47 protein-coding genes (2 of these 47 running past the window's edge) are annotated in these 57,671 nt (G+C 54.3%); 4 read left to right on the top strand and 43 right to left on the bottom strand.

Features of this window, described 5'->3' with window-relative positions; translation table 11 throughout:
• Both V4U88_RS20535 and V4U88_RS20530 read right to left on the bottom strand, forming a co-directional pair.
• Positions 1-23, bottom strand: partial view of a DUF4280 domain-containing protein gene (locus tag V4U88_RS20535; RefSeq protein WP_334075113.1) — the start only. 730 nt of this gene lie to the left of the window's left edge; 23 of the gene's 753 nt are visible here — the first part of the coding sequence; its start codon is at positions 21-23; its stop codon lies off the left edge, out of view.
• A 481-nt stretch (positions 24-504) separates the two neighbouring features.
• Positions 505-798, bottom strand: coding sequence for a DUF6809 family protein (locus tag V4U88_RS20530; RefSeq protein ID WP_334075112.1), 294 nt, complete (start codon positions 796-798; stop codon positions 505-507).
• A gap of 600 nt (positions 799-1,398) precedes the next feature.
• On the opposite strand from V4U88_RS20530, the gene V4U88_RS20525 reads away from it, so the two are divergent.
• Entirely contained in the window at positions 1,399-1,605 is a 207-nt protein-coding gene (locus tag V4U88_RS20525; protein ID WP_148456687.1) for a helix-turn-helix domain-containing protein, read from the top strand.
• 302 nt (positions 1,606-1,907) lie between these two features.
• Here the strand turns inward: V4U88_RS20525 and V4U88_RS20520 are convergent, their stop codons facing one another.
• The 21 genes from V4U88_RS20520 to V4U88_RS20420 form a co-directional block, all read right to left on the bottom strand.
• Positions 1,908-2,342: a hypothetical protein gene (locus tag V4U88_RS20520; protein WP_334075111.1), complete on the bottom strand. Its 435-nt coding sequence runs from the start codon at positions 2,340-2,342 to the stop codon at positions 1,908-1,910.
• An 11-nt stretch (positions 2,343-2,353) separates the two neighbouring features.
• Positions 2,354-5,485, bottom strand: coding sequence for a hypothetical protein (locus tag V4U88_RS20515; protein WP_334075110.1), 3,132 nt, complete (start codon positions 5,483-5,485; stop codon positions 2,354-2,356).
• 31 nt (positions 5,486-5,516) lie between these two features.
• Positions 5,517-6,158: a DUF4280 domain-containing protein gene (locus V4U88_RS20510; RefSeq protein ID WP_334075109.1), complete on the bottom strand. Its 642-nt coding sequence runs from the start codon at positions 6,156-6,158 to the stop codon at positions 5,517-5,519.
• Between the two features lie 3 nt (positions 6,159-6,161).
• Positions 6,162-6,683, bottom strand: a complete 522-nt coding sequence (locus V4U88_RS20505) for a hypothetical protein (protein ID WP_334075108.1) — start codon at positions 6,681-6,683, stop codon at positions 6,162-6,164.
• 37 nt (positions 6,684-6,720) lie between these two features.
• Entirely contained in the window at positions 6,721-7,854 is a 1,134-nt protein-coding gene (locus V4U88_RS20500; RefSeq protein ID WP_334075107.1) for a pentapeptide repeat-containing protein, read from the bottom strand.
• Between the two features lie 26 nt (positions 7,855-7,880).
• Complete coding sequence (locus V4U88_RS20495) at positions 7,881-9,449, bottom strand: contractile injection system protein, VgrG/Pvc8 family (protein WP_334075106.1); 1,569 nt, start codon at positions 9,447-9,449, stop codon at positions 7,881-7,883.
• A 51-nt stretch (positions 9,450-9,500) separates the two neighbouring features.
• Complete coding sequence (locus tag V4U88_RS20490; protein ID WP_334075105.1) at positions 9,501-10,274, bottom strand: DNA and RNA helicase; 774 nt, start codon at positions 10,272-10,274, stop codon at positions 9,501-9,503.
• A 279-nt stretch (positions 10,275-10,553) separates the two neighbouring features.
• Entirely contained in the window at positions 10,554-11,087 is a 534-nt protein-coding gene (locus V4U88_RS20485; RefSeq protein ID WP_334075104.1) for an RDD family protein, read from the bottom strand.
• A 69-nt stretch (positions 11,088-11,156) separates the two neighbouring features.
• The gene (locus V4U88_RS20480; protein WP_334075103.1) at positions 11,157-11,660 is read right to left on the bottom strand and encodes an RDD family protein; all 504 of its coding nucleotides are present in this window, start codon (positions 11,658-11,660) and stop codon (positions 11,157-11,159) included.
• A gap of 30 nt (positions 11,661-11,690) precedes the next feature.
• Positions 11,691-12,194, bottom strand: a complete 504-nt coding sequence (locus V4U88_RS20475) for a hypothetical protein (RefSeq protein WP_334075102.1) — start codon at positions 12,192-12,194, stop codon at positions 11,691-11,693.
• 75 nt (positions 12,195-12,269) lie between these two features.
• On the bottom strand, positions 12,270-12,425 hold the full coding sequence (locus V4U88_RS20470; protein ID WP_334075101.1) for a hypothetical protein: 156 nt from the start codon (positions 12,423-12,425) through the stop codon (positions 12,270-12,272).
• A gap of 598 nt (positions 12,426-13,023) precedes the next feature.
• Positions 13,024-15,678 carry a molecular chaperone gene (locus V4U88_RS20465; RefSeq protein WP_334075100.1) on the bottom strand — a complete coding sequence of 885 codons (2,655 nt, stop codon included), beginning with the start codon at positions 15,676-15,678 and terminating at the stop codon, positions 13,024-13,026.
• A 59-nt stretch (positions 15,679-15,737) separates the two neighbouring features.
• A complete protein-coding gene (locus tag V4U88_RS20460) occupies positions 15,738-16,439 on the bottom strand; it encodes an iron-dependent peroxidase (RefSeq protein ID WP_334075099.1) in 702 nt (233 codons plus the stop codon).
• The gene (locus tag V4U88_RS20455) at positions 16,430-17,725 is read right to left on the bottom strand and encodes a normocyte-binding protein (protein ID WP_334075098.1); all 1,296 of its coding nucleotides are present in this window, start codon (positions 17,723-17,725) and stop codon (positions 16,430-16,432) included. The genes V4U88_RS20460 and V4U88_RS20455 overlap by 10 nt, the downstream gene beginning before the upstream one ends.
• Positions 17,722-19,722 (bottom strand): serine/threonine protein phosphatase, encoded by a 2,001-nt coding sequence (locus V4U88_RS20450; protein ID WP_334075097.1) that lies wholly within the window; start codon positions 19,720-19,722, stop codon positions 17,722-17,724. Before V4U88_RS20450 ends, V4U88_RS20455 begins: the two co-directional genes overlap by 4 nt.
• Positions 19,723-20,495: 773 nt before the next feature.
• Complete coding sequence (locus V4U88_RS20445) at positions 20,496-21,398, bottom strand: PP2C family protein-serine/threonine phosphatase (protein WP_334077971.1); 903 nt, start codon at positions 21,396-21,398, stop codon at positions 20,496-20,498.
• 15 nt (positions 21,399-21,413) lie between these two features.
• A complete protein-coding gene (locus V4U88_RS20440) occupies positions 21,414-21,932 on the bottom strand; it encodes an FHA domain-containing protein (protein ID WP_148456642.1) in 519 nt (172 codons plus the stop codon).
• Between the two features lie 49 nt (positions 21,933-21,981).
• Entirely contained in the window at positions 21,982-22,554 is a 573-nt protein-coding gene (locus tag V4U88_RS20435; protein WP_334075095.1) for an FHA domain-containing protein, read from the bottom strand.
• 27 nt (positions 22,555-22,581) lie between these two features.
• Positions 22,582-23,133: a J domain-containing protein gene (locus V4U88_RS20430; RefSeq protein WP_334075094.1), complete on the bottom strand. Its 552-nt coding sequence runs from the start codon at positions 23,131-23,133 to the stop codon at positions 22,582-22,584.
• A gap of 54 nt (positions 23,134-23,187) precedes the next feature.
• Positions 23,188-23,619, bottom strand: coding sequence for a membrane-associated protease 1 (locus V4U88_RS20425; RefSeq protein ID WP_334075093.1), 432 nt, complete (start codon positions 23,617-23,619; stop codon positions 23,188-23,190).
• Between the two features lie 127 nt (positions 23,620-23,746).
• Positions 23,747-25,915 (bottom strand): transcriptional regulator, encoded by a 2,169-nt coding sequence (locus V4U88_RS20420; protein ID WP_334075092.1) that lies wholly within the window; start codon positions 25,913-25,915, stop codon positions 23,747-23,749.
• Between the two features lie 405 nt (positions 25,916-26,320).
• On the opposite strand from V4U88_RS20420, the gene V4U88_RS20415 reads away from it, so the two are divergent.
• A complete protein-coding gene (locus V4U88_RS20415) occupies positions 26,321-28,429 on the top strand; it encodes a vWA domain-containing protein (RefSeq protein WP_416367285.1) in 2,109 nt (702 codons plus the stop codon).
• On the opposite strand, the gene V4U88_RS20410 is transcribed toward V4U88_RS20415, so the two are convergent.
• The 9 genes from V4U88_RS20410 to V4U88_RS20370 all read right to left on the bottom strand — a co-directional run bounded on the left by V4U88_RS20410 (position 28,392) and on the right by V4U88_RS20370 (position 38,848).
• The gene (locus V4U88_RS20410) at positions 28,392-29,372 is read right to left on the bottom strand and encodes a serine/threonine-protein kinase (RefSeq protein ID WP_334075090.1); all 981 of its coding nucleotides are present in this window, start codon (positions 29,370-29,372) and stop codon (positions 28,392-28,394) included. The two genes, V4U88_RS20415 and V4U88_RS20410, sit on opposite strands and share 38 nt — an antisense overlap.
• Positions 29,373-29,399: 27 nt before the next feature.
• Positions 29,400-30,644: a GGDEF domain-containing protein gene (locus V4U88_RS20405; RefSeq protein WP_334075089.1), complete on the bottom strand. Its 1,245-nt coding sequence runs from the start codon at positions 30,642-30,644 to the stop codon at positions 29,400-29,402.
• A gap of 614 nt (positions 30,645-31,258) precedes the next feature.
• Positions 31,259-31,939: a DUF1266 domain-containing protein gene (locus tag V4U88_RS20400; RefSeq protein WP_334075088.1), complete on the bottom strand. Its 681-nt coding sequence runs from the start codon at positions 31,937-31,939 to the stop codon at positions 31,259-31,261.
• 21 nt (positions 31,940-31,960) lie between these two features.
• Positions 31,961-33,298 carry a tetratricopeptide repeat protein gene (locus V4U88_RS20395; protein ID WP_334075087.1) on the bottom strand — a complete coding sequence of 446 codons (1,338 nt, stop codon included), beginning with the start codon at positions 33,296-33,298 and terminating at the stop codon, positions 31,961-31,963.
• On the bottom strand, positions 33,295-33,603 hold the full coding sequence (locus V4U88_RS20390; RefSeq protein ID WP_334075086.1) for a hypothetical protein: 309 nt from the start codon (positions 33,601-33,603) through the stop codon (positions 33,295-33,297). The genes V4U88_RS20395 and V4U88_RS20390 overlap by 4 nt, the downstream gene beginning before the upstream one ends.
• Positions 33,604-33,671: 68 nt before the next feature.
• Positions 33,672-34,025: a hypothetical protein gene (locus V4U88_RS20385; protein WP_334075085.1), complete on the bottom strand. Its 354-nt coding sequence runs from the start codon at positions 34,023-34,025 to the stop codon at positions 33,672-33,674.
• A 536-nt stretch (positions 34,026-34,561) separates the two neighbouring features.
• Positions 34,562-35,251, bottom strand: a complete 690-nt coding sequence (locus V4U88_RS20380; RefSeq protein WP_334075084.1) for a hypothetical protein — start codon at positions 35,249-35,251, stop codon at positions 34,562-34,564.
• Positions 35,252-35,710: 459 nt separating this feature from the next.
• Positions 35,711-36,868 carry an SEC-C metal-binding domain-containing protein gene (locus V4U88_RS20375; protein ID WP_334075083.1) on the bottom strand — a complete coding sequence of 386 codons (1,158 nt, stop codon included), beginning with the start codon at positions 36,866-36,868 and terminating at the stop codon, positions 35,711-35,713.
• A gap of 24 nt (positions 36,869-36,892) precedes the next feature.
• Positions 36,893-38,848, bottom strand: coding sequence for a translation factor GTPase family protein (locus V4U88_RS20370; protein WP_334075082.1), 1,956 nt, complete (start codon positions 38,846-38,848; stop codon positions 36,893-36,895).
• A 251-nt stretch (positions 38,849-39,099) separates the two neighbouring features.
• On the opposite strand from V4U88_RS20370, the gene V4U88_RS20365 reads away from it, so the two are divergent.
• Positions 39,100-40,875, top strand: a complete 1,776-nt coding sequence (locus V4U88_RS20365; RefSeq protein WP_334075081.1) for an ABC transporter ATP-binding protein — start codon at positions 39,100-39,102, stop codon at positions 40,873-40,875.
• The gene (locus V4U88_RS20360; protein ID WP_334075080.1) at positions 40,862-42,637 is read left to right on the top strand and encodes an ABC transporter ATP-binding protein; all 1,776 of its coding nucleotides are present in this window, start codon (positions 40,862-40,864) and stop codon (positions 42,635-42,637) included. Before V4U88_RS20365 ends, V4U88_RS20360 begins: the two co-directional genes overlap by 14 nt.
• 927 nt (positions 42,638-43,564) lie before the next feature.
• Here the strand turns inward: V4U88_RS20360 and V4U88_RS20355 are convergent.
• The 11 genes from V4U88_RS20355 to V4U88_RS20305 form a co-directional block, all read right to left on the bottom strand.
• The gene (locus tag V4U88_RS20355) at positions 43,565-44,407 is read right to left on the bottom strand and encodes a hypothetical protein (protein ID WP_334075079.1); all 843 of its coding nucleotides are present in this window, start codon (positions 44,405-44,407) and stop codon (positions 43,565-43,567) included.
• Between the two features lie 42 nt (positions 44,408-44,449).
• On the bottom strand, positions 44,450-45,817 hold the full coding sequence (locus V4U88_RS20350) for an amino acid permease (RefSeq protein WP_334075078.1): 1,368 nt from the start codon (positions 45,815-45,817) through the stop codon (positions 44,450-44,452).
• A 129-nt stretch (positions 45,818-45,946) separates the two neighbouring features.
• Positions 45,947-46,987 (bottom strand): carbohydrate ABC transporter permease, encoded by a 1,041-nt coding sequence (locus V4U88_RS20345; RefSeq protein ID WP_442951902.1) that lies wholly within the window; start codon positions 46,985-46,987, stop codon positions 45,947-45,949.
• A 15-nt stretch (positions 46,988-47,002) separates the two neighbouring features.
• Positions 47,003-47,908: a carbohydrate ABC transporter permease gene (locus tag V4U88_RS20340; RefSeq protein ID WP_334075077.1), complete on the bottom strand. Its 906-nt coding sequence runs from the start codon at positions 47,906-47,908 to the stop codon at positions 47,003-47,005.
• Positions 47,905-50,481, bottom strand: a complete 2,577-nt coding sequence (locus tag V4U88_RS20335; RefSeq protein ID WP_334075076.1) for a DUF5696 domain-containing protein — start codon at positions 50,479-50,481, stop codon at positions 47,905-47,907. The genes V4U88_RS20340 and V4U88_RS20335 overlap by 4 nt, the downstream gene beginning before the upstream one ends.
• 12 nt (positions 50,482-50,493) lie before the next feature.
• Positions 50,494-51,114: a Yip1 family protein gene (locus V4U88_RS20330; protein WP_334075075.1), complete on the bottom strand. Its 621-nt coding sequence runs from the start codon at positions 51,112-51,114 to the stop codon at positions 50,494-50,496.
• Complete coding sequence (locus V4U88_RS20325) at positions 51,095-52,606, bottom strand: NHL repeat-containing protein (RefSeq protein WP_334075074.1); 1,512 nt, start codon at positions 52,604-52,606, stop codon at positions 51,095-51,097. The genes V4U88_RS20330 and V4U88_RS20325 overlap by 20 nt, the downstream gene beginning before the upstream one ends.
• A gap of 10 nt (positions 52,607-52,616) precedes the next feature.
• Positions 52,617-53,489, bottom strand: coding sequence for a carbohydrate ABC transporter permease (locus tag V4U88_RS20320; RefSeq protein ID WP_442951901.1), 873 nt, complete (start codon positions 53,487-53,489; stop codon positions 52,617-52,619).
• A 62-nt stretch (positions 53,490-53,551) separates the two neighbouring features.
• Complete coding sequence (locus V4U88_RS20315) at positions 53,552-54,460, bottom strand: carbohydrate ABC transporter permease (protein WP_334075073.1); 909 nt, start codon at positions 54,458-54,460, stop codon at positions 53,552-53,554.
• A 12-nt stretch (positions 54,461-54,472) separates the two neighbouring features.
• Complete coding sequence (locus V4U88_RS20310) at positions 54,473-57,403, bottom strand: extracellular solute-binding protein (protein WP_334075132.1); 2,931 nt, start codon at positions 57,401-57,403, stop codon at positions 54,473-54,475.
• Between the two features lie 114 nt (positions 57,404-57,517).
• Positions 57,518-57,671 carry the final stretch of an ABC transporter substrate-binding protein gene (locus tag V4U88_RS20305; protein WP_334075072.1) on the bottom strand. 1,208 nt of this gene lie beyond the right edge of the window, so only the last 154 of its 1,362 coding nucleotides appear in the window; its start codon lies off the right edge, out of view; the stop codon is at positions 57,518-57,520.

The raw sequence follows: 57,671 nt of genomic DNA, 5'->3' as shown, positions 1-57,671 counted from the left end.
TGCATACCTGTTGCTTCACTCATTATTTACATCCCCCTCCGTTGAAATGCGTTGAATTTCCAAACCATATAGACTAGTTCGCATTAATGCTTCGGCTACATCTAGACGAACAATCAGAGATGGCAACATAAGACCCTTCACTTTAAAAATGGAGTAATTCTCTATATGTTTCTCGCTAATAACCAGTTTCTTTACTACTCCTTTCTCAATCACAGAATGTGTTAAGGACATACAATCGATCTCGGGTATATCCAACATGCAAAAGGTATCCTGTGAGTAAGTGTTCGGATTGAGGATGTGAACGGTCTTGGATTTCATATCCGGTGCAAATCTTGCCAGCAATTGTTGGATTTCCTCTGAGACAAGAAATACGACGAGCCAGGCGATCACTCTTTTTTCAAAACTAATCCCCTGAAAAGTTACAAAAAAAGCCTGTTCCTACTAAACAGAGTAGAAACAAGCTTTTAGTAAATCGCACACTATCTAAGTTCATGTTACCGTAAATTACCCCAATCCATTAAGAAGTTCTGCCTTAGCCGCATATATCTCTATCATCATTAACGCCCCAAGCTGAAATCCATTTATGAAGGTAGATGTGGCATGCATCGATTCTGACTGGCTGCGTAACTCGAGCATCGCTTCAAGCTGGTTAAAATCATCATCAGATAGTTTCCCTTTCCACATTCCCATGGCCTCAGATACTCTTCTGCTTATTTTACGGTACTCGGGATTCGTAGGAACGATATTTTCTTCTGGACGAATTTCACCATAGTACAATGCCTCCAACATACTTTTCATTTTTTATCTTCCCTTCGTATGGATTGCGCCGCCCGAAAAAGAAAACTTACACATTGATAGTTTAAATGTGCGAACTGCCTCTCAGAAGTTGCCGGGAGAAAACGGAGATTCCATTGGTAGGGTCGCTGCTTCCTCTCTAGGGTTCGATTAAACCTCGTTTTTTCGTAAAAGTATTATTGGCATAACTCGGTGGTTTCACTGTGCCTGATCCCGCCCTCCGTAATACATTTCGTTTCGGATTATTTGGAAGGGACCCAAGCTTCTTTATTTTTCACCTCCCGAATTTATAATCGATCCAAGGAAAACTATATAAAATTGGGTACTCTTATAACTACAGCATTCAATTAACATTGAGGCTTGATATGATAACTTATCCTTGTAATGATAATTGGACTTAGCCGTTTATATATTTAATTTCACCGTTAGTTGAGTAGCCGACCTCTCACACCACCGTACGTACCGTTCGGTATACATCGTTACGATATAACGTTATTAAGTAATTTTGTTTATATTATAATTACGTTTTTTCGTAATGTCAATATCGCATTATTGCGTCATATATCGATTTATTCTATGATTAATTTTTAGAGGGGGAGTCCTATGCATCTGATTATTCGGTTGAGTGATATTTTAAAGGAACGTGGGATGACACAAAAGCAACTTTCAGAACTCACAGGTATCCGACCTGCAGCAATTAGCGAAATCTGTAACAACCAGAGAACCTCAATAAATCGTGAACATATCGAAAAAATTGCTGATTGCCTCGGCATACACGATGTTGGAGATATTATCCGTCTTGAAAAATAAACTACTGCTTAATTATCACACCGCCCGGATATAAGCATCTGTATGGGGCGTAGAGCCAAGGCAATTCTTATGCACATACTCCAGAAAGCCTGAAAACCTTGCGTTCTCAGAACCATACAGTGACCAGTACGGAGGGGGCGGCGTATAACTAAACGAAGACAACAAAAAAGGTCAATCATCTGGTATCTGACCATGATTGACCTTTGATAAAGGTTGTAAAATAACGCTATTAAGTTTAAATTTATTTAGTCATTATGCGGTAACGTTAAACTAGACAAAAAAATGTACAAAGATCTACATATTTATTCCCTTTCTAATTCAAGTGAGCCTCGTATCTCTATAATTTGACCAAATTCTACATTAATTTTTCTTTCAAATTCTACAACAATATTATTACCTAATTTATTTATGCTGCAAATTACTGTGTAACTATCTTCTATTTCTTTTACAACTCCAGTTGCAATAACGCTTGATGATCCATCAATAGACTGAACAAAGCCATAATCACAATTACTGATATTTTTTATGATTTTGTATTCTGTTACCAAATCAATTTTTATTTTGCCCTTAATAGTATCTCCTATATTTAATTTTTTCGTGATTTCCTTATTTTCTAAAAATTCATCATGTTCTATAAAGTGTAACCAGTAAATAATATTTGAACTTAAGCTCAGAACTTTTATCCATCTCTCATAACCTTCTGAACAGATTTCTTTTACCTCAAAACTATCCACCATATGTTCTCCTCTTATTCGAGTTTGCTAAATGACTTAGGATCACTCGGCATCATTGATTGGAATTTTCCATCTTTAATTATAACTACAATACCTTTTTTAGGTTTTGCAGCCCCTTCCAAGAAGTATATTTCCTTCCCATTAATCTCTCTTAGTGTACCTTCTCTTTTTACTCTTAATACTTGCTCAGTAAAATTTTCAAAGCCTTTTACTGTATTCTCAAAGGCTGATACATCTACACCTAATCTTTCTGCTATTGACGGAATACGTTCAGGATATTTTTCCCAATAGTCAGCAAAGTGTTTTACTCCTTGATTAGTTCCATCTTCTAGAGTCCCCCACAATTCAGCTGCAGGTGATTCTAACATTTGTTCTCTTATAGTTTTCCCAGTCCCCCCACTCCCACTACTAAACCAAACCTGCGGTCCATCGGCAAACTGGCTGGTAACACGCCCGCCTGTCCCGGCTAGTTCTAGCCCGCTTCGTCCAAAATTGGCTGGGTTGAGACCTAATTTCAGGTCTTTCGCAAAACTATCGACCCATTGCAGCTTTGTGCCCACCTTGTCCAAGCCTGCTCTGACTGCTGGGTTCTTGATATTTCGCAACATTTCGTTTCTTGTTGATTCCGCCGTTAGGTTCATTACGTGCCGTCCTGCTGACTTCGCCATAAATGCAAGGTCAATGACCGCTAAAGCGTCCCCTGTCGTATCCAAAAGTTTCTGGGCTCTATCCAGACCTGGTGTGTTATATTCCCCGTTTTCCAATTCCTGCAACTTTATGGAACTGACGGCCATTTGACCGATACCCCAGGCCCCGTTCAAAACTACAAACAGGTAAACAGATGTGCCTCCTGTGGGGATGGCTGTTAGAAGCACCGCGATGGCTCCAAAGACCATGTTCCATTTCGCTTCCGTCTTTTGCTGACTAATGAGGAACTGCTCGATATAATAGCGGGAATAATAAATCGGCTTGCTCTGGTCTTTACTTAAATAATCCGGCTTTTTCGGAACGGTATACTCCAGATTATACCAGTCCGTCATGGCTGTCATCAATTGTTCGCCAAGGCTTGCCGTACCGGATTTCATTTCTGCTTGTCTCTCTGCGATTCTCTCCGCTTGTCTTTCTCGCTCTCGTCCAATGGCTCGCAGCATCGACGTTTCTTCCTGTAACGCTTGAACTGGATTCTGATTGGTCAGGCGCTCCATCCATGCCGGATCATTGATTTGTTTCTGTTGCTCCACAATTTGTTTCTGTTGCTCCACAATTCGTGTCTGTTGCTCCACATAGGATTTGTAAAAGTCATCATAATCCTCCCGCTCTTTTTCCTTCTCCTTCTTTGACTTTTTCTTTGTCTCCACGGGCGGCTTCTCGCGAAGTTTACCATAATGGAAAGAGATGGCCTCTTTTCTTTGCTCTTCTACCCAGGCGCGGGAGGTCTCTTTAATTTTGGGATCCTGATGTAGTTGCTGTCTTGCCCGCTCCCTCACCTCATTAATTTCATCTTCACTTAGATCAGGCTCAGGAGGTTCTGGTTCAAATATTTGTTCTATTAATGAACGATTGTCCATTTCGATATGAAACAAATCCTTGCTTTCTTTTTCTTCCTTCTCTTTCTTATAGCGTCTCTCTTCATCCCACATCAGCGATAATTCAAAATACAAGTCTTCAATATCCTGATCATTCAGCATGTCGAGCAGGCTCATTGGAGTGATATTCATATTAATTTCCGAGGCCCGGATCTTGGTCTTATGCTCCATCACCTCAATCATTTGGTTGCCTGCATAAACTGAAATGATAGAGTCCGCGTACATTTTAATATAATCCAGCATCCTATCCTTACTTCCGAGCTCCAGGTCATTGGCCGCCACGATTAATATGTTCTCATCCGATTCCAGGGTAATATCATCGGCATTCAAATGAAGTCGTACTGTATTTTTCTCGAATAATACGCCATCTTCTCCGAGTTCCATCTTGGCATTGCCCGGTACATGGAACACTTTTGTGGTAGGCTTTTGAAATACAGTGCGTCCTTTCATTTCCTCGTGGCGCCCTCGGACTGCATTAATCGCAATCGCCTTCTTCTCTTCGCCGCCGGGGAAATAGACGTTAATTCGCGCGCCTTCCTCGGGCAAGGCGTGAAACATATTGTTCCCTTCCGATGAATACGGAAACCACCAGTTCCCTCCGTTATCATGCTCTTCGTCGATATCCAGATGAACCTTCACCATATTGTTGGCGCGGCTAATGACCTTTCCACCTAGAGATACCCCTTGTATACGGTGGTTATGTTTTACCCGGCTGCGTATTCCCGACCGTTGTACAAGTTTATACGCATACGTCACAATGCCTTGGTCATACCGCATATCCGCACTGTAAACTACCCACATTTGGCCTTTAAATGAAACGTTATCTCCGACCTGGACATACTGACTGCTCGTCACTTCGTAACTGATGTAATCGGCGGAGTTTGTTCGTGCATCACTGTATCCCACGTGAGTCTGTAAATAGAGCTCCCGATCCTGGGTCATGGTGTATCGGTATACATGGAGCTGCTTCTCCCATGAAAAGTCGGGGACGCCAAAATATACTCGCGGGGCGTCCAATACCACATCCGGAAGTATTACCGTACCTACCAAGGACGCTAAACGCTTCATAAACTGCCAGTCGGTTTCTTGGTACTGGACAAGGAGCTTTCCGATCGTTGCATCCGGATCGGTAGCCTCGTTCATCGCATCCCCGTCTTTATAAGGGGCAACGAGTTGTTTGATCAAGGAGGTATACGTTAAATTTTTGTTTTGATAAGATCGACTCATCCGTTGATGATCCATATCATATGTACGTGAAATTGCCTTAACGGAAACATGCCATATCCCATCTTCCACATCCATATCGACTGCCGCTATTCCACCCGAGAACCAGTACTCGGTCCCCTCCGGGTTTTTTCTGCGAATATGAACCGTATCCCGCATGCTCCCCTTTTCCAAACACAACATCGCATGTTCTTCAGTCATAATAATGGATAAATTGCATTGGGTGTGTTCGTTAAATTGGCGATCTACGTGAAGATAGCGAACTGCCACAATGGGATAGGGAAATTGGATATGAAATCCGGCCCCTTGATACACCTCTTGTTCAACTTGGGACATAGGTATTCACCCTCTTTCTTCTCCTTGATCCTTAACCCCGCTGGTCCATTAATTCGCTAGGTACAGGTTCCATCCCGTTGCTCAACAATTTGATTTCGCCCCCATAGAGGCATCTTAGGCAGGACTTGCTTGTCAATGCGGGTACGCCATTGATTTTTATTTTCTCATGTCCGTTCTCCCATTCTCCTCCCGCAATATCCAAGCCAAACGGGCTAAAAAATATCTTTGGCATAATGATAGGAACGCACGGATATAACCGATTTTCATCTCCTTCCTTAGTCACACCGGTGTCTGGGTCATAGTCCTGCATTTTCGGTTTATACGGTACCCCTACATTTCCGGCTTTTAAGGGATGAAATTCCGACCGGCAATACCCGAAGGAGTGCAAATTGCCCTCGACTTCCGGCTTCGGTTCGCAATAAGGGACTCCAGCAAGCTCCTCACTCTCTGATGGCGAAACCTTGCAATCTTTCACGGTCATGATGGGGTTTCCATTCAAAAACACCCCGTTTTTTTCAGTTTGATTCAGGATATCCTCGTGAGTTCCTTTCGAACAGTACATATATGCCCCTCGGCTTACAAGTGTGGTTTTTCGCCACGCCGCATTCATTAATTCATCCACCACGGACTGCTTCAGAAAATTGCGATTCGTTATTTCGGCTTTATCTGCCATGATTTAATCACACTCCTTGAGCTGAAGTCGTTTGACCGCTACCCCGTACAAGCCTGCTCTTAAAACATGCTCGGCCACATCCAACCGAACGACAAGATACTTTTTACGGTAATAGGTCATTCCAAAAAAAGGACACTCAGGAACATCGCCCCTCCGAATTCTAAAACCTAAAGCTGCTTTACTTCGTTTCAAAACATCTGGAGGAATTGCGTCCATAACATCCACTTCCCGCATATTGATCAAGAAGTAATTCAACTGCAAACCGTTAAAGTTTTTATCTATGATGGAGACCGTTTTGTAAGCCATTTGGGAGTCATATTTCGTCAACAACATGCGTAATTCACTGGTAACCAGCAAGGTAGGCTGCTCAAGCATACAACCATAATCCCTGGCTCCTTCGCCATGCACCTCAACCAGTTCATTATCCTCCGCAGCCTCGTAGCCCTGCTCCAGACGCGCGGAACAAACGAGTCCCCCGGCTAAATGATCCAAGCGTTTATCACGCTCTAACACAAAAAATTCCATAGTCTCTCCTTCCTGGCAGGTAAGAATCCCCTCCGTATCAAGACCATATAATGGACGAATGCTGTTCTTCTGAAAGATGAACCTTTGATTCATCCTCTTTTAACATTCGGCTGCCCGTAAGATCAGCGCCTTGAAAATCAATACCATCCAAAACGGCCCCGCGAAAATCGCCGGCAATGTAAGCACCGCGAAAACTCGCATTTGTCAGATCCGAACCTGTGAACTTAACAGGATAAAGCCCAAAATACACGGCATCTTCTTCATTCACGATATTTACGGGGGCTTTCACTTCATCAAACCGGGCACCTGACAACATAGAATTTGTGAAATCCGCGTCAAACATCGCACTTCCGGTGAAATCGGCATTCCGGGCCTCACAAGCATCAAATCTACTTCCCAGCAAGGAGGCACGGGCTAGGTAGGTGTCTCTCAGATGCACCTGCTGCAACCAGGTATAATTGAGATTAATCCCTTCATAATTCATTTGTGACAAGTCGACCTTCGTTATATGTTCATGTACATAATCATGGGGAAGCTCTCGCGCCAACCAGGCTTTGACCGATTTTTCCAAACGTTCTCTCGAACTGCAATAGTATACGGATTCCCCCAGGGTATGATCTCCGTACTCCCCGACCACAATATCAAAGCTCTCGGCTCGTTGAAGGGATTGAAAAGCGGATAGTCCTAAAATACGTGGAACCGCATAGCGAACGGCATGTATCATATAATAATGAAAAGAAAATAGCTGACTACTTTGCCAATTTTCATAGAACCATGGCTTCAGTACGCCCATATAAACCCGAAGTTGGTTTTCACAGTTCTTATTCCAAGCTTCATAGAATTTATAAATCCAAGTCGCTTGATATCTGAAGGGCGTAATGCTAAAGATAGGTATAGAATGTTCGTCCACAGCTTCACACATGTACTCAAACACCCCTTCAAGCAATGAGGTTCTGAGCAGGGAGATACGAACCATGGTACAGGCTTGCATTTTACCGGTTGCTTGTTGTTCCACAGCATCCTGACATACTTCATCGATCTGCACCGCTATTTCGGCGGCGATTTCCTCAATAGCTTGACCATAATAGGTGTGAAGTGCCGTCACTTGATCTAATCGTGATGGGATGACCGTAGTTTTTAGAAAGTGTTCCCATGCTTCTTTTTTTTCCATATCAACCCTCCGTTCAGCTAAAACACCTACTCTTCCATAACTACTTCCACACCTTTGATCTGGATTTGCCCCTGATCCAGCTTAATCCCCGAAGGCCCGTCTTTCGTAGACATCTCAATCTGATTGCCCAGCAGTACGATGGAATTCGCGGCCATTTCAATCTGCTTGCCCGTATGCAGCGAGATTTTGTTATTACTGTTTAAAACCAAGGTGCCTTCATTCATTAGTGAAATCCAAGCTCCTCCTCCTGCCCCAATAATTGTAATTTTGTCCTTCTCAAACTTAATCTGCTGTCCATAAGGCGTCATGATAAACTTCGTATCTGGATTTGCCATTAGATCTTCCTTCAAATCCTTGTCATAATGCACAATCGGCTGAAGCTGCTCGGTTTTCACCACGGTATTCGTCACCGTTTTTGTGTTAGTCACTACATTGGGTGCTCCAGGATTAGCTTTGCCACCAGTCCCCGAAGCAGCCCCCATTGCCTCGGCCGGCAACTTTTTGCGCACCGTACTAAGTGCAATGCCTTCGGCTTCCTTGGCCCCAGGGAAATAGATCCGCACATCATCGCCTTTCTCCGGCATGCAGTACCAGCCAGTCTGATCCTCAGATGCGTACATGGTGGAATACGGGAACAAGTAAGCGGTCTTCATATCCCAATCTTGATCGTATTCCAGCTGTACCTTGACTTCATCCCTTACAACATCCTTGACCTTCCCCTGAATGGAAGCGCCAATAATTCGGCGATTATAGGATTTGCGCTGATAGGCCGCTCTCTTGGACCGCAAGGTATAGGTGTGTGTTAATATGCTCCGATGCATTTCCGTCAGGACTTCACTTACGTGCAGTTTTTTTCCCTTGAAGGTCACCATGTCCCCAAGCTCCAGCACCTGATCTGTCACGATTTCATAGCAGATAAAATCCTGCTCTGTCAGGGAAGCCTGCTCGTTATCGACAATATTTTTGTAGGCGAGGATGTCCTTAAACACCCGGTAATGAGTTGCCTGAATTTCCCCCACATCCTGATGTTCCGGCACTCCCAAATAAACACAAATTCTGCTTTGGGCTACTGAGGGTACGAGAGGTGCGTGATAATGCGAGGCCAACCGTTTGAGAAATTCCCAATCCGTCTCTTGATATTGCAGGGTAAAGCCGCCCAGTGTTTTTTGCTCCGTAAAAGTATTGAGCAGACTCGCTCTTTCGTAGGTTTTAAAAATATGCTCCATGACTTCCGGAATCTTCATCGCGGCGTTTTGATACGAACGATACTGGGGTTTGATATCCATCCCATACGTATGCGATACCGCTTCCGCTTCCAGCCAATACGCATCACGGTCTACGCGGACATGCAGCTTCAAGATCAAGCCATGGAACAACGTATGTACTTTGCCCTTGTGATCGGTGTAGTACATTTCAACCGGAAGCTGCTCGCTTGCCATCTTGACATACTTCTCTTCCATTTCCTCCGCGATGATTCCCGTAAAACGAAGCCGCGCATGGTCCTGAAACTTTTTCTCCAGTTTCAACTCCAACAGCTTCATCTCAAACGGCGCAATCTTCAGCGTATTGTAGTCGACAACCAATGAAGACGACATTCCACTCATCCCCTTTATACGATCGGATTTTTGTTCACAACCCGCGTTACCCTAATCCACAATTATCCGCAAGCTCCCGCCTGCGCTCATCCCCAGCCGCTGGCCGCCGCCGCGGGTGTTGTCGAGGATGCGGGACAGGTACTTGTGGATTTCGATATTGCTGTAATCCTTGTACGCGGTGCCGAGGCGGTTTGCGATGTAATGCAAAATGACATTCCGCCGGATCGTCCCCTCGTTCAGGCACATTATGGCAAAAGAGAAATCCTGCGCTTCTCCGCCCCCACGCCGCATCATCTCCTCCCCAAACATCCGCAGGATCACCGGGGAAACCGTGCTCTCTCCATCCGCCGCGAAGCGCACGTGCAGCAGGTTGACGGTGTTATACTCCGTGGCGAGGTCGCGGAAGTTCTGGTAATCCTGGCGCAGCCGGGCGCCTTCCTTCAGCTTGAAGCGGCACAGTTCAAACTCGGGAGCCCCGGACTCCCCGGGGTCGGTCAGCACGATTTCGCTGGGGTGACTCACCCAGTCGCTGTCCTGCTTGCCTTCCCCAAACCGCACCTTGACCGCCATTTCCCGCCCGGTGGCCCGGTACGGGACCTCGACCGAATGGTTCAACAGGTACAGCCGGCCCTGATGCTTGAGTATGCCCGGGGCAATCGTCAGCGTGTCGCGCTCGACCCGGATCGTCGCCCCGGTAATAATGCCGTCCGCATAGTCCTGGTAGGCGATATCCAGAGCCTCGCGCGGGAAGTCCCGCAGGTTTTCCAGCATCGCGGTTTTCAGGATCCGCCCTTTTTCAAACTTCGGGAATAGATGGCTAAACAACGGCTTCGCCTCCTTTCGCGATTTTATATAAGTTGAACTATTGATTTGCATCTAAGGCAGCCGTGTGAAATGTTCTTCCGATCGCTGTTCACAAAGGCGAGCGTAGCCTATGCTTCCGAAGCAGCTTTCTTTCAGAAAGCTTGTAGCTTCTCCAGAATCATTTCACACTCTTGCCTATTGCTAATTCTTTAGTTCAACTTATCTAGCTACTGCGCGCCCGCACCAGATCTTCATAAGCCTGGAACCAGGCGCTATCCGGGTGGGGGCTGATCCCCCTCCTCACGCTATTTTCGTAACCCCGCCCATGTTCTTCTCCGTCTCGGCCAGATAAGCGGCGAGCCGCTCCTTGTCCACGACATACGCCTTGGCCATCTTATCGTGCAGCCCTTGCCGATGCTCCGTGAAGATTACCATCAGGTAGCCGATATAGAGGATGAGGGAGGAAACGATTTTACCGAAAAAGCGACCGCTCGCCTTCCCGAACGAAATCCGTTCGTACATCTCACCGACCACGACCCCGCCGATGGCCAGCTTGCCTACCGTCGCCTGCAGCTTGGATGATTCCATCGCGGCATTATAGAGCCAGGAAAGGAGTATCCCCAGCACCCCCGCAAATTTGAAGAAAAACCCGCTCTCAAAAATTCCGCCGATCTCCTCTAAATTCACATCCATCCAGTCTCTTTGGCTTAGAAGGAAGTCGTAGTACAACGAACGGAAATTCAGAAACCCGATCAGAAATACTTGCAAAATAAACTGGATCACCAGCACATCAATGAGCCAAGCGATTACTCTTTTTCCAAAACTGATATACATTGTTCTCTCTCCTTTAAATTGATGTCTCGTCTCGCAAGTTTCGTCTTGCCGGGAATGTACCCGACTTAATCAATCTCCCCAGTTAAAGCCGGTCATCCGCCCGCTCCGAAGGTCGCCCTTGGCTTCCACTTCTTCCCGGATCTTATGAAGTTGGAGCTTTTCTTTGTGGACGACATAGGAAACCGCTATTTTGTCATGCAGCGCTAGCCGTTTGTCCGAAAAGATGGCCATGATATAACCGAGGCTCAAGATGAATCCGGACAAAATCCTTCCCAGATATCTCACGAAAGCTTGGCCGAAGGATAACTGCTCGTGACTCCAGTCGACCACCACGATCCCCAGGAGCATTTTCCCTACCGTGGCCTGGTATTTGGATGATTCCATCAACGAATAATATACGCATTCGCAGACAAGCGTCAGCAGCATCGGGACTCCCGGTGCCAGTAGATTTGAAGTTTCGGAGAATAGCTGCCCGGGAGAGAACCAGATCAAGCTGAGCAGCACGCCACCCAGTCCGGTAATCAAGCGGTCAACCGCCATAGCCCAGTACCTTCTCCACAACACGTTATACACCGCTTCTCAACTCCTTTTTCTCCGGGCGCCTCACCGGCTCCACTCCTCCAGCTCGGCCCGCTTCTCGTTCAGCGCCTTTTGCGCCTCCGCGCAGGCGTCCCTTCCGATCTTGCCGCCGATCCGTTCGATCAGCTCCGCCGCTCCCCGGATTCCGGCCGGAATGCGAACGGTACCGCCAGCCCCCTGCAGCAAAAACTGCCCGCCGAAAAACCGGGTGTACCCCACACTTTGCAGCTCCCCGTAATTCAGCATCCGTCTCCCGCCCAGCGCGCGCACCGCAAGCCAGGATTCACCGGCCTTGGCCCGGAAAATCAGGTGCTGAAACACCTGAATGAACAGCAGGAGCGCCCCCGCCGCGATCAGGTAAACAAACACCATCAATTCCTCCTTCGCCTCATCCGCCAACAAGATCGGGACGGCTGCCGCACAAATCAGGAACCCAAGCAGGCAGAAGACCAGAACGAAGCGCGATTTTCGCAGCAGCAGCTCCCCCTCGGGACCTCTGGCCGCCGGGAGAAACGGCTTGTTCAGCATGTTTAGAACAAATGATTCTGGTAAAAAATCTTCTCATCGGTAAATCCTCCTGACCCCAACTCCTAGATGCATTCCTCAAAATTTTCCGTTAAAATATGTATTTTGCAGCTCGGCGACGGGGTCTCGCGATACCGTTCCCCGTTCCTGCAATTCCAGCCAATCCTTATGTACGACATAGGTTTTTGCCATTCGATCGTGGAGCGCTTGCTTCTCCTTCGTGAACGGATTCATGATGTACCCCAGGCCAGCCGCCGATTCCCTCTATTTCAGATCGATGAGAGGGAGATTCTCCAGCTAATTCGCCCCTGCCGCCGAACAGATGCCTAATCAACGGGCGGATTTTCCCGTTCATGAACCACTGGAGAATCGGCTCCGGGTAAGGTACGAGCTCGAAAAAACTTGAAGTGCCTTACTTGGCCTCTCCCCCGTGCAGACTCCTCTCTTGCCTGCCGTGTAACTCCAGCCCACCTCCATGCAATTAACAGGATTTTCTCCCGCTAATTTAGCTCGTTACGCCAAAGGTGACCATTTAACTGGAATTTCTCCCGCTAATTCCGCTCAAAAGAGGCAAAAGCGGGCCCATCACCGAAATTAGCGGGAGATTTTCCAGCTAATTCCGAGCTGCGAGCGGCATAGTTCGAATTAACGGGAGGTTTTCCCGTTAATTATCGGGAGATTAGTTACTCCGGCGGCAAATGGGCTAGAGCATCGCGCAGTCTTCGGCAGTGGCAGTGGCAACGGGCAGCAGACAGAGGACGGGCGGAGGGGCGGAGGGGGTTCATCTTCATCTTCACCTTCATCTTCATCTTTATTTACAGCCTCGCCCGCCCTACTTCATCCCGTCAAAAAAATCCTCCTCCGACCGCTCGCCCTCGAACGGGAACAGCTTTTTGCGGCCGAGGTGCAGGCCTTCGTCGAGGCGCGCGATCGGCAGCACGTGGAAGCCCCACTGGCTGTCGTCGGCGAAGACGAAAAACTTCGTCTCCCCGTTGACGATGGAGTCGGTGTCGTCCTGCGGAATCCGGTCCCCGTAAACGGCCCGGATGTCCTCGTACTTGACCGCCTCGTAGCGGTCGGTCCGGTTTGTGTACACAAACCGGTGCCGCAAATCCCCGCGGCTGCCGCGGAGCAGGAACTCGACCTCCTGCGTATGATGCGGTCGCGAGATGAAGCCCAGCCCCTGGCTGCTCCGCTCCAGGCTGCTGATCAGCACGACCTCGCGGCGGTCGTGCGTGTACGCGCTGACCGAGTACGGGATGACCGCCGCGTGGCTCGTCAGGTTCGTCTCGATCCGGCCTTCCTTCTGGGCGTTCAGGTAGCGGATCGCCCCGCGCAGGCAGGCCAGCTTCAGCTCCGGTACCCGCCCTTCGGCCGGCTTCTGGCGGAACTCGATGCTCCGCCCCGGCACGAACTCCTTCAGCGCTTCCCGGAACACGTCGATCCGGCACGATTGCCCCGTCAGCTTGATGATCGAATAGTCCCCGAGCGCCCCGCTGCGGTAGAACCCGTCCAGAAACTTGCGCACGATCTCGTAAATGTCCCCCTGAATCAGCTGGGTGATTTCCTTGATGTTGAACACGACATTCGGAATCTCATATTCATCCTTGAGTTCCCCGCTCCGGTACACCGACAGAAACCAGCGTTCCATCGTCATGATCTGCAGGTCGTTGTCGTCCAGCCCGCTCTGTTCCGCATCAAACCGGTTCCGGAGAATCCCCGTTTTGCGGAAGAACTCCTCCTTCATCGCCCCGGCGATTTCCCACAGGAAAAAGAAATTGCCGCGCACCCGCACATATTCGTCCCGCGAACGGCTCTCGTAGCGGGCAAACGCGGTCGGAATCACCGCCTCGGCCTCCCGGTATCTTCGCTCCAGCTCGGCGTAAACCGCTTCGACGCCCCGCTCGTCGATTTCCCGGAACAGATCGTTAGCCGGAATCCCGATCAGGTCGTCGATATCCGTCACCCGCCGGCGGCCGTTTCCGTAATACTCGGCGAAGACGATTTTCATGAATTGCATGATCCGGTATGTAAGATTGTTGCCGCCAAAATGCGTATCCCCGTTTTCGTAGGTCGTATCCAGCATGATTTTATAAGACATATGGCCGTCCTCGATCCGAAACCGGCAGGAGGACAGATCGGTCGTTCCGCCGCCGCAGTCGATGACCAGGGCCTGGTAGTCGGTCCCTTCCGCAAAAACACGCCGCTCCAGCCCGTCCTCGATCGTGTTGTACAGCACCGCCATCCCCTCGTCGAGCGCATGCTTTTCCTCGATGTCGTATTCCTCCAGCACTTCCTTGAACATGTTTAAATAGGGACCCTTCATCTTCACGGGCGAGGACAAATGCAGCCTTTTGAACTTGCACTTGAATTGATGCTCCGCCAAGGTGATCACATACTCCAGGTAAGCGCGAATCAGCTCGCTCCGCGGCACGTTCGCCGTATTCCCTTCGCCGTCCATGATCTCCACGGTCCGCTCGTAGTCGTGGACCCACCGCTTCAGCCCCTGGAACACGGACGCCCGGCTGCTGTAGCTCCCGCGCCGGATACCGAGCAAGGCCTCGTACCCGAACTCGTATTTCACCGCCGCCGGGTCCGAGCAATCCGCCACACGGATCGCCGTCGGCAGCGCCTCGGTCCATTCCGGCGTCCGGTAGGACGGATCGGGGAAGCGCACGAAATTCACGTCATTCAGGCGCAGACGTCCGTCCGGCCGCTCCGAAGAAAGACCGGCATGCTTCACATAGCCCGGGTACAAAAAAGCCCCCGCCGTCGTGTTCGACGTGCCGAAATCGATCGCCAGCACGGCGTCCGTCCGTTCGAGCTCGCGGAGCTCCAGGTCGGCCAGCGGGATTTTGAAATAGGGCAGATGGGCGGGCGGCGGCGCTTGTTCCCGGTAGTACGTCGTGTACACGTAATCGGACTCGCGCTTCCGCAGGAACAGCAGGCTGTACTGGCGGTTGGCCGTACGCACCCATTCGGACTCGCCCTCCGCCGCCAGATAATAGCTGCCCGAGCCGCCTTCCTCGTCCTTGCGCAGCTGAAAAATCCCGCACAGCTCCCGGTTGTCGTTGACGAGCAGCACGTTCGACTCCGCGAATCCGGCGGGCGCCTTCACCTTGTATCCGTCCGCCCGATCCACGGCGATACCAGGATAAATCACGATCCGGGCGGGCACCGAGATGCCCCCGTCCCCTTGCAGCGGCGACTGCAGCGACCTCTGCATCATGCGCTGAACCCGCTCGAATCCGCCTTCGCACACCCGGCCGATCCATTTGTACTCGTCCGCCCCCAAATATTTCAGAATGAGACGGATCAGCTCCTCGCGGTCCAGCCGCTGGCTCATCCCCTCGACGAGGCGCTCCCGGTAGCAAATGTTCCGCAGCTGGTAGGTCGTCATCTCGACCAGCGCTTCCCGCGTGTAACGGACCGCGCCACGCACCCGCTCTTGACTGGTGGAATCGGTATACAGTTTAAATCCTCTCATGTGCACAATCTCCTTTTCCCGCGGCGGGTGCCTTTTCCTCAACCTTCAAATTCAAACGCTCAATACAACGCGATCCGGTCCAGAACCATCGTGTCCTCGGCGCCGATAATGCCGACATGGCAATCCCAATACACCTCGGTGCGGTACCTTACCGGCAAAAACAGCTCCATCAGCAGCTCCAGCTTGCGGAGTCCCGTCTCCGTGCGGCGCTGGCCGATATAGAACAGCATTTCGTCCTTCTCTTCACTGTTGACATAAATCGTCGACCGCCGAAAAATCCGGCTCACCGTACTCCGCAGCAGATGCAGCGTCTCCCCCGTGTCGTACATCCGCAACAGCGCGGCGGCGATCACTTCCTTCTCCTCCCGGTCGAACAAGCCAATCCGCTCTCTAACCCGTTCCCCGAACGCCCCGGCTTCCAGGTCCCGCAGAACGAAGCGGATGTAAAACTCCCGTTTGTTCATCCCCTGCATCAGATCCAGCTCGGCCAAAAAATGCATCACAATATCGAACAAGGTCAGCCTGAGTTCCTCATCCTCGGTCAGGTTGATATCCAGCAAATCGCCGAACACCGCCGGAAACCGGTAGTGGGGATTCACCTCCACCTCCACGTCAAGCTGGCCGGCCGTGGCGTTGAGCGCCTCCAGGCTCAGCTCCATGTAAGGCGAGTACACTTTGGCCGGAAGGAAGCGAATCCCCTTCTTGTCCATCCCGACTTCCTGCGCGCGAACGAGCAAATCCCAAATGTAATTCAAGCCCATTCTCCTTCACAGCGGTATTCGGGAAAAGACATCTGCACCTGGGAGACGAGGAAGCTCATAACGTCTTCGGCCAGATAATCGTGCCCCCGGCCAATATTCCGTTTAGCGAACCCGAGGCACATCCGCCACTTGCCGTTATCCACCCGGACTTCGTCGGTCATAAACCGGTTCAGCTCATAAGTGGGCGGGTTCGCCGCGCCCGGCGGGCGGATTTCCACATGCGTCAGCTCCAACCAATCGGATACGTCAAAAGCGTGAATCATCCGCACGATTTCGCCCTTGGAGCGGACAATCTGCCCCTGCTTCCGCCCGTAGCTGCCTATAAAATCCGGGCGCTGGCGGTTGGACATCAGCGGATAGGCGGGCTTGACGAGCCCCGTAATCCCCGAGCCGACCGGTTCCACCAACTTGAGCACCTGCCAGGCGTCCGACTTCTCCAGCGGGGACACCACGACCAGTTCCTCGGGCGCGCGCTTGACGTACCGGATGCTGTCGTCGTTCACATCGACGAGATAGCCGTGCTGGGTTCCGGTTTTGCGCAGCGGCAGCACATGCTCGTAATTGACCCGATCCGCCGCCGGCACGGGGAACCCGCCCGTTTTCAGCTCCAGCCGTTGGATATTCCATAACGGGACCAAGTCCGTTCTTTTGTAAGCCTCGTATTCCTCGAGGTGCACGGAAATCTCCAGCACTTCTTCGTCCTCGGCCAACTGCCCGTCCACCCGGGTCAACACCGCATCGACAAATTTGTAGGCGTAAGGGTGGTTTACCGTTTTCCAGGGCAGGCCATTGTTTAAAAAGATGTGGTACAGCTGCTCGATCTCGCGGATATAATCCGTGTTGCGCTCCAACCGGACCTGGATGGCGTAGGTTCCGCGGTCCGTCCGCAGCTCCCCCGGGAAGCTTCTTCCGCTCTGCAGCAGCTGCTGGATCAGCGGGTAGCCGCATTCCAGAAACAGCGAAAAAAGCCGCGCCTCCGCGCCCCCGCTCAACGCCGCAACCACGTCTTTCAAATCGATGCGGCGCGGCTCGGTGTCCTGCGGCAGCACGGGAAACAGGTATTCGTGCAGCGGGTCCCACTCTTCCCTCCGGCACATGGACACATAGACGTCGTGCTTGCTCTCGTGGTCCTCCACCTCTTCAAACACCCGGCGTTCCAGTTGCCGGTTCAGCTCCTCCTGGTATTCCACGAGATTCAGGAACACGCTGTTCATCAGACTGCGCAGCACCCGGCGCTGCTGCAAATCCTCCATTTTGTTCAGCCGGTCCAAAACGATGTCCTTCATGAAGCGTTCCCTCCTTCTTTCGGCCCGGCGGACGACCCGGCGGACGCATCTTTGCCGTTGTCCGCCGCAGGCGGAGCAGCCTCTCCTGTGCCGCTGCCGGTGCCGGTGCCACTGCCGGCACCACTGCTATTGCCGGCGCCGGAGCCACTGCCACTGCCGGTACCACTGTTGCCGGACGGCGGCTTCGCGTCCTCCGCCGTGCCCGTTCCCGCGGCCGGGGTCTCGCCCGGCTTCGCGCTCTGATCCGCGCCCGCCTTCGCGCCCGAAGCCGCCGACTTCGCCGGCTCGGCGGTCGGCTTCGCCGCGGGTGCCGCGCTGCCGGAAGCCCCGGCGGCGTTACCGGCCGGGCTTCCCCCGGTAGCGGCCTCATCTCCGGCCCCGCTCCCGCCCGTAGCCGCGCCAGTCCCGCCGGTCGCGCCAGCGGCCGAATCCCCGCCCGCGCCACCGCCCGCCGGCACGACCGGATGCAGCTTCTCATCGGCCTTGGCGATTTTGCGTTCCATGGCCAGCACCCGTTCCAGCTTGTCGATTTCCTGGTAGATCTCCTGCGCCAGCGTGTATGCCTCGATCGCCCCGGCATAATCCATCGCGGCCAGGCTGCGGTCGCCTTTTTTCTCCAAATTGTCCGCCTTCAACGTCTTCGTCTCCGCATACAGCTGGTCGATCTTCTCCTGGGCTGCCTTGATCTTGTCCTCCGCCTGCTTTTGCCCCTCGGCGTAGCCCGCGTCGACCGCCGCCGCTTTGGCCTTGTTGTAGGTTTTGAGCGCGTTGTTGTAGTCCTGGCCCTGCAACTTCTTGTCGCCCTCCTGAAAAATCACCGCCAGCTCCGCGATCATCCCGCTGCGCGCAATGCGCTCGCGGATGTGCTCCTCCTTGAACACCTTGTACTTCCCGGCATCCTTCAGCGCTTTCTCATAGCTCTCGACCGCCATGTCGTAGCTGCCGTCTTTCACGTAGCCGTCGCCGTCCGTGACCGCCTGCGCCACCTTCTGCTTGTTCCGCAGCAGTTGAAAATGCAGCTTGTCCTTCAGCCGACTGGCCGCGTTTTTCGCTTCGCTGTATGCCTTCAACGCCTTCGGATAGTCGCCGGCGGCCGCGTATTCGTCGCCGTCCTGCTCGAACTCCGTCATCTGCACCACGGCTTCCGCCAGCTTCGCAGCCTGTCGGGCTTTGGCGTACCAGATCCCGCCGCCCGCGATCGCAAGGGACAAGAGAAGCATCGCGATCCGCAGCGCCCATTTCTTGTAGTTTTTCGGCTTCTCGACGAACGCCTTGTTCACATAAACGGCGGCGCCCGTGTAATTGTCCACCGTTTTCTCCTGCCTGCTCAACACAACCTCTTCCAGCGTATCGGTCAGGGTCTCGGGATCGCTCGACGCCGTCAAAGCGTCCAGCATTTCCGGAATCTCGACCTGCTTCCAAAGCCCCGGCGTGCAGAGCAGCAGCACATCCCCGTCGGACAGCGGCGTCTTCTTCGAAACGAACGGCTCGAAGCGGTCGGGCTTGCCCATATAATTCAGCAGATTGCCGCGTTCCTCATGCCGGACCGCCCCCGCCTGGGACAGCTTGCCGCTGTCGGTCAGCAGCTCCGTCAAGCTCTGGTCCTTGGAGCGCAAATTCAGCCGGCCCCCGCGAAAATGATACATCCGCGCGTTCCCGCAGGACGCCCACACCATCCGCGTGTAATCCGTGACGATGACCAGCACGCTGGCCTTCAGCCGGACGCGCCGGCTCTCGAATTTCAGCCACTCATGGGCCGCCTCCAGATCGTTCCGAATTTTTCGCCGGGACAGCGACGGCTTTTCCATAAAGCTCTCCAGAATGGCCCGGACAACCATCTCCGCGCTGCTGGCCTCCCGGTCCTGGTCCAGACCGTCCGCGATCACGTAGCAAGCCATGTCGTCGAGCTCCACGAAAGCAAAATAGTCCCTGTTGTCGATGTAAGAACCCGCCTCGGAGACAAAAGCGGTTTTAAAGTCGCTGTTCTCCTTTCTCATGCCTTCCTCCGTTTCCCGTCCTGGTTGCCGGCCCATTCCTCTTCAAAACCTAACAACCTCGATACTTATATTCGCCCTTAAAAGAGCTGCGTGATGTCCATCCGCCACCCCGGCTAGCGGTATTTGAGGGGCGCTCCCCTAATTGAGGGGCCCTGAAAATGTGGATAAGGGCCTTTTCGAATACTACTGAGCTTTAAATTCGGGCCATCTCCTAATCTCGAGCCCCGGTGAAAGGCTAAGTTCCTTTTATGCCGTTATGGCTCCCCGTGAGCCGTAGTACCTCCCAAGAGGCCGCTAAGTCCGCGAATAAGCTCAGCCACTCTCCACGTTAACGCTAACGGACGTATTAGCCGCTATTTCGCGCATTTCCGCCTTTTGGAAATTCTAACGGAAGCCACAGCGCCTATTTTGCTTATTTGCCGCACAAATGGCCTCGTTTTGCCAATTTAGCCGCTGCTACGTCCGTTAGAATTCCGTTTGGCTCTTTCATCACGAAATAGCGGCTATGGCTTCCGTTAGCGCGAACCGCGGTCGTTTGCCCAACGGACCGCAGTCGTTACTGCGGTCATCCCCGGATCGTCACGTTAACGCGGACTATAGTCGTTTACGCAGCGGATCGCGCCTTATCGTCCTTTGGAACTCCATATGCATACGCCCCGGACTCTCCGGCCAAGTCCCGCGCTAGGGCCAGCGCCGACCCGGACTCTGTCCGGTGCAGTCCGGCCCAATCCGACGCCGTCCGGGCGCAGCCCGTCACGCCCGTCAAGCCCAAGTCACCGGGCTTGCTCCAGAATAATCACCGTCGCGTTGTCCTGGTGCTTGTAGCCTTTGCGTTCCACGCTGGCGATGATTTCTTCCGCTGTCTCCTCCGGCGGCATCCGCTGCAGCAAAATCTGCTCCAGCTCCACCTCCGTCAGCGCGTCGCATACCCCGTCACTGCACAGAATCACGATGTCGTCCGCTTCCAGCGGCACCGGCTCGCCGATCTCCATGCTTTTGAATCCCCCGTAGCCCAAATAATTGGTCAAGTGGCTGCGCATCGGGTTCGCCTTCGCTTCTTCCCGCGTGATCTCGCCGGCCAGCACCCGGGCTTCGAGCACTTTTTCCAGCGTATGCTTGGAATTGACGGGAATGAATTCCCCGTCCCGAAACAGCAGCAGCAAGCTGTCGCCGACGGCGCCCCAGTGCAAGTAGCCCTCACAAATCACGGCGGCGACCAGGGTCGTTCCCCCGATCGCTCCGCCAAGCTGCTCCAGGATCGCCCGGTTGCTTAGCGAAGCCGCCTTGTGAAAAAAGCCGGGAATCTCGTCACGGGCCGTGACCTTCAAATATTCCCGGCTGAACATCGTCACGGCCAGGGTGCTGGACATGCGCCCGTGGGCCACGCCGCTGATCCCGTCGGCGATGACGGCCATCGTCCCGACCCGGGTGATCGAGCTGGCGAAATAATCGTCCTGCTCCTGGCGCCTGCCGATCGTCTGGGCGTTGCCGATGGCGATCTTGCCGCTCACCGGCTCCCATTCCGTCGCCTCGGCAGCCACCGCTTCACCTGGCCGGGCCCGCGGCGCAGCGGCAGCAACGCCGGCTACCTTTTGCCGAATCAAAACCAGCAACCCAACCAGCGCCAACGCGGCCGCCAGCACGCCGTAGGACTGCCAAATATTCAAATCTCCCATCCCCATCATTCCGATCTATCCGTTATCCCACTCAAAATGCGGTCCGCACAGCGGAACGAACACAAACTTGCTTCGTCCCAGCTGGATCAAATCGTAGGCGTTCAGCTCCACCGGCGTGTATACCGCCTCATTGTTGTGGTAAGCCAGGCCGGAAGCGTCCCCCGGCAGCAAATAAAAATTCCGCTTCTTCGGGTCGTACACGATCACCGCGTGGTTGCGCCGGGACACCGCGTTATCCCCGATGATCCGGATCTGCATTTCCTCCGCGCGGCCGATAAAGTTTTTTTCCGCCATAATGCGGTAATCCTGGCCCATCTGCGGACCTTCCACGCAGACCAGCCAGCCGGTCACCGGCTGAATGCCGGTCGTCTCCCCGAGATAGGGCATCGTCTTGTCATCCGTCTCCGCGGCCGCCGGCGGCCGGCGCGTCTCGCCGCGCGAAGGCTGCTCCAGCACCGTATTGCAGTAAGGACACGTGTTGCCGTGCTTTCTCGTACTGAACATGTGTCCGTTCAGGCATCTCGTCAAACTCATCTTTAGACTCATTCCTCCGTATGTATTCGTGCTTTGGCTTTGGGCCGGATTATTTGACTAGCAGCCGCGTGTTCGCGATAAACACCATATCTCCCGTGCCGATTTCCTGCGGTTCCTCGGCGACGAGCCGCCGGGTTTCACTGCTGCCCGCCTTGCGAAGCCCCGTCCCGCTGTGGGATTCCGTGTCTTCGATATACCACCGGTCCCCGACGCGGTTTAAAACGGCATGCTCCGGACTGACCAGCGAAGCGTATTCGCAGTCCGACAAATCTATATCAACCTCGCCGCGGTGACCATTTTTGCCGATCAGGACTGAGGTTTCCCCTTTGACGAACCATTCCTTGACGCGTTCTCCGTCATCGTCGAGCAGCACGATCTTGGCGACCGCCTCCGCCCCCTCCCGAATCTCGCGTTTCCGGGGACCTCCCGTCCAGACGAGCACACTGGCCATGATGGCCGACACCGCGACGGTGGCCATTTGCAGCTTGTAATGTAAAGGGCGGAGAAGGGCATAAGTGACCATACCGGCCAAAATCCCGTAAATTAAAACATTCAGGAAGACAATCCATCCGGATCTCTTCGATTCCACATCCGCTACCTCCGTAATCCGTAATTCCGTCATCCGTAAACATTCCGTCCGTTGTGCCGGTTATTTTTTTCGATATCCAAAAAATTGATTAAACATCGCGGTCGTATCCAGCGGGTTCTTCCCCGCCTCCTCCGCCTTGGCCTCTTGGCCGTTGTCGCCATGTTCATGGCTCTGCGAAACCTTTGCAAAAAATTGCTCAAACTGCTGTCTGATGCGCACCGGATCAAAGCCGTCGATCCCGGCCCCGCTTGCGCCCATACCGGCCGTTCGGCCTGATGCTGCCGGGCCCGTTCCCGGTCCCCCGGCCTTGCCTCGCTCCCCGCCGCGTCCTGTCTTCGCGGAGGCCAGCTTCCGGTCATAGTCCGCGCGCAGCGATTCGTCGTTCAGCGTTTCATAAGCTTCCACAATCTGTTTGAACCGCGCCTCCGCCTCCGGGTTGTCCCGGTTGACATCGGGATGGTACCGCTTGGCCAGCTTGCGGTAAGCCTGCCGGATCTCGGTGGTCCCGGCATCACGGGCAACGCCCAGCTGCGCATAGTAATCGGTCATACGCGTTTCCCCGCTTTCCCCTAAGGTGGTCCTTGCCGGGTGGCAAGGTACAGTAAATCTCAAGGGGAAGCCCCCTTGAGATTTACCGACTATCTCTAATATCAGTTCATGCCAAAATTACTTGCCGGCGTCGTACCCGCCGTTGAGCTTGGCCAGCTCGGTTTTGTCTTTCTTTTGCTTCACGTAAAGCTCGAATTGCCCAACCCCTTCGGTGTCGCCAAACGTTTCTTTGTAGTCGACCACGAAGGCGTTCGGGAAGTGGATTTCGCGAACCACTTGGTCGGCGGCGATCACTTCCAGCGTCAGCTTGCGGTAGCAGTCCGCCTTTTCGGCCGGAACCAAGGACCATTGCGCCAGTTTCAGCGTATCGTCCGCTTTGTCGCCGTCGGTGGCGGTGATGATCTTGCCGATGATTTTCAGCGTGGAGCCCACGTCCGTGGATCTAGCGTTGGAATCGTCCGGCGTGTCGGTGTCGTAAACCACTCTTTGAATGTTGTCCAAGCCCAATTCGATCGTTTCTGCGCCTTCCACTTTCAGTTTAAATCCCATAAGTACTTTTCCTCCTTAAAAATAAATGGTGCTCGGCCGAAGCCTGGCGGCTTCAGGGCCGAAATTTATGTAACAAGACGAGCCGGATGGCCGCGTCTTCCACATACAACAATGAGTCGGTTTAAACTTAAACCTTGACGGCACTTGTGCCCTTGGTGATCATGACCTCGAGATTCTTCACGTTTCCGTTGTAGATCAGGTCGATGTGGCACAGATTGTTCTTCTCGTCGATAACGTAGTTGATATCGTCACCGTCCTGGATGATCGAGTTGATAAAGCCCCGTTTCGACAGCCACATGCTCTTCTGGCTGCTCGGGTTGTTGCTGAAAAATTTGACGATATTCTCATGCTTGAAGTCGGCGGTCTGGAACCGCAGGATGCGCTCGATATATGTACTGACCAGCGTCTTGTAAATGGAATCGAAGCCGTCCTCGGACTGGGCCAGGCTGCGCGCCTTGTAGACGGTGATGCGCCGGATGTCCTTGCCCTGCAATTGGGCGTTTTCCGAGGAGAAAATAAAGCCGAAGTTCTTCCGGTTGATCGAATCCTTGATCGTATTCGTAAACCCGGTGATTTCCTTCGCCATGGTGGTCACGGCACGCAGGCTGTTCTCGCCGGCTTCGATGTCGAAGCGTACGCCCGGGAAATCCTTGCTCGTATTTTTGAACGATTCCTTGAGATATTCCGGACACTGGTAGGCCGAGACGATGCCGGCGGCGACGTAGGAAGCGCCCACGTACACACCTTCGATCCACAGCTTGAGGATGTCTTCCTTCTCGCGGGAAAGCTGGGCCCCGTTTTCCGTTTGAACCATGCGGCTGTCGATGACCACACCGGATTTCTCTTTCGGAATGACCGTAAAGTTCGGAACGCACGGAATCGCGTATTCGCTGTATTCCTTCCGGATGAGCGGCGCGCATTTGTCGATGTACTTGTCGATGCCGGCCGTCGCCATGTTGTTGAACGTCGTCTCTTCCCCGGTTTCGAAGCTGAAGAAGATCTGCACTTTGAACTCCTTGACGACCTGCATCAGCATGGACAGCGATTCCATCGTGTTGCCGTCCTGCTTGGCAATCTTCTCGTTCCCCTTGAACCGCTCCCGGGTCACCTTCACCTTGCCGGCGGTTTCCAGTTCCACCGACGGAACGATGCCGAACCAGATCGTATCCGAGAAATCGTTCTTGGCGTTGACCGTGTTCAGGTAGGTTTCCAGCCGCGGAATGTTCGCGCTCTTCACCAACATTTCCAGCTTCGCGTTGGTCACGAGCAGCGATGGAGCCATCCCTTTGTTTTTGACCGCGTATTGGTCGAAGAACATTTTGACGCCGAGGATTTTTTCCACCAGCGGTTTGACCGTCTTCACGAAATCGTCCTTCGCGGTTTTGTAGAACTCCAGGTAAGTGTTGTAGTTCTGAACCTCCTGCTCGACGTTCACTTCGCCGGCTACGGCGGGCAACGGGCTAAAGGTACGTACAACGAGATCTTTTACGTAACCGGACGGCGCCTCCGTAATGGAGTTGTAATCCTCTTCGAAGACGAGCGCCAAATCGCTCGATCCGTTCTCGTCCAGCAGCACCAGTTCCGTGCTTTCGCTCTTTGGAGCTTCGATGATTTTCAGTTCGCCGCTCTCGCCGATCGTCAGCATCCCGATCTGTACGGCTTCCGCGTCGTTTTCCTCGTTCGAGCCGCCCAGCAAGAGCCGCGTCTTGATATCCTCAATCGCCAGCGGCAGCATCGCCATGACGTTGTTGTAATTGGCGCTGGCCTCCTCGAACATGGCGTTCAGCTTGTCGCCCATATCGAGTTTTTTCGGATCCTCTTCGTCCAGCTTTTCGTATTGTCCGTACAGGTAATGAATTTCCTTCCGGACCTGGCGGATATCGTCCATCACTTTTTTCGGGGAAATCATGTCGAGCAGGTGCTCGAATTTGAAATCCACGTTCGTCATCCCCTGGCTGCGCTTGGTGTCGATCAGCGTAAACAGCATTTTCAGGAAATCGTTGTTCTGATCAATCCGGATTTCCGAGATCGCGTCCTCGGCGATGCCCTCCGGCTTCTTCAAGGTGTAAACCACCTTTTGGTTGGCCGCGTTAAAAAACGAGTATACCGTCGGCGAGAACTTGTTCAAGAACTCGTCGAAGCTGCGGACCAGCAAATGTCCGTTGATCTCCTTGATTTTGTCGTCGCTCAGACTGTCGATGCCTTTGACATCGCCCACGATCGTGATCAGGTCGAGCTTCTCGGGATTGATCTCTTCGAACAGCATCGTTCGATTCGTCTGATTAATAATGTCCACCGTGTTTTTCCTCCTCCCGTTTCCGAAGCGTCTTCGGCCTGACGGCTCGCTCCAAACCTTTCCCTGCCGAACGCTTGAATACTGATGTTTTTCGACGGCAGTCGACCGCCTTAGTGTTTCAGACCCAACCGGTTTGCGAATGGTTCGCACTACCCGGGTCTTGAGGGTAAATATAAATGGCGTCCCGCCAAATTGTCAATATCTTGAATCTCTGTGCCTCACAGGGACTTATAGCCTATACAAAAAAGAATTTGAGGGAGTTTTATCCAATAGAAGTCCTAATTTTTGGAACTGTATACAAAATCAATTGTCTGCTACCGATATATCCTTAGATATACATAATCCGATAGTCACTTTCGCTCCAAACGACATATTCTAGTACATAAGGCGGGTATGAAGATGAGGATGGAAATGAAGCAAAAATTCGCGCCGGCAGGAAAATTGATTTTTAGGACTATTATCCTATTTTTAATTTTTTCGTTATTTGTTCCGATTTTTGTCACTTTCCCACAGGTTTCTGCTAATGATTTACAAAAAAATCCGGGGGATGCGTTCGATGCGGTATTCGTGCTCGACACCAGCTATTCCATGAACCATGCCGACCCGAATAAAACGGCGAACGAAGTGATCCATATGTTTATGGATATGAGCGAGGCCAGCCGGACACGGATCGGATTTGTCGCCTATAACCACCATATCGTGGCGTCTTCGCCGCTGACTCCGATTTCCGTCACGGCCAACCGCACGAAGCTGAAACAGGCGATGGCCGGACTGCGAAGAACCGGGTACACGGATTTGGGGCTGGGTCTGGTAAAGGGCGGCAATCTCTTGTCGTCCGGAAAGAGCGGCGCGGAGAAGGGGGAAGCGCGAATCCCGTTTATGATATTGCTGTCGGACGGGGAGACCGATTTCGGCCCCGTTTCGCCGACCAACCGGACGGTTGCCGATTCGACGAAAGACGTGGAGACCGCGATCAAAAAAGCGCAGAAGGAAGGCTACCCCATCTATACGATCGGCCTGAACCATGACGGGACCGTGAACCCGGATGAACTGGAGCGGATCGCGAACGAAACCGGAGGAGCCTCTTATATCACCAGCAGCGCCGACGATTTGCCGGAGATTTTCAACCGGATTTTCGCCGCGCAAATGAGATCCGTGCTGATGCCGGTCGCCGGCGTGACCGCCACCGGGAAGCTTCAGGAGGTGCCGGTGGACATCCCGAATTCCAGCATGGGCGAGGCCAATATCATCCTGCTGTCCGAGCATCCGCTGCAGGAGACGCAGCTGTTCTACAACTCCGAAAATATCCGGATGTTCAAATCGGGGACCTATACCTTAGTCAAAATCAAGGAGCCGGGAAAGGGAACCGCCAAGGTGAAATTCAGGGGAACGACCGGGGATTTGGTCAAAATCAGCCTGCTCGGAAGCTATGCGCTGGAAACCGAGGCTCGGCTGACCGGGGACTCCGTCATCAAGGGCAAGCCGGCCGGGGTGGAGGCCTATCTGACCGCCGCCGGACCGGGCAAACCGCTGGAGGATCTGGAGGTTTATGCGGGAATGACCGCGAAGCTGGTCGTACTGGACAAAAAGACGAACGAGGAAACCAGCGTGGATATGCGGCTGCAAGGCGGGCGGTATACCGCCGACTATACGTTCCCGAAATCCGGCGATTACGCGTGGAGCGTGAAGCTGAACGGCCCGAGCTTTTACCGGAACAGCCCCATCGTGCCGGTGAAGGTGGCCAATCTGGCACCGGCGGTCACGGGCAAGCTTGAACGGGGGTTAATCAAGGAGGACGGGGTGTCCGTATTGCCGATGAAGGAGTTGTTTACGGACGCAAACGGAGATTCGTTAGTGTATGAAATCAAGAGCCCGGCCGGAGAAGGTGGGAGCGTGTCGGCCGAGCTGGCGGACGGGCAGCTGCGTATCTCCCCACTGCGGACCGGCCAGGGCACCGTTACGCTGGTTGCGACCGACCCGGAAGGCGGGACGGCCACCGCGGTGCTGAAACTTTCCGTGAAATCCAAATATACCGTGGTGTTCTGGTCCATCGCCGGGGGGCTGGTCCTGGCCGCCGCCGGGTTCCTGCTGTACCTGTGGCTTCGTCCCAAGCCGGCTTTTACCGGGAAGCTGGAGGGTTACTTCCTGGCTACGGCCAGCGGCAGCGAGGTTCCGGTGAAGTCGTGGCCGCTGACCTCCTTTACGGGGCGAAGCGTCAGTCTGGGCGAGCTGTTCCGCAGCCTGGACGTCAACGAGCCGCTGCCGGAAGCCGAGCAGATCATGTTTAAGCCGGCCAAAGGCGGCAAGCTGTTCGTCAAGAACACCACGCGCTGCTCCCTGGTGCGCAACCGCACGCCGCTGCCGAAGAATAAACAAGAAATCCTCGAATATAATGACAAATTGTACATTACGTTCGAGGATGGCATTACGGAAATTGAGCTTCGATATAAGCCGATCAAGCCGAATACGAATATTTTTATCCGGACCGACGCCTCCGCAGGGAAGACCGGCTAGCGTAATACTCCAGTCGGATCGCCCGCTTCAGTCCTTTCAACGAGGATGCGCGGCGTTCGGGCGGGACGGTCAGGGCGCGGCGCACGGCCCGGGCCAGAAACGGCCAGGAGCGCCGGAGCCCGGCGCCGAGCGGCTCCAGGCTGTCGTCGAACAGCCGCTGCCGGACATCGCGCGGCGCTTCGCCCCGGCAGCAGTAGTACAGCACGGCCGCCATGCCGTACACGTCGCTCATCGGCCCCTGCCGGGAGTGCTCCGAGTACAGCTCCAGCGGCGAATACCCGGCCGTGGTGAGGATCGGATGCCCGCTCGTCTCATAGCGGACGGCCGAACCGAAATCGAGCAGCTTGGCGCGGCCCTGCTCATCGATGATAATGTTGCCCGGCTTCAAGTCCCGGTGAATCACGCCGCGGCGGTGGAGATGCTCCAGCGTTCCGATCAGCGGCAGGATGCTCCGGTACAGGAAGCCGGGCTCCGCCATGTCCGGGTGCCCGCCGATCACCCGGTCGAGCGTCAGGCCCGGGCAGTACTCCATCACGAGGTACGCCGTGCCGTTCTGCTCGAACCGGTCCAGACACCGGACGACGCCGGGATGCTCGCAGGCCTGAAGCAGGCTGCCTTCCTGCAGGAAGGCCTCCCTTAGCGGCTCGTATTTTTCCGCCGGAGTCCCGGTCCGCCGGTGCACCGATTTGCCGTCCCGGCCCCGGCGCACCAGCGCCCGCGGAAAAAACTCCTTGATCACGCACTTCACCCCCAACTGCTCATGGCGTGCCGCGTAAACGATCGCCAGCTCGCTGCTGGAGAGGACGCTGCGAATCCGGTAGGTTGTTCCCGCGTCCGCATCCCCCGCATCCCCGCCGCTCAATCGCATATTGCGCCCAAGCGCTTCGCCGCCCGCCGATTCGATTGCCCCGATTGATCCGATTGACTCGATTCTCACGCTCACGTTGCTCCCCCTGCTTCTGTAGTTTGCTTATTTACTGACGCAGTTTCTGCCCTTTTTCTTGGCCCGATACAAGGCCGTATCCGCGGATTTCATCACGGTGTCCGGCGTTTTATGTTTGTCGCTCTTTTGGGAAACCCCGATGCTGATCGTTATGTAAATTTGTTTTTGCTTCGCCTTGCCGGTGCCGCGGCCCCGCGCTTTCCGCCCGGACTTGCTTTTGCCTCTGCCGCTTCGGCGCAGTGTAAAGGCCCTTTTCGACACCTTCTCCCGTAATTCCTCCAGATGGGGCACAACCTCGCTGCTATTTTTTCCGGGAAAAAGAATCGTAAATTCCTCACCCCCGTACCGGTATGCCTTCCCGCCGCCCGTCACGTCCTTGATCGTGGAAGCGACCAGCTTGAGCACCTCGTCTCCCGTGTCATGGCCGTAGGTGTCGTTAAATTTCTTGAAGTGGTCGATGTCCAGCATCGCGATCGCGTAATTCATCCCGAGCTTCATCATATCCTGCTTGAGTGCCCGCCGGGAAGGCAGGCCGGTCAGCTCGTCCGAAAACGCCATCGAATAGGAATCTTGAATAATCGATATGATCAGGATGATGCCGGAGACCGCAAAAGCTACCGCATAAAGCACCCGATCGCCGCCGGATTTGTGCAGGGCGTAGAACAGGGCGCACAGTAGCGCGATAAATGAAATATCCTGCGAAGAGCGGTGCGACACCTGCCGGATGACGAGAATCACCAGCGCCGCCAGAAACAACAGCAGCGAGGCTTGCGAAAGGGGCGTTAATGCGCCTGACTTTACCGCCGGGACCCAGTCTTTGCCGAGCGTGTGCAGCAGTTCTTGTTGCCCGGGGTCCAGCAGCCAGTAGGCGAGGGCAACCTGAGCGGCGATCGCCGCGATGCGCAGCAAGCCCCATAAGCTTAAAATCCCCCGCTCCCGGAAAAAAGAGAACAGCGCGATGTTAAACGGCAGCAGCAGCCCCAGCAGCAGGTGAATATCGTTTCTTTGCGCCGCCAAGCCCCTCGTGATTCCGGCAAGATCGGTATACGCCGCCAGCCCCAGGGCCAGCACCGACAGAATGAAAAATTCCCGGCTGCGGTTGAACTTCCAGGAAATGACGCCCCCGATCAGGAAGATGACGTAAGGGGCCAGCTTCACCATATCGAGCTGCGCCGGGGATAAGACGGTTGTCTTGATGTAGAACAGATAAGCCAATGCCAAAATTGCAAAAGGAAGCACAAGCTTAAACGTCGTTTTCATGATTGTCTTCAAAAGATAAGCTCCTCCATGCGAGGTTATGTACACTATTATTATCGGCCGGAGAGGGAACTCGGCTTAGTGTTCGGTTCCCTCTTTCATAAACTTTACGATGGCTTCAACCGTTTGGCGCTGCTACTCCTTTTGGAAAATCTTCGCCTTCCCGTCCCCCTTCTGCTCCCCGTAATTCCGGCTGGTACTAACGCCTGAGAGGAGTCTAACGGCTGTGGCAGCCGCTATTTAACGAAAAGTAGCCCTTTCGAAATTCTAACGGTCGTGAGCGCCGTTATTCTCCTGGATTCTCGCCTTAACAGCCTGTTAATGCGAAAATAAGCGCCGTGGCGACCGTTAGAATGGGAAATCGGCGTTTTCAGGACAAATAACGGCTGTGGCAACCGTTAGCGTTAATTTTCGTCTTTCTTGCAAGGCTGCTCATGCGACGGCGGTTAGGGAAATGAGACACTCACGCCGGATCCAACTCGCCACACCGAGGCGACAAGTTTCAAAATAAGCAGCACCCTGCCAGGTTTGATGCAACTTCAGTGCGCAAAAGCCCTTTATTGACCAGCCCGCTGCCCGCTTCATAAAGAAGGAACTGGCCGCGGCCGAATTACGCCATCCTCGTCAATCTACTCGGGCAGAAGCTCCTCCTTCCAGCTCAGTTTGCGATACAGCAGTGTTCCTTCCGCCAGCAGATCGTACATCGCCGTAATCCTCAAATACTTGGTAATCCCGGGTTTGACATCAAAATAATGGCTCCCGCACAAATAGGCGCAGTAAAACTCCTCCCAGCCCTTATACTTGTTCTGCAGCAGGGTTGCGGCTTCCAGCTTGATTTCCCAAGCTTCCTCCTTGGTCAAAAACCCTTTGGAAACGCCCACTCGGCTAAGCATAACAGCCCAGGCTCCGCCATAAGCACTTACATCGCCGGAAGGCAGCTGATGCAGACATTTATTCACGACGTCCCATTGGGCATGCTCCTTCTCGCCCTGCTCCTCCAGGATCGTCTCAAGATACCGGCTGCGCGCGTCAGCCGTGAGGGCCGTGAGATACCCGTGTCGGCCGAGATATTCCTCCCGTCCCCCGTCATCCAGCAGCCAGCGGATTTGCCGCTTCAGACTTTCGGCATCCTTGATGCTCCATATTTTGAGGGCATCGCGAATGACGCTCTTGCGAACCATCCGTTCCATGAGACCAAACTCGTAAGCCACGTAGTAGTTTTGCAGCGTCCCTTTCAAGCAGCTTGCCGTGAGACAGCGAAAATACAATTCCAGCCGTTTCCGCTGCCGCTTGCTGTATTGATTCGGCATCGGTGAATCCTCTCTTCTTTATTATGTAAAAGACAATCTGGCGGTTCTCCAGGTTTTCCAACCGCATCCTCCCAAAATGACCGGCAGCGCCCAGAGTGATACCGGCGGCAGGTCGAATACAAAATACGCCAGCGCAAACAGAAACAAATACAACCAGCTTAAACGGAACATGATCAGAACGTAAGTCCAGCGGCGGGCTTTTTGCGCCATCTTTTTCAGCTCGGCATAATTAGGATTAGACTCCTGGGAGTAGAGACGGGGATTCCGAAGCATGATCAGCATCACATTGTACCGGAAGTGATAGAATCCTTCCCATGTCGGTCGGGCCTCTGTGTACTCTTCCCAGATGCTCTGAACTTGCCCCAGCTCCAATTTTGCCTTGGCGGACAAAGCGAGGAGGTCCTGATCCGGGGTGTAGTATTCCCGGGCCAGCTCACATTGCTGGAGTACGTCCTCATACCGCCCTTCCGCAAACAACCCTTGGGCGTACAACTGTCGGGCTTCCCGATCCTGGGGACTCAGGTCAAGAGTTCCCTGCAAGCTGGCCATCGCTTCGGACTTCCGTCCCGTCCTGAGGTAAAGTTTTGCCCGCATCAATTGCAAGTCCGGATCCTCCCGGAATATCCCGGCCGCCTCGGTCAATGCCGCTTCGGCCTCCACCAGGTCGTCCTCTCTCATGGCCGACTGAGCTTCCTGCCTGAGCTCCAGGTAATGCTCAATATCGAAATCCAAAGCTTTTCCCGCAAAACATTCGTATCCCAATTCGGCGGTTCCCCGGATTTGCTCCAAGATATAGTCAACTACCTCATCATCGTAAGATTCATATAATGCTTCCTTGGACTCCAGCGGCCGAAAGGAGTCGTCCAGAATCGTCCATACTTCCCGCGGCATATACCGATGCCTCTCCAAAAAATGCACCAGCCCGTTCACCCGCACGTCCTGATACGCCATATTCCACATAAAATCATCCGCCATGAGCGCAATCCACGCCTCGGGATCTATCCGGCGGGGGAAGTCGTCGTAAAGGTGCTTCATCTTTTCAAAAAATACCTGCACCGGATGCGGCTTCGTCCCAACGGGTACTCGAAAGTCCTCCTCCGCTTCAAAAACCGTCTGACGCATGACCGCTATTTCTTCATATGTAGGTTCGTTCCATTCCCCCGCTTCCCGCTCGTCATCGGCTCCGACCCGCTCCAGATCGCCGGCCCGCTTCATCGCCCATTCAAAAGCTTCGCGAAGCTGCTGGTACCCTTGCGGATCCTCTTCCGGATGATGGAGCTTCAATTGCCTGGCGTACGTTTTTTTAATGAGGGCTTTATCGGCCGTTGCCTCAATCCCCAATATCGACCAGTAACTCATTGTCCGGTTATTCCACCTCTCCTCGCTTGAATTTCAAAACATGATTTCATAATAAAAAACTCCCGGCAGCAAATGCGGGAGCTATGTTCATTATAACATAGGAGGCCGTCATACTCATCCAGACCGAAGGGTTTAATCACTTTACACTTTTGGGCTAATGATTTAAATACATCATAACTACAAGTAGATAGTTCACCTAACATTGCGAATTCTGCTTCATCTTGTTGCAGATACTCTACATTATTAGCATCATATACTCTATCTAATTGTTCACCATTAGCTGATTCCAATATAATTTTAAACATGCTATCCCTTCTCAAGTGATGAATCATCCGACGCTAGGCCCACACTATAAATGACACTCTGGTGAGTACTACTCATCTTGAAAACCAATAACGATCCACTCATCGACAACATCCCAAAAGTTTACATTATAATGTGGCTGATCATTTGAAAACCATTCGTAAAAATCCCGAATCGACTGTGGAATTTTACCCCAATTACTTTGTAGTTCGATGTTAGCGTTTTTAATGGATTCTAAAGGATTTCTTCCCTCGTAATAAATAATCTCACCATTTTGTGATTTAACAGAGTATAGAATTGAATATCGGTCATCGAAGTATAACAAATCGATTTCATAAAGGTTTTCCGTTAAATAGGATATTGTGTTTCTTAGTGCAATCGGGGAACAAGTTTTCCATACTCTCTCCTGGAAAAATGTACTCATTACCGCGTTGTTTCCTATGCTCACGAATAAAATTCCTGCAAATCTGCATGTTTTTTTCTTGTACGGAACAAGAATTTCAAAATGCCTGCAATTCTGCAGGAATTTTCGACGAAATCGGCTCATTTCTCTAAAATCGCTAGAAATACCTGCAGATTTGAATCTTTTTTCGCATCCCCTCGGGAATCGGTATAAATACCTGCAGATTTGCATCTTTTTGGAGTTGGAAGTGCGCTAGGTCCCTGATTGCCGTGGGCTAATACAAATTGGATTTCTATGGGCGTGAGACTCAGTACTAGTACTGGCGTATTTATCGATAATCTCACTCCAAAAACTATTGGCTCGCTAGTTCCCAGTATAACGACCCCCTTCCGGATATGAAGGTCCGGTCTGTGGGAGGGGAGATTCCGGAATTTCCTCAGGATTTCCTCTACATCTTGGACCTCGCCGATGACGTACGACTCGGGATTGCTCCGGCTAACTCCAAAATGCGATCCGGTTTACTATAATTCCAATTCGGCAGCGATCGTCCTATTGTCCTATTTTCCCAGATCTTCATCTTCCCAATATATCCCTAACTCCTCAAACGAAGTCCGGCTCTCTCTCCTGCCCTCGGGACTTTCTGCTCCAATCGTTTCGATTTCGCTTTTGGACAAAATGAGGGTCGCGTCAGGGTTGCTAATTTTCCTCTTATATATCGACTTTAGCAAGTTTACTTGTTCTGCGGACATCTCATAATACTCCCGCCAGGATTCGATTGCATCATCGTATTCCATGAACTGACGATCCAGGAAATATCCACCGTATTGCACGATTCTGACGATGTTATCCACTGAAGTCATGGTATCGTTGTCCCCCCAAAAGGCAGTAGTTATGGATGGTGAGATCGTGCCGTCTTCATTTTCATCGAGAAGGTATTCTAAAGTTTCATTTTTGGCCAGCTCAAGAACTTCCCTTGGTGCACCCGAAAAAAAATCCAATGCTGTAGGGATGTCGGTTCGAGTTTCATGCTCAGTTCGAAAAGCAGCGACAAAGCAGTGTTCATTGAAAGTAATCGTTCCTCTTCCTCCCGAATCGTCGACAACACTGTAGTTATCGCCATCCCATGAATGCTCGTATGAAAATTCGGGATAATGGGCAACCATGATGGCATGTGCAATGGACGCAAGTATGCAACCGTCCCATAACTTTTTTTTATTTAATTGACTGTTTAATGTTACTGGCTTCATGTTTTCTCCTTTTCGGTCTAGCGATGTTTTGGGGCTTGGCTTGAAGCCTGCCCACATATTTACGATTGTTCCAATTTAGCATCAGTTGGCCCATGTGCTCTCTTATGTCCCCGTAGGCAAATGCTGGCATTCGGATGGCGGGCAAGAATGCTGCTCTCACTCTCTCGCCCGAACTCTAACGGAAATGAGAGCCGCTATTTGGGTGATACTGGCTTTTCCAGTATTATAACGGAAATAATGGCGCCTAATCACCACTTTTTCTACAGAAAACAGGCCGTTCCTCCAAAATAGCGGCTGCTGCGTCCGTTAGAAATCCAAACTGCCCTCGACGTGCAAAATAGCAGCTATTGCGTCCGCTAGTAGATATCCGCGCAAGCAAAAAAGGCTCCACACCCCGGCATTTCTCATGCACTCTGGTGTGAAGCCTCCCCGCTGCTTATTGCCCTCCGACATCATCGGCTATTGGCCGCAGCACTTCTTATATTTCTTCCCGCTGCCGCATGGACAAGGATCATTACGCCCGACCTTGACCACGCGAATCGGAGTTTTGCTCGTTCTGCCCATCACGGTCGGTATAGTAGTTGGCTTCCCCGTGCCCAGCTCGGCCGGCGTGTGTCCACAGTTGGACCACAGTCTCGTGTGGTTGCTGACATCCACCAAAAGCTGAGCAACCTGCCGTACCTGCACCTCATCATCGAACACCAGCTCCCGGCGGTCAAATTCATAGATCATCTGCTGCATCGGAGCTTCCATGGAACAAGCCAACTGGATGTCGTCCACCAGGTAGTGGGCCATTTCTTCGTCCAGTCCCATGTTGCCGACTACGAAATCCTTCAAGGCTTTCAACTGCGGCGTCATTTCGAAGTAGCCGTCATCGGCGTAACGAAGCAGCTCCGCTTGGTCCGGAACATAATACGGTTTACCCTGAATCCGTTCCAGCAGAGATTCCAGTTCCCCTTCTTCTCCGCTGTGCGCCAGGCCCGCATCGACCAGCCAACCGTCCTGCAGGATAAATTCCCGCTCTCTTTGGAGGATATGCTCCAAATGAGTCTGGAACTCTTCCAGGGTGAGCTCGTCCGCATTTTGATCATTGAAAATTTCCACCAGCTTCTCCGGCTGGAAGGCCCCGTACAAGTGGGTCATGGCCAGCAAATATTGATAGACCCGGGCTCGTCTGTCGCGGGCGTCCCGGAACTCCGCCGTATTGAGCCGGGCATAGGCGGCCCGCACTTCCTCCGGAATCACCAAATGCAGCTCCCCTTCGTGGAAGTAGGTGAATAACAGGCCCCGATCCAGCAAAAAGGCATAGTATCCATAAGGCACGTAATTGTCCTGTTTAGACTTGTGGTCCACCGCCGACGCAAAAAGCTCCCATTCCTCGGCATCCAGAAGGAGCAGCGTCGATTCCAGCCGGTCTATATCCACCAGCGCTTCATGAACCGCCTGGATCAGCTCGTTCTGCTTCATTTTGGATCTGCCGGGAATACTGTACGTTCTGGCCAGCGCGGCCAGCCGGGTCTTTGTGAGCCCGCCCAAAATATCGGACAAGGACGTCTGCATTTCACCCACGATCGCATGCCGGATATTGTTCTCTTCCATCACTTGATTGAAATCCATCTGCTTAAAAACTCCTTTTCATCATTATAAAGCGTGCATTTTGGCTTCCGCCTCATCCCAAGCCACCGTATAGCCCTGTCCCTTGGCGCAAAAAATGGAAGAGGACGTATACTCCGGGTCCGCATCCTTATCGTAGCCGATCCGCTCGATAACCTCCCGCTCAGCATGGCAGCGGTCGTATCCCGCGAACGTCAGACTTAACTTCCCTTTTCCTTGGGTAAAAGAGGCCAATTGGCTGCCGTAGTCCATAAACGTCGCCACCGGCACCGTGCCCGTCAATACCGTCTGTTCTCCCTCCGTAACCGGTGCCTCGAACCGTCCGCTTGCCTGACCGATATCGGAAATCACCCGTCCGATCTGATCCGTTTCCACTTTGATTTTAAAGTGGTAATACGGCTCGAGAAGGACGTTATCCGCTTTTTCCAGCCCCTGGCGCAAAGCCCTGTACGCGGCTTCCCGAAAATCGCCGCCCGACGTATGCTTATTGTGAGCCCTGCCGGTGAGCAGGGTGATTCTCACATCCGTCAGCGGCGAGCCCGTCAGCAACCCGTGGTGATCCCGCTCAAAAAGATGGTGGCGAATCAGATTCTGGTTGCCCACGGATAAATCGTCGGCATGGCAGGCGTTCTCGAAGGCGATTCCCGAATTGCGCTCGCCGGGCTGCAGCCGCAAATGAACTTCGGCGTAATGCCCCAACGGTTCAAAGTGGCCGTGCCCGTCGACCTCGCTGTCGATCGTTTCCTTATATAAAATCTCCGGCTGGTCAAAGGCGACCTTCAAATGAAACCGCTCAAGAACAAGCTGTTCCAATACTTCGAGCTGAATCCGTCCCATAACATGAATATGAATCTGCTGGAGCGTTTCCTCCCAGACCACATTCAAGGAAGGATCCTCGGCATTCAGCAGGTTGAAATAGGCCAGTGCTTCCTTGACATGAATCCCCGGTTCAAAGATCACCTTGGATTTTAACGCGGGCACTGTTTCATACGCTGCCTTTTCCCGCAAAGCGCCGGCGCCATCCCCAACCTGGGTCCGGCTCAGGCCGGTCACGGCAAACAACTCGCCCGCCTCGACCCGATCGACCGTCTTATACTCGCTTCCGTTGTACCTCCGGATTTGGGTGACTTTTTCGCTGACCGGGTTCTGCGCGTCCCCGTATTCCAGGATGTCCCTTACTTTTAACGTCCCGTTCAACGCTTTGATGAAGGTAACCCGCGTCCCTTGCTCGTCATGGCGAATCCGGTAGACACGCCCGGCAAAAGGACCCTCGCCGTCGTAGTCTGTCACCGTTAACAGCTCCAGCTTGCGGAGGAATCCCTCAATCCCGGTACCCTGGAGCGCGGAACCATACGCGTAGGGGAAGATCTTGCGCTCTTTGACCAGAGAACGCATGACCTCAAGCCATCGCTGCGGATCATAGCCGTTCTCCAAGTAAGACTCCAGCAAGGCTTCGTCCCGCTCGGCGATAAAATCAACCAGTTCACCGCTCATCCCGCCGTCATCCGTCAGGCGGTCCGTCATGTCACAGAGCTCCGCCCCGAATTCCGTCCGAAGCTCCTCGGCCACACGAGCCACATCGGCGCCCACCCGATCCGTTTTATTGATGAAAAAGAAGCAGGGGACCCGGTGCCTGTTCAGCAGTTCCCATACGGTTTCCGTCTGCCCCTCGAGGCCTTCCACGGCGCTGACCAGAATAATCGCATAGTCCATCGCCTGGATCGCCCGCTCCGTCTCGGGGGAGAAATCCATATGCCCCGGCGTATCGATCAGGTAATAGGAGGAATCTCCATAGACAAAGCGGCCCTGATCGGCAAACACCGTAATTCCCCGCTGCCGCTCGATCTGATGGCTGTCCAGAAACGCATCCCGATGATCGACCCGACCGCGGCTTTTGATACTCTTCGTATAATAGAGCAGCTGTTCCGAGAAGGTCGTCTTCCCGGCATCCACATGCGCCAATATCCCAATGGTCTTGTTCATGGTTGCCTCCGGAAATAAACTGTCGTCTCATATTATAACACAGGACGCAAATGCTTGATTTTTTCAATTTCTACTATATAAAAAGCAACTCGTAACCAGCTGGCCGCAATGTTAATTCTGTACAAAATCACAGTAAAAAACGACAAGTTTATCCTTGGGCAATTGTGCTATAATCACGTTGATTCGCTAAACCGATAAATTTGTAAGGCGTTTCAACAACCGTGTGAAAACACACAGAAACAGGTGATTAAATGTTCGAGCTGAAGTGGCTGTGGCAGAACCTGGAGGGAGACCGAACGCGGTATATTCTGGCTCTCTTCCTCTCGGTCGTGGGGTCGTCGCTTACGATCGTGAATCCGTACATCAGCCAGCGCATCGTGGACACGTTCATTTCCGGTGACCACGCGATGCAGAATCTGACGCAGGAGCGCGGGCTTCTGATTATGCTTTGTCTGGGCATGATCGGCTTCTCTCTGCTGCGCACAGGTCTAGCCTATTTGACGACGATGCAGTACGAGTATGCCTCGCAAAATATGCTGTACCGCATCCGCATTTTTTTGTACAACAAAATTCAGGGTCAGGATATGGAGTATTACGATCGCAACCGTACCGGCGATCTCATGACCAAGATGACAGGCGATCTGGACATGGTGCGCCACTCGATGGCGTGGATTATCAAAACGATCATCGAATCGCTGACGATCTTCATCGCGGCCGTCGTTTACTTTTTCTCCATCGATGTGGAATTGACTCTTTGGCTGCTGATTCTTTCGCCGCCGATTTTTATTGTAGCCTATATATTCGCCAAGCGCGTTCGTCCCATGTATGTGGACCTGCGCGAACGGCTCTCCCAGCTGAACACGACCACGCAGGAGAACATCGCCGGCAACCGGGTGGTCAAAGCCTTTGCCCGCGAGGATTACGAGGTGGAGAAGTTCACAGAGAAGAATGTGAACTATGCCAAGGCGAACAAAGCCGCCGCCCTCGTCTGGCTGGATTACTTTCCCTACCTGGAGTCATTTGCGCAAGCATTTAACGTCATCCTTATGTTCGTCGGCGGTCTGTTTGTCATGAACGGCCGGATCACTTTCGGCGAGTTTGCGGCCTTTTCATCCCTGATTTGGGCCGTATCCAACCCGATGCGCAACATCGGGATTATCATCAACGATATTCAGCGGTTCTTCGCCAGCTTAAGCAAAATCGTGGACGTCTATTATGCCCGGCCGCACATCGTCAACGAGCACAACGCTATCGATAAACGGCGTTATGATGGCCGCATCGAGTTTGACCACGTCAACTTTAAATACGATAACGTGAAGGTTCTGGATGATGTAAGCTTTACAGTTGAACCCGGTGAAACCGTTGCCATCATGGGCTCGACGGGATCGGGCAAAACGACGCTCGTCAACCTCATCCCGCGTTTCTACGACGTCTCCGAAGGCCGCGTGCTGGTCGACGGCGTTGACGTGCGCAAGCTGGAGCTCGACGAGCTTCGCGGGAATATCGGCGTGGCGACGCAGGACGTCCTCCTGTTCTCCGACACGATCGACGGAAACATCGCCTTTGGCGATCCCGATCTCCCGGAAGAGGATACGGTGAAATATGCCCGCCTGGCCGCGGCGCATGATTTTATCACCAGAATGCCCGAAGGGTACGACACGATCGTCGGGGAGCGCGGCGTCGGCCTGTCGGGCGGGCAAAAGCAGCGCATCGCGCTGGCCCGCGCCATGGCGGTGCGCCGGCCGATCCTCATCCTGGATGACACGACCTCCGCGGTCGATCTCGAAACCGAGGAACATATCCAGCAAAGCCTGCGCGAACTGGACCACCCCTGCACGAAGATCATCATCGCACAGCGCGTGTCCACCACCGCGCAGGCCGACCGCATCCTGATCCTGGATGGCGGCCGCCTGATTGAGGAAGGCACCCACGCCGAACTGCTGGCGAAGCGGGGCTACTATTACGACGTATTTATGCTGCAGAATGAAGGCATCGGAAGGCAGGTGAGCGTTCATGGCAAGGAATAAATTCGATATCGACGAGAACCTGGAATCCCCTTTTGACATCAAGCACTTCCGTCGGGCCATGGTCTATATCAAGCGGCAGAAGAAGCCCATGATCATCGCGTTCGTGCTCAGCGCCCTGTCCGCGGCGATCGCGCTGTCGGCGCCGCTCATCCTGCAGCATGTCGTCGACGTGACAATTCCCGAAAAGGCGGTCGGTGCCTTGTTCGGCTGGTCGGCGCTGATGCTGGTGACGATCGTCGTCAGCGTCATCCTGGCGACGATCCGCTCGCGGATTATGACCCGCGTCGGGCAGGACATTATTTTTGAAATCCGTAGCGATCTGTTCAAGCATTTGCAGCAGCTTCCGTTCAAATATTACGATGACCGTCCGCAGGGCAAAATTCTCATTCGGGTCGTCAACTATGTCAACTCGGTCTCGGACGTGTTGTCCAACGGGATCATCAACTTTATTCTGGAAATGCTGAACCTGATTTTTATTGCGGCGTTTATGTTTGCCGTCGATGTCCGGCTCTCGCTCATAACGCTGGCGGGGCTGCCCGTCTTCCTCGGCATCATGCTGATGATCAAAACCCGGCAGCGCCGGGCGTGGCAGGCGGTTTCCAACAAGAACTCCAACCTGAACGCGTATTTGCAGGAAAGCATCAGCGGGATCGGCGTGACGCAGATCTTTTCCCGGGAGAAGCGCAATGAAGGCATCTTCACCCGGCTCGCCGCCAACTTCCGCAAAGAATGGATGCGGGCGCTACGCTTCAACGCCCTGATTCCTTTTTCGGTCGACAATCTGGCCACCATCGTGTCGGCGTTGATCTTCCTGATCGGTCTGCTCGCACTGGGTCCCGGGGGGGCGACTTTCGGCGTCATCCTGGCCATGAGCAGCTACGCGGCGCGCTTCTGGCAGCCGATTCTAAGCCTGTCGAACCTGTACAACAGCTTCATCAACGCGGTCGCCTACCTGGAGCGGATCTTTGAAACGTTGGATGAGCCGGTCACTGTCAGCGATGTGCCGGACGCGAAGGAACTTCCGCCGGTGCAGGGCCGCGTCAAATTCGACAACGTCACCTTTGCCTACGATCCGGGGCACAACATCCTGGAGAATCTCTCCTTCGACGTCCGGGCGGGCGAGAGCATCGCCCTGGTCGGTCCGACCGGGGCGGGGAAGACGACGGTTGTCAACCTGATCTCCCGGTTCTACAATCTGACCGGCGGGCAAATTCTCGTCGACGGCCACGATATCTCGCAGGTGACGCTGAAATCGCTGCGCAGCCAGATGGGCATCATGCTGCAGGACAGCTTTATTTTTTCCGGCACGATTATGGACAATATCCGCTACGGCCGGCTCGATGCCACCGAGGAGGAAGTGATCGCCGCCGCGAAGACGGTCTGCGCCGACGAGTTCATCCGCGAGTTTGAGCAAGGCTATCAGACGGAAGTCAACGAGCGCGGCTCCAAACTGTCCCAGGGACAGCGGCAGCTGATCTCGTTTGCCCGGACGCTGCTGGCCGACCCGCGTATCCTCATCCTGGACGAAGCCACCTCGTCGATCGACGCGAAGACCGAGCGTCTGCTTCAGCAGGGCTTGAACGAGCTGCTGAAAGGGCGCACTTCGTTCATCATCGCGCACCGGCTGTCCACCGTGAAAAACTGCGACCGCATCATGTACGTGTCGGACAAGGGCATCGCGGAAAGCGGTTCGCACGACGAGCTGATCGCCCGTCGCGGCCTCTACCACCGCCTGTACACGGCGCAGAAGATGGAAGCGTAAAGCCACACGCAAACAGCAAAAAGGCTGCCGATTCATTCAGGTTCGCGTGAACCTGTTATGAATCGGCAGCCTTTCTTTCTTAAAATGACCCGGCAAGCGGCGGCTTTGGTTGTGAACTCCTGCTCAATCCGCAATTACGTCCCTTCCCCCTGCAAATCCCCGCTATTGGGCGAACGGTGGGACTACCTACGGTGCGCTAGCTAGGGGTGAACTCCATTGAGCTCGATCCAGTTAACGGGAATTCCTCCCGTTAATTTTGCTCTTTCTATCTATGTGGCCCAACTTAGCGGGAATTTCTCCCGCTATTTCCGCCCAAAGGGGCCAATGAGGCCTTCCTTTCGCTGATTAGCTGGAGATTTTCCAGCTAATTGTAGCCGCAGAGCAGAATCGCCCAAATTAACGGGATGTTTTCCCGTTAATTCTCCCGGGCTGGTTGCTCCAACGAACTCATCGAATCGCCTTCCCCCTGCAAATCCCCGCTATTGGGCGAACGGTGGGACTACCTACGGTGCGCTAGCTAGGGGTGAACTCCATTGAGCTCGATCCAATTAACGGGAATTCCTCCCGTTAATTTTGCTCTTTCTACCTAAGTGGCCCAACTTAGCGGGAATTTCTCCCGCTATTTCCGCCCAAAGGGGCCAATGAGGCCTTCCTTTCGCTGATTAGCTGGAGATTTTCCAGCTAATTGTAGCCGCAGAGCAGAATCGCCCAAATTAACGGGATGTTTTCCCGTTAATTCTCCCGGGCTGGTTGCTCCAACGAACTCATCGAATCGCCTTCCCCCTGCAAATTCCAGCTTTGAGAGGAACGGCGCGACTTGCTGCGAATTACGTCAGTGCCGGGCACAGGCCCGGAAGCGCAGGCCAAGCCGTGCAGGCCCGGGCAACCCCCAGCACCCCCACTGGGCCTACACATCCCACAGTGACTTTATGCAGCTAACCGGACAACCCGTCTCGCATAAACATCGCAATCAAAATCGCCTGCGCCGCACATCATCAGCTCTTCGAAGGTTTCATCCTTATAGTGGGGAGATAAGGGCAGCACGCCCAAAATATAGTAGCCCCCGTGCGCCGCTCCCCCTCCGTCTCCGCCTTTCGAGCGAATGGGCGAATGAACGAGTTCGCAAATGTAAGGATCGTACGCGATATACAAACCAAAGGCATTGGGCCGCTCAAGGTTCGAGGTATAGTAGTACCTTTTATCCTGGCAAATGTCCTTCAGCAGTTCCTGGTCGATATGATCTCCGAAAATCCGGGGCGTGCCTCCTCCGCACATATATTCCCATTCATCCTCGGTAGGCAGCGAGAACCCCGCCTGCTCGAAGCCGCGGATCACCTCGTAGTAGTTCACCAGTCCGCCTCCCCCACTCTCCATCAATACAATATTCCGTTCCACCAGCATCGGAGCGATTCGCACTTCCCGGCGCGGCGAAAGCACACTCCTCAAATACGCCTCGGCCTTCTGGGGAACTCCGGCTACCTCCAGTTCTGCTTCGATCGCGGCGATGATCCCTGTGCTCGCATCCCGTTCATCCAGCCGGTCCCATCCGAGGGTAACCGGGCCGCCGGGTACGAAAATAAACTCGCTGCCGTTCAGATCAAATACGCCGGTACTCCACTTCCTTCCGTCCCGCTCAACGGTTTCGACCAATTTGAAACGAAACGCCTGCCCGTCCCACCCCTCGAGCGATTTCAGCCATGCTATTTTCTTATCATCATCCATCAGGATCCAGTTATCAAATTGAAACGCTTCTTCCGGTCTCATGCTCATCCCGTTTCTTCCCCTAGCCTTAGTAATGAATATATTAGGAAATCACTCGTTCCGCTGCCGTTTTCCGAGGCCAAACACGAAATATCCTATCGTCATCAACGCGATAAAGGATGCTCCCACGACGAGGGGGACCCGGGTATCCGGATTGAACCACATGCCCACGATGACCAGCGCAAGGTAAATAATAATCAGGTAGTTGCTGAACGGGAACCACTTGGATTTGAAGTTGTGTCCCTCCAATTCCTGCTGACCCCACCGTTTTCGGAACCCGAACTGGCTGAAAGCCAGCGCGAACCATGGCACCATCCCCGGAAGGACGCTAGCGCTGTAGATGTAGATGAACAACTTGGAATCCGGCATCAAATAGTTCAGCAGGACGCCAATCATCAATAGCGAAATCGTCACCGCGATGCTGTTGCGGGGAACTCCGCTCCCGGACAGTTTTCGGAAGAATGCCGGAGCCTGCCCGTTCTCGGCAAGGGTATAGAGCATTCGTCCGGCACTGTAAATGCCGCTGTTGCAGCCCGACATGGCTGCCGTCAGCACGACGAAGTTGATGATGCCGGCGGCGGCCACAATCCCTACCTTGGCAAACGTCAGCACGAATGGACTCCCCGTCTCCCCGACCTCGTTCCACGGATACAGCGTAACGATCACAAAGACCGCACCCACATAAAAAATCAGAATGCGCCAAACAATGTTTTTAATCGCCTTTCGCAGGGTGAACCGCGGATCCTCCGCTTCCCCCGCCGTAATGCCCACCATTTCGACGCCCTGATAAGCCGCCGTCACGATGCATAAGGCGAACAAAAAGCCCTTCAACCCCCCCGGAAAAAATCCGCCGTGGCTGTACAGATTCGATAGTCCGACCGGATTCCAGCCATTGCCGAGACCAAAAAAGATCATGGCCGTTCCGATAACGATCATGAAGACGATCGCCGTAATTTTGATTAAGGCGAACCAGAACTCAAATTCACCATATAGCTTTACCGCCGCCAAATTCGCCGCCGCGATGATCAGCATTCCGATCAGCGCCGGAATCCACTGCGGGATGTCCGGAAACCAGAAGCCCACATATATCCCGATCGCCGTCACCTCGGCCATCCCCACCGTCACCCAGAGAAACCAGTAGCTCCAGGCGGTCAGAAAACCGGCCAGCGGTCCGATGTACTTATGCGCAAAGGTTGCAAAGGAACCGGTGACCGGCTCCTGAACCAGCATCTCCCCCATAATCCGCATTACGAAAAAAATGACCGCACCGGCCAGTAAATAGGCCAGCAGCACCGAGGGTCCGGCCCACTTGATCGTACTCGCCGAACCCATAAACAACCCGACACCGATCGTCCCGCCGAGGGCGATCATCTCAATGTGCCTGGGCTTCAAACCTCTTGCCAATTTTTTAGCTTCCAATTGAAATTCCTCTTTTCCGTTAATCCTGGTAATGGTGACCCGCAACACTTTACCGAATTGCAGAATTACTCCACCAAATTTTACGAGAAATTTTCCGGAAGCACAATGAGAAAACTTTCAAATGGCTTGCTAACCCACAACCCCGGTCCGCTCGACGCTCTCCACAAAATGCCGCTGCACGAACAGGTACAGCACAATCAGCGGCAGAATCGCCAGCAGAATCCCGGTATCCACCACAAGCGCCACATGGTTCGGGTCCGCCTTTGCCGACGCATCCAGGCCCATTAGGGTGGGCAGGAACTGGCTCGCATCGGCCGGCAGCGAGGCGACCTTCAGCGGCATCAGCGCGCTCTCGCTCATAAACAGCGAAGTATAGAACGTGTCGTTATACTGCCACACGAACGAGAACAGCATCACAGTGATCAGGGGCGGAATCGCGTTCGGCAGCATGATCGTGAAAAAGGTCTTGATCCCGCCGGCTCCGTCGATCAGCGCCGCCTCCTCGATCTCCTTCGGCAGCCCCCGGAAAAACTGGCGGAAGATATAAATGAACAATCCCGCCTTGAGCCCCGTCGCCGTAGCCGAGGTTATAACGGACGGCCAGAAGCTGTTCAGGAGATTGACGCCCTCCTTCCCCGTAAACAGATGGACCAGCCCCAGCACATCGAAGTTTCTGAAGTGCAGGTACATCGGCACCATGAGCGTACTCATCGGGATCAGGATCGTCAGCACCACAAGCCCGAACAGAAGGTTGCTTCCCGGGAAGCTGAACCGGGCGAAGCCATAGCCCGCCAGCGCGGTCGACATCGTCGTCAGCAGCATCGTCACGAAAACATACAGCATCGTATTGAGCAGCAGCGGCCAATAATCCAGCAGCTCCAGCGCCAGCTTGAAATTATCCATCGTAAAATGCACCGGGATCATGTATATCGTCGGGTTGTAGATATCCTCCTTCGCCTTGAACGCGACCGAGAACTTCATCAGGAGCGGATAAAGGATCACAAACGTAATTCCGGTAATGAGCAAAAAACGGCAAACGGACCATAGTCCTTCCAGCGACCTGTTTTTCACGCGGTTGAGACGGTTGTAATTCGTCAGATCCTTCAGATCCTTCAGATTCTTCAGATTTTTTAGACGCGATCTATCCGCCAGTTTCAGGTTCAACGCCATGCTCCTGCCCCCTTCCTAGTTGTGGTAGAACGTTTTTCGCGACACGATGTACCCCATGACGACGAGCAGCAGGCTGACCACGATTGTATACAGCCAGGCCATCGCGGCGCTCAGTCCGAAATTCTGCGTCTTAAACGCCGTCTCATAAATCATTTTTGTCACCGGGCTGTCCGCGAACGAATCGATAATTGTGTAAATGATGTTGGTCAGGATCAAGGGACTGACCATCGGGAACGTCACTTTCCAGAACGTTTCGTAGGGCGTGGCCCCCTCGATTTTGGCCACCTCGTACAGGTTGCCGGGAACCGACTGCAGCGCCGCCAAGAAAATCAGAATCTGCACGCCCGAGTTGCTGATGATGTCGTAAATCCGCATGACCGCTTCCACGATATAGTCGATAAAACCCAGCGGAAAGCCCGCCTCCGCCAAAATCATCACCATGGATCGAATATTAAACTGAGAGGAGGCCTGCCCCAGCTGCTCCGCCACCTCGCTGTTTCCGACGAGGTTGATCAGCCCCGAGCTCTCGGCGGCCGCGATCGCCCCGGAAGCCAGAATTACGGGCAGGAAAAAGATCGCCCGCGCCAGCCCCCGGCCGCGGAATTTCTGATTGAGCAGAACGGCCGAGAACAGGCTGAAAAAGAGGATCAGCGGCACGTCCACTACCATGCCCCCCACCGATTCCGTCAGAATCCGGTTGAAGTTCGCGTCGACGAACAGCGCGTCGTGAAAATTGCTCCAGCCCACGTTTTGCAGCTCATAGCCCTGCGGCGAAACCATCAGCTTGTTGAAGCTGAACCGGATCGATTGGGCCAGCGGCCCCGCAAACAGGAACAGAAAGCCCAGCAGCCAAGGGGCGATGAACAAAAGACCGAGCAGGGAACGTTTTTGCGTTAACGATATCGATATTTTCGGCTTCATCCCTCGTCACCCCCTGCCGTAAAATCCTGCGCTCCCACCGTGATCCTGTTCACGGTCACCGGCTGGTCCGTATAATTGATCAGCACGGAGGCGCCGCCCTCGTATTTCACTTCCACCACGCCCGCTGCATGCCGAATATGCTCCTTGATCGGACGGCCGCGCAGCGGGCCGAGCACCTCGCCCACCTCCCGATAGAACCCTACGGCCTCATCCCGCCAAGCGTCGGATTCCACCGAGAACATCGCGTCGAACCGTGTGAATTTCAGCGTCTGCGTTGGCTCGCCGGACCACAGGAAATGCGGCGCTGTACCGTACTCCACCGACTTCAGCAGCTGTTTGCGCAAGTTCTGCTCATCGGCCAGATTCAGCGCCGGTCCGGCATAATCGAGATACCCGTGAATGACCATTTGATAAAAAGGAACCTCCTCATCCGTCAAGCTGAATCGGCTGCTCGAAACCGGCACGTCGATCACGTGCTTGGCATAGGGCCAGCTGTAGGCGTTGGCGTCCGCGAGCATCAGATCGGGAAACGCCTCGCGCAAGGCCCCCAGCCGGTCCGCCACGATCCCTTTGGCTTCCTCGCGGAACACGACCCGCTGCACCCGGTAATCCGAGCTCAATACGCCGCCGAGATCGCGCAGCGACAGCCCGCCGATGCCGTATTTGCCGTAGCTGTCGGCGAATGCTCCGACATAGTAGGGCAGCTTCGCGGGGGACAAAAGATAGTAGGTCCCGTAGTAAGCATCCTGGCGGTTCAAGTTCCGGTCGTAAGGGTGCAGCTCCGCGACTTCCCGGGTCACGAACCGGGCCGCATCCGCGGACGGATTGAAATTCCCGTCATCCCGGTACACGTACTGGAACGCCACGTCGGGATAGAGGGCCCCGCCTTGCTCCGCAAGCTGTGCGGCCAATTCCTTCAGGCCGGCGCTCCCGCCGAGCCCGCGGTCCGGCTTCGCTTTGACCGGCGGCTTATGATGGACGCCCTGGCCGAACCAGCCGAGGTAGCGCATCCGTACATTGGCAATGCCCTCCTTCGCGAGTCCCCGCGCCATTTCCCCGGCTTCCCCGAAGCTGGTCATCGTCACGTCCGCGTCATAAGGGATGCCCAGGAACGATTTTTGCTTATCGATGCTGCCGAGCACATCCACGTAAAAAGGCAGGTTCGCGCCTTCCTCCAGCGGACGCAGCTTGCCGCTCTTCACCAGCTGCTCCCGGTACATCCGGGCCATTCCCGAATAGCTGGCGTCCTCTCCGGTAAGGAACCGGTAGCGCACCGTCAGGTTTCCTTGGTACAGCTTGTCGCTCAGCAGTTGGATTTCCTGGATTTGATCGCCCGTATAAAGCTCCAGTTCGTCTTCGCCGCGCACATGAAAACGGCTGAACACATAATTATAGGAATTTTGCTTGCCGCTGACGTCCGCGGCGATGCTGGCGATCGCGTCGCCTTCCTCGATCACCGCAAACCAGCCCGTATCGCCGGCCTTCATGCCGTACACCGGCATGGGCGCCTTCCGGGCCACCTGTCCCCGGCTTACGCTGTTATCGTTGGGATCGTCGCCGTACACCCGCTGCACGTACTGCTCTTCCTTGATTTTCCCGTTATTGAGCCGGATCAGCGCGCCGCTCCCGTCGGGAACCAGCATATAGCCGTCGTCCTTGGTGCCCGCCGCGCCGAAGAAGCGGAGCAGGTCGATGCTGCTGATCCGGTGCTTCACGCTTTCCGCCACCCGGTCCAGCGGTACCGTCACGACGAGGGAATCGCCGTCCAGCCGGTACTCCAGCGGCACGGTAAACTTCGGCTTCTGCGCGCTGCCCCCGGCAGCCGCCCCGCTCGCCTCATTGTCCGCGGCCAGGTCCTCGGCCGTATACCTGGCCTTTTCAAAGGCGGCCAGCATCTTTTTCAGAACGAGCGGTTTCTTCACCTGCTCATCCAGCCGCTCCAGCAAATCCGCACCGTTCTTGACCGGATAATAGCGGGCCTCGACATAAGCGGCCAGGGTCGCGTCCAGCTTGCTGAGCACCTTCTCCTTCAGCCGGGCCTTTGTGATCCGCTTCGGAAGCGCATCGATCCCCAGCGAGACATCCCCCAGGGTGTACGTGACCCGCAGGCCGTTCTCCAGACTCTCCGCCGAAAAGTTGCGGTTGGCGACGCTCCAGGGGTAGCTCCAGTACGTCTCCAGAGTGCCGATTTCATCGCGGAACGAAACGGCGAGCTGGGAGGACATCACCTCTTTCTCAAACGGGGAAGCGATGGTATCCTCATTTCGCCCTGCCGGGTTGCTGTACCAAATTTCCCCGCTCCTCCGGTCTTTGGCGGCGACCTCGGCCGTCTGCTCATTGTAATACAGAGCCAGCGCCTCGCTTTCGGCCACCAGCGTCATGCCCGGAACGCCGCCGGACCCGGAGTCCCGCAGCGCGCGCAGCTCCTTGCCGGCCTCGGTCGCTCCCGGCACCGGTTTGTAATCGGCTGGATCTACCGCGGGTGCCCCCTGATTCAAGAGCAGAAACCCTCCCGCCACTCCCAGGATGACGGCACAGGCGAGCAGCGTGATTGTCAGTTTTCTTTTTTTCATGTCTTCCGCCCCCTACACCCTAAATATGAGCTCTCGGTAGATGTTTGCGAAGAATTCATAGATTTGCTGCAGCATGCTGAAGATAAGCGTCCCCAGAAAGACGATAATCCCCATGACAATGACTGTCAGGATTATCGTCAACACCGTTTTGGACGGGGTATACTGATGCACGGTCATGATCCCGACGAACAGCAGCCCGATGAACCAAAGGACGGCCACCGTATTCAGCAGATAGAAGAAGGCCGTCTCCTCCTGGACCATAAACCGGCTCGCGAGCGTCATCGGCGGATAGATCAGCACCATCGGCACGAGCGCATATGCAGTCGCCATCACGATATCCCTGAACTTGCCCTCCCCGCCCATGAGCGTCGTCACCGACCAGTTGGCGGTGCACCACAAGAAAAACGGGAACAGAACGAAGGCGATCTCGCTGAGGCTGTTCATCCGCCGGGGATCGTTGAAATTAACGAGAAAACCGTCAAACTGCTTCTGCAAGATCATCGCCAGAATCAACAGCGCCAGAATGACCAGGGCGACGCGGAGCCTGCCTTTTTTCTCATATTTCATATCCCAAAATCCATCGAACGGATGCACGATCACGTGGAGCGGAAATTTAAGATACTCCTGCTTCATGGCCTCTTTTCCTCCTTTGCTTCCAGTGTCTCGCGATCCTGTATGCGGCAAAGGCCAGCGCGGCCGCCAGCAGCACCGACATTACCGTGCCGAAATGCTCCTTCATGACCTCTCTGCGGTACCTTTTATAGGCGACCGAATAATTTTTGCGGTCCATCCCGAGTTTGAAATACTCGAGCGCTTCCTTGTTTTGTTTACGCATCAGCCGGGCCTTGCCGATTCCGATATACGCGATGTCATAATTGCCGTTCAATTCGAGCACCCGGTTCCAGTAGGATTCCGCCTCGGCGTCCTCTCCCCGGTAATGCAGGCGGACCGCGGCGTTGACGTTCAGGCCGAATTCCGTCGGCTCGAACACGACGATACTGCCTTTGCCCCGATCCAGGACAAACTGGCACTCCCCCATCCGCTCGACGGCGACCGGCGTCTTGAACAGGCCGAGCTGATTGCCGCGTCCCCCGTAGATATAGAGCAGATTGCCGTTTTCGTCATAGGTAAACACCCTCCCTTGTGTGGAATCCAGCGCACTGTACATTCCGTCGCCTATCACTTTGATATCCACGAATTTAGAAGGGCCGGTCGTCTTGCGGTAGTAAATATCTCCGGCCACGTCGTAGTAGCCGAACCGCTTGAGCACATCCTCGCCGGACGGATTGAGCCGCTTAATCGGCTCTGTCGATCCGACGTCGATATTGGTCGCGTAAACAAAGCCTTTGTGATCGATATCCAAATTGGAAAATTCGGTCGGGATAAATAACGCCATCTGCGCTCGCTGCGCCTTCGTGGAGACCAGCCGCCAGAAATAATCGATATAATTGCGTTTCACTTTGATCGTTCCGATATATCCGATGAAATTCCCACGCTCGTCGAATTGCATGATGCCTTCATAAACTCCGCGGGCGACCACAAACACCCGACCCGCTTCATCGACCGTCACCTTAAGTGGTAGGAATTGGAAGCCTTGCGGCAGCACCTCCGACTGCGGATTCTGAATGATGCGGACCAGACTTCCTTCGGGGCTCAACACCACGACGCGCTGATGATCCGTGTCCGCTACATAAATCCGTTCCTCGGCGTCCGTGAAAATCCCGGACGGATTGGCGAATCCGTCCTGCTTGCCCTCGTTGTCGAAGGAGGAGATCACCCGGGCCTCCGTCAGGTTCTTGCCGATCCGCACGATCCGCTGGTTGCCGGTATCCAGCACATACAGCGCACCGGAAGCCGCGATATGCATATCCGCCGGCTCCGCAAAATCCCCGACCCCCAGCTCCTTGCCGGTGATCGAACGGCCCGGCAGGTAGGCGGCCGGCATCGGCGTCGCTTCCTCCCAGTAATTGTAGTTGTAGCTTTCGTACGGCGCGGGGGCCGGTTCGGACACCGGGGCCGCAGGGGGAGCGAAGCCGGAAGCCGGCTCCGGCGATCCGTATATTTCGCCGGAAGGAAGCAGGAGCGCCGCGATGAGTGCGGAGATGATCCATTTTTTGGCTGTCATGGGCTCCCTCCTAGTCTTTCATGCCCGAAGTGGCCATGGTTTCGATAATCCGGCTCTGCGAGAACAGGAACAGCGTGATCGGAACGCTCATCAGGATGAGGGCTACCGCCGCCCCCGCCCCGGCCCGGGCAATCCCGCCCAGAATGATCTGATTCGCCGCGTAATGAAGCGTCTTGAGCTGCTCGCTGTAGATAAACCCGTTCCCGTCGCTGCCCCACAGCATCTGGAAGAGCAGAATGATCAGCGTCAGCCAGGCCGGCTTGACGTTCGGCATCACGATCGACCAGAAAATGCGGTACTCGCTGGCCCCGTCGATCTTCGCCGCCTCCAGCAGCGCGTCCGGAATCTGCTCCATGAACTGCTTCATCAGGTAAAGCCCGAGCGAGTAGGCAAAAGCCGGAATAATGACCGCCCCATACGTGTCGATCATCCCAAGCCAGGACAGGATCATATAGTTCGGCGTCTGCGTCACGACCGGCGTGAACATGAGCGACAGCACCACGGTCGTGAACAGCAGCGACTTGCCCGGGAACTTGTGCTTCGCCAGCGGGTAAGCCGCCGCCGAGGCCAGAATGACATGGCCGACGATCCCTATCCCCGTAATAAACACCGTATTGAAAATATAACGGGAGAACGGGACCCACGACTGGCCCAACAGGTTCATCAGATCCAGGAAATTGTTCCATGTCGGATTGCGGACAAACAGCGTCGGCGGAAACAGAAAGATTTCATCCAGCGGTTTGAACGCGTTGTTGATCGCGTACACAAGCGGGAGCGCCATGAACGCGCCGAACGCCGCCAGCATCAGGAACAGAAAAAAAGTGCCGGCGAACGAACGATTTACCCGTTTTTTTCTGGCGCGGAGCTTCAGCTTGAGCTTCACGGGACGCCCTCCGTTTCCCAGTCCGGCGCCTGGCATCCTGGTTGTTGTTTCAGCCTTCACGTTTACTCACCCACCTTGTGCAAAAGTTTCTGGACGATCAGGTTCGTTCCGACCATCAGGACGAACAGGACGGTGGCGATCGCCGAAGCAAAGCCCATCTCGAACCGGGTCGTCCCGTAGTCGATCAGGTGAGTGACGATCGTTTCGGCCGCGTAATTGACGCTCGGAAACCCAGCCAGCGCGATCGACACGTCGGCGACGGCAAACGAGGTGGTCAACTGGATGACCGCGCCGAACATCAGCTGCGGCCGCATGGACGGCAGCGTGATGAACCACAATTCCTGCCAGCGGTTACGGATGCCGTCCACGGCGCCGGCTTCGTACAGCGTTTTGTCTACCGTCTGCAGCCCGGCGATAAACGCCAGAAACCCGGTCCCCAAGCTGAGCCAAAGCTGAACGAGAATGATGATCGGCATGATGTAGCTTTCCGTCTTGAGCCATTGAATCGGCTCCAAAATCAGGCCGAGTTTGATCAGAAACCCGTTGACGATGCCGTACCGGTCTCCCGAAAAAATGATCAGCCAGATAAAATACACGTTCCCGGATATCGAAGGCGCGTAAAAGACCAGCGTCATGAACGCCCGCATCTTCGGGCTCAGCTCGTTGATGATCCAGGCAAAGACAAAGCAGGCCAAATAGCTGACCGGTCCGGTGACCGCGGCAAACAGCAGCGTGTTCTTCATCGCGGTCAGAAAGATATCGTCCTCCAGAAACAGCCGGGTATAATTGTCCCACCCGACGAACCGGGGAAACTCCAGCATGTTGAAATAAGTAAAACTGAGCACGATGGAGATGAGGACCGGCAGTACCGTAAACAGCATGAACAAAATCATATAAGGGGCCAGCAGAATGTAGGAATGCCTGCTGGCCTTCATCTCCCGCCACTTCAAGGCCCACCGCGTATTGTGCATGTCGATTCCTCCCTACTCCCGCAGCCCGCCGAATTCTTCCTGCTTGTTGCGGATTTCATCGTGGATGTACTGTACCGAGTCCATGATCGCTTCCCGCGGTTCGATACCGCCGATAACCGACCGGTAAAAAGCGTTGAACAGATGTCTTCCCGTGGCATAGCCGCCGGGAACCTCGGGGATACCTTCGACCCAGCGGAACTGTTCCTCCAGGCTTTCGAAATCCTCCACCGGCCAAGGCAGCTGCTGCAAAGCCTTGATATTGGCGGTCGGATAACGGGCGGCCGCCCCCATTAGGCCTTCCATTTCACGGCCGTAGCCCGTTTGCGTCTCATCACTCGTCCACCACTTCAAAAATTCCCAGGCCGCTTCCTTATCCACCGCGCTCTTCAGCATCAGCACGCCGCTCCCGCCCGCGGGAACGGTGCGATCGATGCTTCCGTCTTCGCGTTTGGTGCCGGGCACCGGGGCGAAGCCCCACAGCCCGCGGATTTCCGGAGCAAAAACGGACAGCTGGTTATAGGCGGTGTAGTCGGTAATGCCGATCGGCATTTGACCCGTCCGGAAACGGTTGGCAAAATCGTACTCCCGCTCCAGCTTGTAGTCCGTGTAGTATTCCGTCCACTGCTTGAACGACTCGATCCCCGTCTTGGAATCGAGATCCGATTCCGTGTCCGCGTCGCGGTAAAACTGCCCGCCGTTCTGCATCAGCAGGGTGGCATACATCGAGTTCGGCGGCAGCGTCGTCCACTGGTTCGGCGCCTGGACTACGACCGGGAGGCCGAAGCCCATATGGTTCTTGTTCAGTACGGCCAGCAAGGTAGCGACATCATCCCAGGTTTCGGGGACTTTCAGCCCCAGCTCGGCCAGTACATCCTTACGGTAGAAGAGCATGTTGAACGTCTGCGTTTCCGGCAGCGCATAGATTCCGCCGCGATATCTGTAAGGCACCATCGCGCTGTCCCGGAACTTCGCGGCGACCTTCTCATAGTCGCCGAACTGCGTCAGGTCCGCGGCCGCGCTCCGCATGGCGAAATTCACCGGCAGGTCGTTGCCGATCTGCATCGCCACGTCCGGACCTTGCCCGGCCAGCGTGGCGGGCAGGATCGTCCCCATATTGACCAGCTTCAGATTGACGTTAATGCCCGTCTGCGGCGTGAAGGTTTCGTCGATCATCGCTTTGATCGCGTTTGCCTGGTCCCGGCCGCTGCCGATCCATACCGTCACGGTCCGCTGGTCTTTCTCGTCGGCCACGTTCCCGATCCGGTTGTAGTCGATGAAGAACGATGACGCGAATGTCGACAGCTCGTGGACGATTTTGTCCCCCGCGCCGAGTCCGCCGTCCGGCAGCTTCTTGTCGGGAGAGGCGACGTAAATCTCGTCGATCATCAGCGGCTGCTCCCTGGCCTGCTGCAGCCAGGTGCCGAGCCCGCCTGTATTCGTCTTGTACGTCTCCAGCCGGCGCGGGATCGTCTCGGGCTCCTCCACCATTTCCTCCAACTGAAGCGCCATCGTATTGAGCAGCGCCTCCTGATCGCCGGACTGCCCGGACAGCTCCACCAGCCGCGCGCTGACCGCGCGGAGGCGTTCGCTTTCCGCCCGGAAGACCTCCAGCAGCTCGGGTATCCGCTGTTCGACGCGGTAATCCCGGAACTCATCCGGCTTGGTGCCGGTGATCATCAGCACTTTGCGGTACATGGCGTTCAGGTTGAGCAGGCTCGCCTCCACCTGCCGCAGCAGCGGAGCGAACTCGCCGAGACTGGCCTCCAGCCGCAGCACATGCTTGCCTTTGTCGAGTTTGAACAGGTACGGATCGTCTCCGCCCATCGCACCCACTCTGTAACCGCTCTCATAACGAAAAGCGGCCCGGTTCATTTCCGCGAACGGCACTTGTCCGTCAATCGTTAGCCTGCGGGTTGCATAGATCCCGCGCACGAAGTTTTGTTTGGTTCGAAAACCGATCTTATACAGTCCGGTTTCGGGGGCCTCGATCTCCCATTCGATCCATTGCCCCGGCAGCCGCCAATTATAGCCTCCGATCGTGTTGATCCTAACTTGGGAGGCGCTGTACGGGGTGACGCCCGGGCTCGACCGCTCGCTGAGCGGGTACAGGGTCGGCGACGATTTGGCGATCGCTTGCTCCGCCTGGACGACGACCAATTGCCCGGCGGTCTCCCGGACACCCTCCGCTTCGTACCCGGCCTTCACCTGTTCGTACGGCAGCGCCTCCGGCTGCTGAAACAGCTTCAAGTGGTGGATTACCATCGGTTCCCGGGAAGCGGCCAGCGTCAGCGTATGTTCACCCTTGTCAAAATAAAACCGGAACGGCTCGGTCACGTACCCGTCGGAATCCTTGAGCACCGCCTCCCGCCAGGTCGGCCGTTCGACCTGCTTCGGCCTCAGTTCATTGCCCTGATTATCCCGCTCGATTTCCGGCTTCGCGTTGTCCCAGATCCGGTCAAACTGCAAGTATCCCGCCTCTTCAAACGGGAGGCGGCCATCGATCTTCAAAGACCGCTCGATCGCGGAGCTCTTGCCTTCCACCGGATAGTAAAGCAACGACAAATTGTACAGGCCCGCTTCCTCTACGTGGACCTTCCATTCCATTTCTCCCTTTTCTCCGGTGTAAACGGAAAGGCCCTTCTGCCCCTCGTAGTCTCGGAGCTTTCGCGCCTCCGCGTTCTCGGCGCGGACATAATCCGCGGCGGAAATGACGATTTCCTTATCAGGGCGGACGGCGTCTTGGTGCCCGGTCAAATAATCGTCATAGGCACGGCTGGACGAATTCCCTTTCACGCCGGTCACCAGTTTGATCTCCGGAAGCCGGGTTGCGCTCTTGCCGGTGCTCGCTGAACCGCCGCTCCCGGCAAATCCTCCCGCGAGCCAAACGAACAGCAAAATCGCAGCAGCCGCCATCAGCAGCCAGCCCGGTTTCTTGCTCAGCATTCGTATCCCTCTCAATGTCCATCCTCCTCGCACCCGGGTGTGGAACAGGAAAGGGACGCGGCAGCCAGTACACGTCCCCATCCTCCCCTTCTATTCAGGCATGCGGTTCCATCCTTACTTGCCCAGCTTATCGACGGCGGATTGCGCCTGCTGTTTGTATTTTTCCGCCGTGGCGGTCACGGATTGGTTCTTCACGATAATATCCTCGACAAAAGCTCCCGTAGGATAATTCGGATACGCTTCATCGACGGTGATAACCCCGGTCCCC

It is taken from the genome of Paenibacillus sp. A14, assembly GCF_036864815.1.
Classification (GTDB): domain Bacteria; phylum Bacillota; class Bacilli; order Paenibacillales; family Paenibacillaceae; genus Fontibacillus; species Fontibacillus sanfengchensis.
Note: the sequence above shows the minus strand (reverse complement) of the source record. Positions and strands in the feature narration are given on the sequence as shown.

What these genes read in the sequence shown, in the direction of transcription:
- V4U88_RS20530 (WP_334075112.1), bottom strand. Translation starts at nt 798, where the DNA reads ATGAAAAGTATGTTGGAGGCATTGTACTATGGTGAAATTCGTCCAGAA.
- V4U88_RS20525 (WP_148456687.1), top strand. Translation starts at nt 1,399, where the DNA reads ATGCATCTGATTATTCGGTTGAGTGATATTTTAAAGGAACGTGGGATG.
- V4U88_RS20520 (WP_334075111.1), bottom strand. Translation starts at nt 2,342, where the DNA reads ATGGTGGATAGTTTTGAGGTAAAAGAAATCTGTTCAGAAGGTTATGAG.
- V4U88_RS20515 (WP_334075110.1), bottom strand. Translation starts at nt 5,485, where the DNA reads ATGTCCCAAGTTGAACAAGAGGTGTATCAAGGGGCCGGATTTCATATC.
- V4U88_RS20510 (WP_334075109.1), bottom strand. Translation starts at nt 6,158, where the DNA reads ATGGCAGATAAAGCCGAAATAACGAATCGCAATTTTCTGAAGCAGTCC.
- V4U88_RS20505 (WP_334075108.1), bottom strand. Translation starts at nt 6,683, where the DNA reads ATGGAATTTTTTGTGTTAGAGCGTGATAAACGCTTGGATCATTTAGCC.
- V4U88_RS20500 (WP_334075107.1), bottom strand. Translation starts at nt 7,854, where the DNA reads ATGGAAAAAAAAGAAGCATGGGAACACTTTCTAAAAACTACGGTCATC.
- V4U88_RS20495 (WP_334075106.1), bottom strand. Translation starts at nt 9,449, where the DNA reads ATGTCGTCTTCATTGGTTGTCGACTACAATACGCTGAAGATTGCGCCG.
- V4U88_RS20485 (WP_334075104.1), bottom strand. Translation starts at nt 11,087, where the DNA reads ATGTATATCAGTTTTGGAAAAAGAGTAATCGCTTGGCTCATTGATGTG.
- V4U88_RS20475 (WP_334075102.1), bottom strand. Translation starts at nt 12,194, where the DNA reads ATGCTGAACAAGCCGTTTCTCCCGGCGGCCAGAGGTCCCGAGGGGGAG.
- V4U88_RS20470 (WP_334075101.1), bottom strand. Translation starts at nt 12,425, where the DNA reads ATGAATCCGTTCACGAAGGAGAAGCAAGCGCTCCACGATCGAATGGCA.
- V4U88_RS20465 (WP_334075100.1), bottom strand. Translation starts at nt 15,678, where the DNA reads ATGAGAGGATTTAAACTGTATACCGATTCCACCAGTCAAGAGCGGGTG.
- V4U88_RS20460 (WP_334075099.1), bottom strand. Translation starts at nt 16,439, where the DNA reads ATGGGCTTGAATTACATTTGGGATTTGCTCGTTCGCGCGCAGGAAGTC.
- V4U88_RS20455 (WP_334075098.1), bottom strand. Translation starts at nt 17,725, where the DNA reads ATGAAGGACATCGTTTTGGACCGGCTGAACAAAATGGAGGATTTGCAG.
- V4U88_RS20450 (WP_334075097.1), bottom strand. Translation starts at nt 19,722, where the DNA reads ATGAGAAAGGAGAACAGCGACTTTAAAACCGCTTTTGTCTCCGAGGCG.
- V4U88_RS20445 (WP_334077971.1), bottom strand. Translation starts at nt 21,398, where the DNA reads ATGGGAGATTTGAATATTTGGCAGTCCTACGGCGTGCTGGCGGCCGCG.
- V4U88_RS20440 (WP_148456642.1), bottom strand. Translation starts at nt 21,932, where the DNA reads ATGAGTTTGACGAGATGCCTGAACGGACACATGTTCAGTACGAGAAAG.
- V4U88_RS20435 (WP_334075095.1), bottom strand. Translation starts at nt 22,554, where the DNA reads ATGACGGAATTACGGATTACGGAGGTAGCGGATGTGGAATCGAAGAGA.
- V4U88_RS20425 (WP_334075093.1), bottom strand. Translation starts at nt 23,619, where the DNA reads ATGGGATTTAAACTGAAAGTGGAAGGCGCAGAAACGATCGAATTGGGC.
- V4U88_RS20415 (WP_416367285.1), top strand. Translation starts at nt 26,321, where the DNA reads ATGGAAATGAAGCAAAAATTCGCGCCGGCAGGAAAATTGATTTTTAGG.
- V4U88_RS20400 (WP_334075088.1), bottom strand. Translation starts at nt 31,939, where the DNA reads ATGCCGAATCAATACAGCAAGCGGCAGCGGAAACGGCTGGAATTGTAT.
- V4U88_RS20395 (WP_334075087.1), bottom strand. Translation starts at nt 33,298, where the DNA reads ATGAGTTACTGGTCGATATTGGGGATTGAGGCAACGGCCGATAAAGCC.
- V4U88_RS20390 (WP_334075086.1), bottom strand. Translation starts at nt 33,603, where the DNA reads ATGTTTAAAATTATATTGGAATCAGCTAATGGTGAACAATTAGATAGA.
- V4U88_RS20385 (WP_334075085.1), bottom strand. Translation starts at nt 34,025, where the DNA reads ATGAGTACATTTTTCCAGGAGAGAGTATGGAAAACTTGTTCCCCGATT.
- V4U88_RS20380 (WP_334075084.1), bottom strand. Translation starts at nt 35,251, where the DNA reads ATGAAGCCAGTAACATTAAACAGTCAATTAAATAAAAAAAAGTTATGG.
- V4U88_RS20375 (WP_334075083.1), bottom strand. Translation starts at nt 36,868, where the DNA reads ATGGATTTCAATCAAGTGATGGAAGAGAACAATATCCGGCATGCGATC.
- V4U88_RS20370 (WP_334075082.1), bottom strand. Translation starts at nt 38,848, where the DNA reads ATGAACAAGACCATTGGGATATTGGCGCATGTGGATGCCGGGAAGACG.
- V4U88_RS20365 (WP_334075081.1), top strand. Translation starts at nt 39,100, where the DNA reads ATGTTCGAGCTGAAGTGGCTGTGGCAGAACCTGGAGGGAGACCGAACG.
- V4U88_RS20360 (WP_334075080.1), top strand. Translation starts at nt 40,862, where the DNA reads ATGGCAAGGAATAAATTCGATATCGACGAGAACCTGGAATCCCCTTTT.
- V4U88_RS20355 (WP_334075079.1), bottom strand. Translation starts at nt 44,407, where the DNA reads ATGAGCATGAGACCGGAAGAAGCGTTTCAATTTGATAACTGGATCCTG.
- V4U88_RS20345 (WP_442951902.1), bottom strand. Translation starts at nt 46,987, where the DNA reads ATGGCGTTGAACCTGAAACTGGCGGATAGATCGCGTCTAAAAAATCTG.
- V4U88_RS20340 (WP_334075077.1), bottom strand. Translation starts at nt 47,908, where the DNA reads ATGAAGCCGAAAATATCGATATCGTTAACGCAAAAACGTTCCCTGCTC.
- V4U88_RS20335 (WP_334075076.1), bottom strand. Translation starts at nt 50,481, where the DNA reads ATGAAAAAAAGAAAACTGACAATCACGCTGCTCGCCTGTGCCGTCATC.
- V4U88_RS20330 (WP_334075075.1), bottom strand. Translation starts at nt 51,114, where the DNA reads ATGAAGCAGGAGTATCTTAAATTTCCGCTCCACGTGATCGTGCATCCG.
- V4U88_RS20325 (WP_334075074.1), bottom strand. Translation starts at nt 52,606, where the DNA reads ATGACAGCCAAAAAATGGATCATCTCCGCACTCATCGCGGCGCTCCTG.
- V4U88_RS20315 (WP_334075073.1), bottom strand. Translation starts at nt 54,460, where the DNA reads ATGCACAATACGCGGTGGGCCTTGAAGTGGCGGGAGATGAAGGCCAGC.
- V4U88_RS20310 (WP_334075132.1), bottom strand. Translation starts at nt 57,403, where the DNA reads ATGCTGAGCAAGAAACCGGGCTGGCTGCTGATGGCGGCTGCTGCGATT.